General features: G+C 67.4%; 50 protein-coding genes, 1 tRNA gene and 1 pseudogene (2 of these 52 cut by a window edge). 30 read left to right on the top strand and 22 right to left on the bottom strand.

What is annotated here, in order from left to right; translation table 11 throughout:
- From QUE68_RS24505 to QUE68_RS24515, 3 genes are all read left to right on the top strand, one after another.
- Positions 1 to 1661: the 3' portion of a heavy metal translocating P-type ATPase gene (locus QUE68_RS24505; RefSeq protein WP_284228944.1), read on the top strand. 691 nt of this gene lie to the left of the window's left edge; only the last 1661 of its 2352 coding nucleotides appear in the window; the start codon falls outside the window, past its left edge; its stop codon occupies positions 1659 to 1661.
- A 395-nt stretch (positions 1662 to 2056) separates the two neighbouring features.
- A complete protein-coding gene (locus tag QUE68_RS24510; protein ID WP_284228945.1) occupies positions 2057 to 2815 on the top strand; it encodes a response regulator transcription factor in 759 nt (252 codons plus the stop codon).
- Entirely contained in the window at positions 2812 to 3930 is a 1119-nt protein-coding gene (locus QUE68_RS24515) for a sensor histidine kinase (RefSeq protein WP_284228946.1), read from the top strand. The genes QUE68_RS24510 and QUE68_RS24515 overlap by 4 nt, the downstream gene beginning before the upstream one ends.
- A 53-nt stretch (positions 3931 to 3983) precedes the next feature.
- Here the strand turns inward: QUE68_RS24515 and QUE68_RS24520 are convergent, their stop codons facing one another.
- Entirely contained in the window at positions 3984 to 4673 is a 690-nt protein-coding gene (locus tag QUE68_RS24520) for a DUF305 domain-containing protein (RefSeq protein WP_284231336.1), read from the bottom strand.
- Between the two features lie 220 nt (positions 4674 to 4893).
- Here QUE68_RS24520 and QUE68_RS24525 point away from each other — a divergent pair, with 220 nt between their 5' ends.
- A complete protein-coding gene (locus QUE68_RS24525) occupies positions 4894 to 5307 on the top strand; it encodes a DUF302 domain-containing protein (RefSeq protein ID WP_284228947.1) in 414 nt (137 codons plus the stop codon).
- Between the two features lie 10 nt (positions 5308 to 5317).
- Here QUE68_RS24525 and QUE68_RS24530 read toward each other — a convergent pair.
- Positions 5318 to 5542, bottom strand: a pseudogene (locus QUE68_RS24530) (hypothetical protein); the annotation flags it as partial.
- Positions 5543 to 5935: 393 nt separating this feature from the next.
- Between QUE68_RS24530 and QUE68_RS24535 the strand changes: the two are divergent.
- From QUE68_RS24535 to QUE68_RS24595, 13 genes are all read left to right on the top strand, one after another.
- Positions 5936 to 7309 (top strand): phenylacetate--CoA ligase family protein, encoded by a 1374-nt coding sequence (locus QUE68_RS24535; RefSeq protein ID WP_284228948.1) that lies wholly within the window; start codon positions 5936 to 5938, stop codon positions 7307 to 7309.
- Positions 7310 to 7336: 27 nt separating this feature from the next.
- Positions 7337 to 7642, top strand: a complete 306-nt coding sequence (locus tag QUE68_RS24540; protein WP_284228950.1) for a chorismate mutase family protein — start codon at positions 7337 to 7339, stop codon at positions 7640 to 7642.
- Positions 7642 to 9729, top strand: a complete 2088-nt coding sequence (gene pabB, locus QUE68_RS24545) for an aminodeoxychorismate synthase component I (protein WP_284228952.1) — start codon at positions 7642 to 7644, stop codon at positions 9727 to 9729. The genes QUE68_RS24540 and pabB overlap by 1 nt, the downstream gene beginning before the upstream one ends.
- Complete coding sequence (locus tag QUE68_RS24550; RefSeq protein ID WP_284228955.1) at positions 9726 to 10649, top strand: prephenate dehydrogenase dimerization domain-containing protein; 924 nt, start codon at positions 9726 to 9728, stop codon at positions 10647 to 10649. The genes pabB and QUE68_RS24550 overlap by 4 nt, the downstream gene beginning before the upstream one ends.
- Positions 10646 to 11893: an aminotransferase class I/II-fold pyridoxal phosphate-dependent enzyme gene (locus QUE68_RS24555; RefSeq protein ID WP_284228956.1), complete on the top strand. Its 1248-nt coding sequence runs from the start codon at positions 10646 to 10648 to the stop codon at positions 11891 to 11893. Before QUE68_RS24550 ends, QUE68_RS24555 begins: the two co-directional genes overlap by 4 nt.
- Before the next feature lie 45 nt (positions 11894 to 11938).
- On the top strand, positions 11939 to 13642 hold the full coding sequence (locus tag QUE68_RS24560; RefSeq protein WP_284228958.1) for a class I adenylate-forming enzyme family protein: 1704 nt from the start codon (positions 11939 to 11941) through the stop codon (positions 13640 to 13642).
- Positions 13639 to 15411 (top strand): MFS transporter, encoded by a 1773-nt coding sequence (locus QUE68_RS24565; RefSeq protein WP_284228960.1) that lies wholly within the window; start codon positions 13639 to 13641, stop codon positions 15409 to 15411. The genes QUE68_RS24560 and QUE68_RS24565 overlap by 4 nt, the downstream gene beginning before the upstream one ends.
- Entirely contained in the window at positions 15408 to 16724 is a 1317-nt protein-coding gene (locus QUE68_RS24570) for an ATP-grasp domain-containing protein (RefSeq protein WP_284228961.1), read from the top strand. Before QUE68_RS24565 ends, QUE68_RS24570 begins: the two co-directional genes overlap by 4 nt.
- A 187-nt stretch (positions 16725 to 16911) precedes the next feature.
- Positions 16912 to 17961, top strand: coding sequence for a 3-deoxy-7-phosphoheptulonate synthase (gene aroF / locus QUE68_RS24575; protein ID WP_284228963.1), 1050 nt, complete (start codon positions 16912 to 16914; stop codon positions 17959 to 17961).
- On the top strand, positions 17951 to 19927 hold the full coding sequence (locus tag QUE68_RS24580) for an FAD/NAD(P)-binding protein (protein WP_284228965.1): 1977 nt from the start codon (positions 17951 to 17953) through the stop codon (positions 19925 to 19927). The genes aroF and QUE68_RS24580 overlap by 11 nt, the downstream gene beginning before the upstream one ends.
- Positions 19924 to 21321, top strand: a complete 1398-nt coding sequence (locus tag QUE68_RS24585; RefSeq protein ID WP_284228967.1) for a lyase family protein — start codon at positions 19924 to 19926, stop codon at positions 21319 to 21321. The genes QUE68_RS24580 and QUE68_RS24585 overlap by 4 nt, the downstream gene beginning before the upstream one ends.
- Complete coding sequence (locus QUE68_RS24590) at positions 21314 to 22393, top strand: branched-chain amino acid aminotransferase (protein ID WP_284228969.1); 1080 nt, start codon at positions 21314 to 21316, stop codon at positions 22391 to 22393. The genes QUE68_RS24585 and QUE68_RS24590 overlap by 8 nt, the downstream gene beginning before the upstream one ends.
- Positions 22394 to 22403: 10 nt before the next feature.
- Positions 22404 to 23030 carry an FHA domain-containing protein gene (locus QUE68_RS24595; RefSeq protein WP_284228971.1) on the top strand — a complete coding sequence of 209 codons (627 nt, stop codon included), beginning with the start codon at positions 22404 to 22406 and terminating at the stop codon, positions 23028 to 23030.
- A 32-nt stretch (positions 23031 to 23062) separates the two neighbouring features.
- Here the strand turns inward: QUE68_RS24595 and QUE68_RS24600 are convergent, their stop codons facing one another.
- Positions 23063 to 26134, bottom strand: coding sequence for a serine/threonine-protein kinase (locus tag QUE68_RS24600; protein WP_284228973.1), 3072 nt, complete (start codon positions 26132 to 26134; stop codon positions 23063 to 23065).
- A 327-nt stretch (positions 26135 to 26461) separates the two neighbouring features.
- Positions 26462 to 26794, bottom strand: a complete 333-nt coding sequence (locus QUE68_RS24605; protein ID WP_284228975.1) for a hypothetical protein — start codon at positions 26792 to 26794, stop codon at positions 26462 to 26464.
- A gap of 345 nt (positions 26795 to 27139) precedes the next feature.
- Between QUE68_RS24605 and istA the strand changes: the two genes are divergently transcribed.
- Complete coding sequence (gene istA / locus QUE68_RS24610; RefSeq protein ID WP_284226727.1) at positions 27140 to 28381, top strand: IS21 family transposase; 1242 nt, start codon at positions 27140 to 27142, stop codon at positions 28379 to 28381.
- Position 28382: 1 nt separating this feature from the next.
- Positions 28383 to 29165 (top strand): IS21-like element helper ATPase IstB, encoded by a 783-nt coding sequence (gene istB / locus QUE68_RS24615; RefSeq protein WP_286274579.1) that lies wholly within the window; start codon positions 28383 to 28385, stop codon positions 29163 to 29165.
- A 191-nt stretch (positions 29166 to 29356) separates the two neighbouring features.
- Here istB and QUE68_RS24620 read toward each other — a convergent pair.
- Positions 29357 to 29439 (bottom strand) — tRNA-Tyr (locus QUE68_RS24620).
- 105 nt (positions 29440 to 29544) lie between these two features.
- On the opposite strand from QUE68_RS24620, the gene QUE68_RS24625 reads away from it, so the two are divergent.
- Entirely contained in the window at positions 29545 to 30036 is a 492-nt protein-coding gene (locus QUE68_RS24625; RefSeq protein WP_284228978.1) for a YajQ family cyclic di-GMP-binding protein, read from the top strand.
- 69 nt (positions 30037 to 30105) lie between these two features.
- Here the strand turns inward: QUE68_RS24625 and QUE68_RS24630 are convergent, their stop codons facing one another.
- The 3 genes from QUE68_RS24630 to QUE68_RS24640 form a co-directional block, all read right to left on the bottom strand.
- The gene (locus QUE68_RS24630) at positions 30106 to 30555 is read right to left on the bottom strand and encodes a hypothetical protein (protein WP_284228979.1); all 450 of its coding nucleotides are present in this window, start codon (positions 30553 to 30555) and stop codon (positions 30106 to 30108) included.
- 67 nt (positions 30556 to 30622) lie between these two features.
- The gene (locus tag QUE68_RS24635; RefSeq protein WP_284228980.1) at positions 30623 to 32470 is read right to left on the bottom strand and encodes an alpha/beta hydrolase; all 1848 of its coding nucleotides are present in this window, start codon (positions 32468 to 32470) and stop codon (positions 30623 to 30625) included.
- Between the two features lie 122 nt (positions 32471 to 32592).
- A complete protein-coding gene (locus QUE68_RS24640; protein ID WP_284228982.1) occupies positions 32593 to 33039 on the bottom strand; it encodes a hypothetical protein in 447 nt (148 codons plus the stop codon).
- A gap of 190 nt (positions 33040 to 33229) precedes the next feature.
- Between QUE68_RS24640 and QUE68_RS24645 the strand changes: the two genes are divergently transcribed.
- Entirely contained in the window at positions 33230 to 34255 is a 1026-nt protein-coding gene (locus tag QUE68_RS24645; RefSeq protein ID WP_284228985.1) for an NAD(P)H-dependent glycerol-3-phosphate dehydrogenase, read from the top strand.
- A 7-nt stretch (positions 34256 to 34262) separates the two neighbouring features.
- Here QUE68_RS24645 and QUE68_RS24650 read toward each other — a convergent pair whose 3' ends face one another.
- From QUE68_RS24650 to grcC1, 3 genes are all read right to left on the bottom strand, one after another.
- Entirely contained in the window at positions 34263 to 34805 is a 543-nt protein-coding gene (locus tag QUE68_RS24650; protein WP_284228987.1) for a hypothetical protein, read from the bottom strand.
- Positions 34806 to 34980: 175 nt separating this feature from the next.
- Positions 34981 to 35859, bottom strand: a complete 879-nt coding sequence (gene htpX / locus QUE68_RS24655) for a zinc metalloprotease HtpX (RefSeq protein WP_284228988.1) — start codon at positions 35857 to 35859, stop codon at positions 34981 to 34983.
- A gap of 86 nt (positions 35860 to 35945) precedes the next feature.
- Positions 35946 to 36953 carry a nonaprenyl/(2E,6E)-farnesyl/geranylgeranyl diphosphat synthase gene (gene grcC1, locus QUE68_RS24660; protein WP_284228989.1) on the bottom strand — a complete coding sequence of 336 codons (1008 nt, stop codon included), beginning with the start codon at positions 36951 to 36953 and terminating at the stop codon, positions 35946 to 35948.
- Positions 36954 to 36974: 21 nt separating this feature from the next.
- Between grcC1 and menJ the strand changes: the two genes are divergently transcribed.
- The 3 genes from menJ (at position 36975) to QUE68_RS24675 (ending at position 41455) form a co-directional block, all read left to right on the top strand.
- On the top strand, positions 36975 to 38234 hold the full coding sequence (gene menJ / locus QUE68_RS24665; protein ID WP_284228990.1) for a menaquinone reductase: 1260 nt from the start codon (positions 36975 to 36977) through the stop codon (positions 38232 to 38234).
- Between the two features lie 132 nt (positions 38235 to 38366).
- Positions 38367 to 41111 carry a helix-turn-helix transcriptional regulator gene (locus QUE68_RS24670; protein ID WP_284228991.1) on the top strand — a complete coding sequence of 915 codons (2745 nt, stop codon included), beginning with the start codon at positions 38367 to 38369 and terminating at the stop codon, positions 41109 to 41111.
- Positions 41112 to 41158: 47 nt separating this feature from the next.
- Positions 41159 to 41455 carry a hypothetical protein gene (locus QUE68_RS24675; protein ID WP_284228993.1) on the top strand — a complete coding sequence of 99 codons (297 nt, stop codon included), beginning with the start codon at positions 41159 to 41161 and terminating at the stop codon, positions 41453 to 41455.
- Positions 41456 to 41584: 129 nt separating this feature from the next.
- Here the strand turns inward: QUE68_RS24675 and QUE68_RS24680 are convergent, their stop codons facing one another.
- Complete coding sequence (locus tag QUE68_RS24680; protein ID WP_284228995.1) at positions 41585 to 42271, bottom strand: demethylmenaquinone methyltransferase; 687 nt, start codon at positions 42269 to 42271, stop codon at positions 41585 to 41587.
- A gap of 88 nt (positions 42272 to 42359) precedes the next feature.
- Between QUE68_RS24680 and QUE68_RS24685 the strand changes: the two genes are divergently transcribed.
- Positions 42360 to 43184, top strand: coding sequence for an SDR family oxidoreductase (locus QUE68_RS24685; protein WP_284228998.1), 825 nt, complete (start codon positions 42360 to 42362; stop codon positions 43182 to 43184).
- Positions 43185 to 43249: 65 nt separating this feature from the next.
- On the opposite strand, the gene QUE68_RS24690 is transcribed toward QUE68_RS24685, so the two are convergent.
- Entirely contained in the window at positions 43250 to 44380 is a 1131-nt protein-coding gene (locus tag QUE68_RS24690) for a glycosyltransferase family 4 protein (RefSeq protein WP_284229000.1), read from the bottom strand.
- 98 nt (positions 44381 to 44478) lie between these two features.
- Here QUE68_RS24690 and QUE68_RS24695 point away from each other — a divergent pair, with 98 nt between their 5' ends.
- Positions 44479 to 45186 (top strand): DsbA family protein, encoded by a 708-nt coding sequence (locus QUE68_RS24695; RefSeq protein WP_284229002.1) that lies wholly within the window; start codon positions 44479 to 44481, stop codon positions 45184 to 45186.
- On the opposite strand, the gene QUE68_RS24700 is transcribed toward QUE68_RS24695, so the two are convergent.
- The 7 genes from QUE68_RS24700 to QUE68_RS24730 are packed head-to-tail and all read right to left on the bottom strand — an operon-like array spanning position 45147 to position 52156.
- Positions 45147 to 45695 carry a DUF3592 domain-containing protein gene (locus QUE68_RS24700; RefSeq protein ID WP_284229004.1) on the bottom strand — a complete coding sequence of 183 codons (549 nt, stop codon included), beginning with the start codon at positions 45693 to 45695 and terminating at the stop codon, positions 45147 to 45149. The two genes, QUE68_RS24695 and QUE68_RS24700, sit on opposite strands and share 40 nt — an antisense overlap.
- The gene (gene menD / locus QUE68_RS24705; protein ID WP_284229006.1) at positions 45692 to 47326 is read right to left on the bottom strand and encodes a 2-succinyl-5-enolpyruvyl-6-hydroxy-3-cyclohexene-1-carboxylic-acid synthase; all 1635 of its coding nucleotides are present in this window, start codon (positions 47324 to 47326) and stop codon (positions 45692 to 45694) included. The genes QUE68_RS24700 and menD overlap by 4 nt, the downstream gene beginning before the upstream one ends.
- Before the next feature lie 12 nt (positions 47327 to 47338).
- Positions 47339 to 48121 carry an alpha/beta fold hydrolase gene (locus QUE68_RS24710; protein WP_284229007.1) on the bottom strand — a complete coding sequence of 261 codons (783 nt, stop codon included), beginning with the start codon at positions 48119 to 48121 and terminating at the stop codon, positions 47339 to 47341.
- 34 nt (positions 48122 to 48155) lie between these two features.
- The gene (locus QUE68_RS24715; RefSeq protein ID WP_284229009.1) at positions 48156 to 48914 is read right to left on the bottom strand and encodes a DJ-1/PfpI family protein; all 759 of its coding nucleotides are present in this window, start codon (positions 48912 to 48914) and stop codon (positions 48156 to 48158) included.
- A gap of 10 nt (positions 48915 to 48924) precedes the next feature.
- Positions 48925 to 49893, bottom strand: coding sequence for a GlxA family transcriptional regulator (locus QUE68_RS24720; protein WP_284229011.1), 969 nt, complete (start codon positions 49891 to 49893; stop codon positions 48925 to 48927).
- A gap of 53 nt (positions 49894 to 49946) precedes the next feature.
- Positions 49947 to 50906, bottom strand: coding sequence for an o-succinylbenzoate synthase (locus QUE68_RS24725; protein WP_284229013.1), 960 nt, complete (start codon positions 50904 to 50906; stop codon positions 49947 to 49949).
- Positions 50903 to 52156 carry an NAD(P)/FAD-dependent oxidoreductase gene (locus tag QUE68_RS24730; RefSeq protein WP_284229015.1) on the bottom strand — a complete coding sequence of 418 codons (1254 nt, stop codon included), beginning with the start codon at positions 52154 to 52156 and terminating at the stop codon, positions 50903 to 50905. Before QUE68_RS24730 ends, QUE68_RS24725 begins: the two co-directional genes overlap by 4 nt.
- 86 nt (positions 52157 to 52242) lie before the next feature.
- On the opposite strand from QUE68_RS24730, the gene qcrB reads away from it, so the two are divergent.
- The 3 genes from qcrB to QUE68_RS24745 all read left to right on the top strand — a co-directional run bounded on the left by qcrB (position 52243) and on the right by QUE68_RS24745 (position 55585).
- Complete coding sequence (gene qcrB, locus QUE68_RS24735; protein ID WP_284229018.1) at positions 52243 to 53907, top strand: cytochrome bc1 complex cytochrome b subunit; 1665 nt, start codon at positions 52243 to 52245, stop codon at positions 53905 to 53907.
- A 98-nt stretch (positions 53908 to 54005) separates the two neighbouring features.
- A complete protein-coding gene (locus tag QUE68_RS24740) occupies positions 54006 to 54356 on the top strand; it encodes a YciI family protein (RefSeq protein ID WP_284229020.1) in 351 nt (116 codons plus the stop codon).
- Positions 54353 to 55585, top strand: coding sequence for an RNA polymerase sigma factor (locus tag QUE68_RS24745; protein WP_284229022.1), 1233 nt, complete (start codon positions 54353 to 54355; stop codon positions 55583 to 55585). Before QUE68_RS24740 ends, QUE68_RS24745 begins: the two co-directional genes overlap by 4 nt.
- On the opposite strand, the gene QUE68_RS24750 is transcribed toward QUE68_RS24745, so the two are convergent.
- Positions 55521 to 56210 carry a TetR/AcrR family transcriptional regulator gene (locus tag QUE68_RS24750; protein ID WP_286274580.1) on the bottom strand — a complete coding sequence of 230 codons (690 nt, stop codon included), beginning with the start codon at positions 56208 to 56210 and terminating at the stop codon, positions 55521 to 55523. The two genes, QUE68_RS24745 and QUE68_RS24750, sit on opposite strands and share 65 nt — an antisense overlap.
- Positions 56211 to 56283: 73 nt before the next feature.
- Between QUE68_RS24750 and QUE68_RS24755 the strand changes: the two genes are divergently transcribed.
- Entirely contained in the window at positions 56284 to 57105 is an 822-nt protein-coding gene (locus QUE68_RS24755; RefSeq protein WP_284234997.1) for a lysophospholipid acyltransferase family protein, read from the top strand.
- Here the strand turns inward: QUE68_RS24755 and QUE68_RS24760 are convergent.
- On the bottom strand, positions 57102 to 57671 hold the 3' portion of the coding sequence (locus QUE68_RS24760) for a long-chain-fatty-acid--CoA ligase (protein WP_286274581.1). The gene runs 993 nt beyond the window's last position; 570 of the gene's 1563 nt are visible here — the last part of the coding sequence; its start codon lies off the right edge, out of view; the stop codon is at positions 57102 to 57104. The two genes, QUE68_RS24755 and QUE68_RS24760, sit on opposite strands and share 4 nt — an antisense overlap.

Genomic DNA, 57671 nt, shown 5'->3' on the forward strand with positions numbered 1-57671 from the left:
GCGCCAAGACACGATCCGGGGCCGCCCTGCGGGCCCTGCTCGACATGGGCGCCAAAGATGTCGCCGTCGTGCGCAACGGCGTCGAAATCCGCATTCCGACAGCGCAACTCAGCGTCGGAGACGTATTCGTGGTGCGCCCGGGGGAAAAGATCGCCACCGACGGAGTCGTGACTGAGGGCGCGTCAGCGGTCGACGCGTCGATGCTCACCGGAGAATCGGTGCCCGTCGAGGTCCGCCCGGGAGATCGTGTCACCGGTGCGACCGTCAACGCCGGTGGGCGATTACTGGTCCGCGCCAACCGAATCGGTGCCGACACCCAGCTAGCGCAGATGGCTCGCCTGGTCGAAGAAGCCCAGAACGGCAAGGCATCGGTACAGCGTCTGGCCGACCGAGTATCGGCGGTCTTCGTGCCCATCGTCCTGGCGCTGTCGGTGGCAACACTGGCTGCCTGGCTGCTCACCGGCCATTCGGCGACAGTCGCGTTCACCGCCGCCGTCGCCGTGTTGATCATCGCCTGCCCCTGCGCGCTCGGGTTGGCCACCCCCACCGCACTCATGGTCGGCACCGGGCGCGGTGCCCAACTGGGCATCCTGATCAAGGGGCCGCAGGTGCTCGAGTCCACCCGGCGCGTCGACACCATCGTGCTCGACAAGACCGGCACGGTCACCACTGGCCGCATGAGTCTGGTCGGGGTGCACCCAGGCGCAGGCCAGAACGCCGATGAGGTCCTCGAGTTCGCGGGCGCCTTGGAGCACGCGTCTCAACACCCAATCGCGGAGGCCATCGCCGCGGCGGCCTTCGCCGGCGGGGCGTTGCCGGCGGTCGACGACTTCTCGAACCACAACGGCTACGGCGTCAGCGGCGTCGTCGCCGGCCATGCAGTCCTGGTTGGACGGCTCAGCTGGCTTACCGACGACTGGTCGCTGGAAGGACCCGCCGACCTCACCTCCGCCGCCGGGCATGCCGAGTCACAGGGCCACACCCCGGTCTGGGTGGCCTGGGACGGGTCGGTGCGCGGTGTCATCGTCGTCGCCGACACGGTGAAGCGCACCTCAGCGGACGCCATCGGCCAGTTCCGCAAGCTTGGCCTGCGTCCGTTTCTACTGACGGGCGACAATCGCCGCGCTGCCCTCGCCGTAGCCGCCGAGGTCGGTATCGAACCCGACGACGTGATCGCCGAGGTTCTCCCTGCCGACAAGGTCACCACCATCAAGAGCCTGCAAGCGCAGGGGCGGACCGTCGCCATGGTCGGGGACGGCGTCAACGATGCCGCCGCACTGGTGCAAGCCGATCTGGGCCTGGCGATGGGCACCGGCTCCGACGTCGCGATCGAAGCATCCGATCTGACGCTGGTACGCGGTGACTTGCGCGCGGCCGCCGACGCCATTCGACTGGCTAGGTCGACGCTCAAAACCATCAAGGGAAACCTGTTCTGGGCCTTCGCCTACAACGTCGCGGCCCTTCCCTTGGCGGCACTGGGCCTACTCAATCCGCTGATCGCCGGTGCGGCAATGGCATTCAGCTCGGTCTTCGTGGTCAGCAACAGCTTGCGCCTACGCCGGTTCAACGGCAGTGCCCCCCATGAGCAGGCGGAAGACGTCCACACGGCGACAGCGCCGCCAGCGGGCGACGAGTACCGCAGAGCCCACGCCACACCATGACCTCGGCCCGGTCGCCCAGTGTGGGGCCGCGCGCCGACTGTGGCCGCAACGAAGATGCGCCTTGTCAGTGACGACGCGTCGACGCTCCCACCGTTCATCGGCATCGCATCGGTCTCGCCGTTGCTAAGGAGTCGGCGTCGGTGAGGCCGGGTGACCGAGCGTCGCGCTGAATTTCGATGCCTGCCGGTGTCGCGGTCTGTTCGACCCGAGCAGCGCCGCCAGCGCGGCAACCGCGGCTCCCCAGAACCGACGTCGCTGCACCACGTCATCGGGTCGGCTCCTCCGCATTCCACACTCGCGCAGTCGAGTAGCCAAACGACGATGGTTCTATGAAGATTCGCTCAAGACCCCGGGGCACGGGCTCCCGAACGCCCCCGGGAAGGCACGATGAAGGTATGGACAAGCCCGCGCCCACCCCTTCTGCGGGCTATCGAGCACTGGTGGTCGACGACGAGGTGCCGTTGGCCGAAGTCGTGGCGAGCTATCTCAGACGAGAGCACTTCGATGTGAGCCTCGCCCACAGCGGGGCGGACGCGTTGGCGCAGGCCCGCGAGATCGATCCGGACGTGGTCATCTTGGACCTAGCACTGCCGGGCATCGACGGCTTGGAGGTATGCCGCGAACTGCGCACTTTCTCCGATGCCTACGTGGTGATGCTGACCGCACGCGATACCGAACTGGACACCATCGTGGGCCTGTCGGTCGGTGCCGACGACTACGTCACCAAACCGTTCAGCCCCCGTGAATTGGTCGCTCGGATCCGGGCCATGCTGCGCCGGCCTCGCACCGTCGCAACGCCGATGAATGCCGCCGCGACGGCCGTCGTCGACGAGCCCGCGCCGCGGGCCTTCGGGTCGTTGTCCATCGACGTGGCGGGCCGACAGGTCTTCATCGCCGACGAGCCAGTCTTGCTGACCCGCACCGAGTTCGACATCCTGGCCGCGTTGTCGTCGCGGCCGGCAGTGGTATTCAACCGCCGCCAGCTCCTCGAAGCAGTTTGGGGAGATTCCTGGGGCGGCAACGAACATCTCGTCGACGTACACATCGGACATCTGCGCCGCAAATTGTCCGATGACCCCGCTAATCCCCGTTACGTAATCACCGTCCGCGGCGTCGGATACCGAATGGGAAGCGGCCAGGGAGGACAGCCATGAGCATTCGAACCAGGTTGCCGCGCAGTCGTGGAGTCGGGGCGCGGCTATTGCTGGCGCAAGCCCTGGTGCTCCTGGCCGGCGGCGTAACCACCTGGATCGTCGCCGTCATCGTCGGTCCACCGCTGTTCCGGGAACACTTGCACCGAGCCGGGCTCCCCCACTCATCCAATGAACAGTTCCACGCCGAGCAGGCCTACCGGTACGCCACCGCCATCTCCATCGCGGTCGCCATCGGGGTGGCCGCATTGACTGCACTGTTCGTGACCTGGTACTTGAGCCGCCGCCTGCAGCGTTCGATCGCCGAAGTCGCTTCCGCCGCTACCGCGGTCGCCGACGGCCGCTATGACATCCGCGTGTCGCCCCTGCGCTTGGGTGAAGACTTCGCGAACCTGTCCCGCGCATTCAATCGGATGTCCGAGCGGCTCGAATCGGTCGAGACGACCCGGCGCCAAATCTTCGGTGACCTCGCCCATGAGATCAGGACACCGGTCTCGGTGCTCAAGGCCTATATCGAGGCCGTCGAGGACGGAGTGAAAACCCTCGACCCCGAGACGGTTGCGGTGCTCAACGATCAAGCCAGTCGGCTGGTGCGCTTCTCCGATGACTTCGCCGCGCTTTCTCAAGCCGAGGAAGGTCCTGGCGCGGACACACCACAGTGGACCGATCCCCGGGCCGCGATCGCTAACACCGTGTCTGCCGCAGCCGACCGATACGCAGACAAGGACGTCGAGCTGACCTTCGATGCCGCGAGCCCAATGCCCGAAGTGTGGGCGGATCCTCTGCGCCTGGCACAGGTGATCGGAAACCTCCTCGACAACGCCCTCCGCCACACCTCCGCGCGCGGCCATGTCGAGGTCGCCGCGGCGGCGATGCCTCACCAAGTGATCATCTCGGTGAGCGACAGCGGTGAGGGCATTGCTGCAGAGCACCTCCCGCATGTGTTCGAACGCTTCTACCGCGCCGATGTCGCCCGCGACCGCAGCCACGGCGGTGCTGGTATTGGGTTGGCCATTGCCAAGGCCCTCACCGAAGCCCACGGCGGCCGCATCGCCGTAGCCAGCCGCGGACCGGGGCTGGGCAGCACCTTCAGCATCGAATTGCCCGCGCGCGCTTGATAGCGTTGTCATGCAACGTGACTCGCTCGACGCACACTGCTATGGCCTGACTTCTACAACGAGGCCAGTATCTTGTTCATGGTGTCGATCTCCTGCTGCTGGCTGGTGACGATCGAGCGCGCCATTGCGATGGTGTCGGGGTATTGGCCGTCCTTGATCTCGGTCTGCGCCATGGTGATTGCGCCCTGGTGATGCTTGACCATCTGGGTCAGGTACAGCTTGGCAGCGGCCACTACCTGGGCATTCTGCAACGCGGTCATGTCCTCCTCGGACATCATGCCGTCCATCCCCGGCATACCACTCATACCCGGCATCATTGACTGGTTCGGCGTACCGGTTTCACTGGGCGAGTCACTTGCACCGGGCATCCCAGTGTGGCCGGGCATGTCCGTGCCGGGCATCATCGGCATCGTGGGCATGCCCCACTGCGTGAGCCAGGTCTGCATCTGTTCGATCTCGGGGGCCTGTGCGGCCTTGATCTGCTTAGCCAGGTCCAGCACCCGTGGGTCGATACCCTGCTTGCCCAACAACATGTCGCTCATCTCGATGGCCTGCTGATGATGAGGGATCATGTGCTGCGCGAACATCGCGTCGGCCTGATTGTGCGCCTCGGTGGCCGATGCCGACGACGTGGACACCGACGACGACGGAGCTCCCTGCGTGGTGCTGGTATTGCTACACGCGCCGACAGTCACCAGTACCGCCGCTGCGGCCGCAGCGACGGCCATCGTCTTCCTCTTCATCACGACAAGTCCCTTCCTCGGTTACACGGTGGACGCGGCCGCGGCGTGCGTGATCGACGCACGCCCTTTGCGACCTGTCTACGAGCATTCGCGCCGTCGGTATGGCCCGACTAGTCGTTCTGTGAAGATTCGATAAAGAACGACAACCGCCCTTGGCGTCGGGAGGCCCGCAGCGCAGCCTTGGCTGTGTAGGCCGCCCAGAACCACCGAGAGGACCGGCATGACCATCGCACTGTCGACAGCCCTGCACACTTCATTCGCCGATGCCGTCGCGCGCACGCGAGAAGCTCTGACAGAGCAGGGATTCGGCGTCCTCACCGAGATCGACATGAAGGCGACGCTCAAGGCGAAGCTGGGCGAAGACATGGAGGAGTACCTCATTCTGGGAGCCTGCAATCCGCCTTTGGCCCACCGAGCGGTGAACGCGGACCGCCAGATCGGCCTGTTGCTGCCGTGCAACGTCGTTGTCCGAGTCGATCGCGCAGACGAAAGCTCCGTCATCATCGAGGCGATGAACCCGCAGATTCTGGTCGAGGTGACCGGGGAACCGGCGCTACGTGACATCGCCGATGAAGTGACGCGAAAGATGCAGGCCGCCATCGATTCACTGGAGACCGCGACGACCTCCGCCTAGCCGGCAGCCCTCACGACCTGGTGCCCGTATCCGCAGATGCCGCCACGGGAAGCTTCAAGCGCTTCAGCATCAACGCATTGACCGCCACGATGAAGCTGGAGCCCGACATGGACAGGGCAGCGATCTCCGGTCGTAGCACCAAGCCGAGCGACGGTACGAAAACCCCTGCCGCGATGGGCAATGCGATGACGTTGTAACCGACCGCCCAACCAAGATTCTGTCGCATCTTGCGCAACGGCATCGCGATGACGATGATCCGACACACCGTCGCCGAGGGAGCTTCATGGGAGGCCGTGACAGGGAGACGGTGTGTATGGCGATCTCCCCATATGCCACAGAAGTCGCTGATCTGCGGCGGTAAATCCAGCCCGTGCCGTCACATCCCCGTGTGTAACGCATGAGTTTGACGGTTCCGTGACAATGCGACGCCTCGTTGACCGCTGCCCCGTCCCCACTGCGATGAGTTCCCGAAGCCAACAGTCGACGACTCTGCGACACCTGAGGTCTACACAGCACATCGAACGAGCCCGGTGCTTACCTCAAGGGTAGGAAAACCTTTCCCATCGACAGCGGAATCTGGTACCGCCGGCGATTACGCAGGCACGGCTTGATCACGATCATTTGGGTCATGACCACGTACGCAGACCACACGGTCCTGACCCCGGAACATCGGGCGAACGGCGCCAGCGTGCCACGGTTCCGCGACGTGGCAGGTATCCGCCTCGCCGACAACCTCGACTCTCTCTCCCGCGACGAAATCGACGTCGCACAACAGCACAACCTGCGGGCCACCCTGACAGCCGCGCGCCAGTCCACCAAGGTGTGGCAGCGCTTCCCCGGGCTAGGGGCCGTTGACACGGTCGATGACCTTGCCGCGCTGCCGCTTCTCTCGGCGGCGGAGCTGGCCGCGGGTTGCCCACCGCATTCGGCTGAACTCCTCTTCGACCAGAGCCCTGGGCTCGTGCTGCGATCGAGCGGAACCGCCACTCGGCCGAAAGTCCTCTATCACTCATGGGATTTCACCGACCGGGTTGGACATCTAGGCGTGCGCGGGGTCCGCGCGGCCTTGGCGACGCTGCCGAACCGGGTGGCCAATTGCCTGTTCCCCGGGGACCTAAACGGAGCGTTCCTGTTCGTCCAGGACATCACCCGCTCCCTGCCTGCGCTGTCCTTCTCCATGGGCGAGTACACCGCGACCGCCGATGCCGCAGCAGTCATCCAAGCGCACGGGATCGACACGTTGGTGGCGTCCCCGGCATACGGGGCCGAGCTGGTGGCCGGAGCCCCAGACTTGCCCCTGCGGAACTTCCTGTTCATCGGCGAATCGCTGGGAGCCGAACGCGAGCGCGTGGTGCGCTCGGTCGCACCGGATCTCACCGTGCGGTCGCTGGCCTATTCGACGTCCGAGACCGGTCCTCTGGGCTACCAGTGCCGCCACCAGACGGGCGCGGTGCACCACCTCCACGAAGACGCCAACGTCCTTGAGGTCGTCGACGAGGCCGGCAGGCCGGTGCCTCCCGGAACACCCGGCGAGCTCGTCGTCACCCCCCTGACGACGTCGGGGATGGCGCTCGTTCGCTACCGGCTCGGCGACCGCGGCCAAATGCTGACCGGCGCCTGCGGCTGTGGCAGCGCCGCCCGATCGATCCTGCTTCTCGGTCGCATGCCGAACTCGATGACGGTCGACACCATCACGTTCTCCAGCGACCACCTCTTGGCTGCGCTGGCGACCTTGGGCGTGTCCCGCCCTACTGACTGCCAGTTCCAAGTCCTGTGGGAAGCCCACCGCTATCGGGTGCGCCTCCTCCTGTCTGCGGCCACCCCGGACGGGATCACGACTGACACGGTCCGCGCGGCCCTGCGCCATGCCCATGAAATCCGCGAGGTAATCGTGAGCCCGCGGTGCCTGGACTTCGAGGTGCACCGGGCGGGCATCGATCAGTTCGCGCGTACCCGGCGGGGCAAGGTGCCGGTCCTTTACCAGCACGGAATCAGCGGTTAACGGAAGCCTTCGGAAGGAGATCGAGTCATGAGACACCAAGACACTCTTGCAATGTTGCGCGCCGAGCTGGATCGGATCGACGTGGAATTCCTTGCAGCACTGGGTGCGCGCGTCGCCGTGTGCCGCAGCATCGCCCACTACAAGCGCGAGCACGGGGTGCCGATGATGCAGCCGCATCGAATCGGTGTGGTGCAGCAGCGGGCGGCCCGGTTCGCCGAGGCCGTCGACCTGGATCTGACGTTCATGAAGCGGCTGTACGACCTGATCATCGCGGAGACCTGCCGCATCGAGGATCTGATCATCGACGCCGACTTCGGCGGGAGCGCAGCCTGATGCGCGTCCTACTCGTCGACAACTACGACTCCTTCACCTACAACCTCTACCAACTGATCGGCGAAGTGTGCGGGCAAGCTCCAACCGTCGTCCGCAACGACATCCCATGGGCCGAGCTGCGATTCGACGAATTCGATGCCGTCGTCATCTCGCCCGGCCCGGGTCGGCCCGACCGGGAACGCGACTTCGGGGTGAGCGCCCGCGTGATCCTCGACAGCGGTCTGCCGGTGCTCGGTGTCTGCCTTGGCCACCAGGGCCTGTGCCACCTCTTCGGCGGTGAGGTCGTCAACGCTCCCGAACCCATGCACGGGCGCATCTCCGACGTAACGCATACCGGCGTCGACCTCTTCGCCGGCATCCCCTCACCGTTCGAGGTCGTGCGCTACCACTCGCTGGCCGTCACCTCGCTTCCCGACGACCTCGAGGAGCTGGCCTGGACCGACGACGGCGTCGTGATGGGTGTGCGCCACCGTCGACTTCCGCTGTGGGGTTTGCAGTTTCATCCCGAATCGATCAGCAGCACCTATGGCCACGAGCTGCTGGCCAACTTCTTCGCCCTCGCCGCTGACCACTCGGCGTCCGCCGTCACCCCCACGGCGGACGCCGAGCCTCAGCGTCCTCACTACGACCTGCACGTGCAGCACGTCGATGTCCACCCCGAGGCGCTGGCGGCCTACAGGTCACTGTTCGCCTCTGGCACGCAGGGCTTCTGGCTCGACAGCAGCTCGGTGGTCGACGGGTTGGCGCGCTTCTCCATCATGGGGAACGGCGACGGTCCGCTCGCCGAGCACGTCACCTACAGCGTCGCTGACCGCGAGGTCGTCGTCCGTCGGGCCGATGGCACCGCCGAGCGGGTTCGGCAACAGTTCTTCGATTACCTGGACGACCAGTTGCGCGCCCGGAAGGTTCCGGCACCCGACGGCCTGCCCTTCGAGTTCAACCTCGGCTACGTCGGCTATCTGGGCTACGAGCTGAAGGCGGAGACCGGAGGCGTCGCGGCGCATGAGTCCGACACACCCGACGCCGCATTGCTCTTCGCCGACCGAGCACTCGTCCTCGACCACGCGACGCGGACCAGCTATCTGCTCACCCTGTCCATCTCGGGCGACGCTGCCGGGACCGCGGAGGCCAAGTCCTGGCTGACGACGACCGCGAAAGCCCTGCACGCTCTTCCCACCGCTCCCACCCGTCCGGCACCAGCCCTCACGTTGTCAGCAGCCATGACCGATACCGATATCGGCATGAACGTCGAGCTCCGGCACGACCGGGCCGCCTATCTCAAGCGGATCGACGCGTGCTTCGACGAGATCAACGCCGGTGAGTCATACGAGATCTGCATGACCAACATGGTCACCGTCCACACCCAGATCGACGTGTTGCCCACCTTCGCCCACCTTCGCCGGGTGAGTCCGGTCCCGTTCGGGGCCCTGCTCGACTTCGGTGACGTGGCCGTGCTCAGCGCATCCCCCGAGCGGTTCCTCTCGATCGACCTGAATGGAGCCGTCGAGGCGAAGCCGATCAAGGGCACTCGGCCCCGCGGCCGCGACGCCGCCGAGGATCGTGCCCTGGTGCAGGAGTTGCGCGAAAACCCAAAGGACCGCGCGGAGAACCTCATGATCGTGGACTTGCTGCGCAACGACCTCAACACGGTCTGCTCGGTGGGCTCGGTCCACGTGCCGAAGCTGTTCGACGTCGAGACCTACGCGCCGGTGCACCAGCTCGTTTCCACGATCCGTGGGACGCTCGCCCCGGGCCGTTCGGCGGTCGACTGCATCCGCGCCGCGTTCCCCGGCGGGTCGATGACGGGTGCCCCCAAGGTCCGCACCATGGAGATCATCGACCGCCTCGAACAAGGCCCCCGCGGCGTGTATTCCGGTGCACTCGGCTGGTTCTCACTCTCCGGCGCCAGCGACCTGTCCATCGTGATCCGAACCCTGGTGGTCGACGCCGGGCGGGTGACGTTCGGAGTCGGTGGCGCCATCGTTGCACTCTCCGATCCCGACGAGGAATTCGACGAGACCGTCGTCAAGTCGCGGGCCGTGATGACCGCCCTGGCCGCGACCGGCCGGCAGGAGGACCAGAAATGAGCCGCACCATCGGGCGCGTGCTCATCGCCGGCGGCTCGGGAGCAGTGGGTTCACTCTTCGCCCAGCAGCTGCAGGACTCGGGCAACGACGTCGTCATCGTCGACCGCGCCACCCCTGGGCCCGCCCACCGTGTCACCCGCTTCGTACGAGGCGACATCAGCGATCCCGGCGCGGAGGTGGCCAATGTCGTCCGAACCGCCGACGCCGTCCTGCTGTCCGTGCCCGAGCCAGTGGCCCTGGCCGCCATCGGCCGGCTCGTCGGAATGCTGCGGCCCGGCGCCCTCATCGCCGACACGCTGTCGGTGAAGTCGACGGTCGTCCCCACCCTGCACGCCGCCGCCATGATCGCCGGAAACGCCGAGGCGCTGAGCCTCAACCCGATGTTCGCGCCCTCCTTGGGTTTTGCCGGCCACCCGGTGGCTTCGGTGGTCGTGCGCGACGGCCAGCGCGGGCGCGCACTGCACGACCTGATCGAGCAATGGGGTGCCCGCGTGGTGACCGTGACCGCCGATGAGCACGACCGGTTGGCGGCCGCTGCCCAGGCCCTTACCCATGCCGCGGTGATCGCCTTCGGCGCCGCCCTGACCGAGTTGAACGTCGACATCGCAGATCTCGATCGGATCGCTCCGCCGCCGCATATGGCGCTGCTGTCACTGCTGGCGCGTATCGCGTCGGGTGCACCGGAGGTCTATTGGGACGTCCAGGCGGCCAATCCCTACGCCCCGGCGGCCCGCCGCGCGCTCTCGCGCGGAGTGTCGCAGCTGTCGGATGTCATCGACAACGGTGACGCCTCGGCGTTCGGCGATCTGCTCGACCGTCTCAGCGGGGTGTTCGGCCCCTTCCGGGGCGCCTATCGCGAGCGCAGCGCAAAAGCACTGCGCGCCATCACCACTGACCTCACAAAGGAGAAGATCACATGACCGACCTCATCGACATCCAAACGAAGAGCAGACCCAACTGGGTCGCGTCCCGCGTCAGCAAGACCTCGGACTCGCTTGACCGCGCCTTCGCGGAAGGCCTGACCGGACATGTCATCACCGCACGAGACGGCAAGCAGGTCACGCTGGCCGACGGCAGCGACGCCGTCGAATTCGTCTCGTGCTCCTACCTCGGCCTGGAGTCGCACCCCGACCTGATCGCGGCGGCAACAGAGGCGATGGGTCGTTTCGGGCTGCACTTCTCCACGTCGCGCAACCGGGGACGGCCGCCGTACCTCGGCGAGCTGGAGAACCTGCTGTCCGTCATGTACGGAGGCGCACAGGTGGCCGCCTTCACCTCGGTAAGCAACGTCCACCTGGGCCTGCTGCCACTGCTCGGCGCCGGCGCACTGCCCAGCTATCCGATAGCCGATGCCGGCGTCGCGTTCCTGGTCGAAAAGACGGCGCACGCCTCCATCCAGGTGATCCGCGGCGTGCTCGAGCAGATCGGGCCGACGCGACGCTTCGACATGACCGATCCCGCAGCGCTGCCCATAGCGGTCCGCGAAACCGCAGCCACCGGCCGGACACCGATCGTGCTGGTCGACGGTGTCGGCTCGATGGGTGGCCTGATCGACGTCGAGTCGATGCTGACCATCCTCGAGCCGTTCGGTGGTCACCTGTACGTGGATGACGCCCATGGGGTTTCGATCGAGGGCTCGCTCGGTGCGGGGTATGCGTTCGAAGCGCTCGGCGGGACGCTACCCCCTCACGTCGTCATCGCCGGCTCGCTGTCGAAGGCCTTCGGCGGCGCAGGCGGTTTCGCAGCCGTGCCGAGTGACGAAGACATGCGGGTGATGCGAAAATTTGCCAACCCCTTGGTGTTCGGACATTCGATCATGCTGCCGATGCTGGCGGCCAACGTCGCCGCCGCCCGCTTGCACATCGATGGCCAGGTGGCCGAGCTGCAAAAGCAGCTCTGGCACAACGCCGCCGAGTTCGACCGGCTAACAGGCGGAATGCTCGTCAACGCCGGGCTGCACTCGCCGGTCCGAGGCGCGGTGTTCGACAACGAGGACGACGCATTCGCCGCCGCCCGCCGGCTAAAGCAGGCCGGTGTGCTCGTCCTGCCCGCCTTCTACCCGACGGTCGCCAAGGGCACGGGACTGATGCGCTTCGCCGTGTCCGCCCTACACCAGCAGCACGACCTCGAGACGGCGGCCCGCGCCCTCGGGTTCAATTCCTGAACCATCTGTTCATCCAATCACACTCAACGACAGGGAGTTTGAACTATGTCCACCACGTCCTTCACCACCAAGGCACTGTTGTCACACCAAGAACGTTCCCGCCTGGCGGCGATGTCCGAGCTCGGCGGGGGCAACCTGCTGGCGACGGCCATGGCCGTGCACCCCGACCCACACATTCCGTTCATCCGCGTGGGCCGGCCGGTGATCAATACCGCCGGCTTCGAGCAGACCGACTTCACGCTGGCCCAGCTCGATTCGCTCGCCCAGAGCTGGTCGGTGTGGTACCACCAACAGGGCGTCGGCCCGCGGGATCGGGTGGCTCTCTACATGGAGGACACGTTCGCCTACACGATCCACCTCAACGCGCTGGCCCAGTTGGGCGCCATCGGAGTGCTCATCAACAGCAAGGCATCGCCGGCGCTGGTGCTCGGCCTGTGCGAGCGCACGACGCCGGTCGGGATCTACACCGACCGGTCCCGCCTGGCGACCATCAGCGAGGGCATCGGATCGCTGGACGGCCTGCGCTGGGTCCAGCTCGCCGAGGACCTGCCCGCCCCGCCTCCGGCCGCGCTGCCCGACGCCTGGCGCTTCCGGCACGCATCGGAGGACCCGGTGTCGATCATGCATTCGTCCGGGACGACGGGAATTCCCAAGGCGGTCATCCAAACTCACGCGTCCAGCGTCGCCGGTCCGCGCTACCGCCTGGAGAACTACGCGGAGCCCGCCACCGAGCGGATGATGACCGCCCAACCGCAGTCGCATCTCGGGTGCATCGTGTACACCGCCTACTCGATCCTCGCTGGCACTCCGCTGGTGGCGCTCTTCGACCCGAGCGGTGAGGAGCTGGCGGCAGCCGTTGCCCAGCACCGCCCCAAGGGAGTCATGGCATTTGCCCACGCCTATGCCGAGTTGGCCGCGCTCGACACGCCTCACGGTGCCGTCGACTCGGTCGACTACTGGGTGACGATGGGCGACGCCATCCACGAGGCCCACATCCGGGCGATCCTCGCCAAGCGCAGCCCAGACGCGCCGGCGCCCACCTTCTACGACCGCTTCGGCACGACCGAGCTCGGCTGGGGTCTGGTGGTCCAGCCCCGCACGCTGTCGTCGGAGCGATCGGACCGGCGGGTCGGCAAGCCCGATCCCGTCGCCGAGGTCGCCGTGCTGCGGGCCGACGGCAGCAAGGCGCCGGTCGGCGAGGTGGGCTTCTTCGGAGCCAAGGGCCCGTCCATCACCGCCGGGTACTGGAACGACGCCGACACCACCTACCGCTCGAAACTCGGCGGCTACTGGCTGACCGGTGATCTGGTGTACCAGGACGTGGACGGCAACTACTTCGTGGTCGACCGCACGAAGGATGCCATCGAGACCGCCGAGGGCACCGCCTATTCGGTGCTGATGGAGGAGGTGCTGCTCAGCGAGATCAGCGGCATCACCGATTGCGCCGTCGTCGCCGGCCGCCACGGCGAACGGATCGTTCCGGTCGCCGTCATCATTACCGGCGAGTCGCCGGCCCAGGCCGGCCGCCTGCTTGCCGAGGCCAACGACGTGCTCAAGAACGCGGGGCATCCCTGCATCGCCGTGCTCGACGTCGCCCTCACCGCCGACGACTTCCCGGTGGGCGTGACGGGCAAGGTGCTCAAGCGCGAATTGCGGGATAGATACCGCGATCTAGCGCTGTGCTCGGGCCGCGAGAACCGGGCCGTCGCCGCGTTCATGACCGACCCGCCCGACAGCGCGGTCGCATGATGATCGGTAAGTGGCTGTCGACCCTGGTGCCCGAGCCCGGCGCACGTCGTCGCCTGGGCGTGGGCACCGGGATCTACAACATCGGTACCGGCATGTTCATGACGTCATCGGTCCTGTATTTCACCGAGGGACTGGGACTTTCGATCACCGAAGTCGGCCTCTGGCTGGCCGTGGCCGGACTGATCGGCCTGTTCGCCGGTGTTCCGATGGGTCACCTGGCCGACCGCCGCGGCCCCCGAGGGGTGGCGGCCCTGAGCCTAGTGGTGCTGGCGGTGACGATGGTGGGCTACATCTTCATCACCAGCATCTGGATGTTCGTCGTGGTGACTGTCGTGGAGATGCTGGCGACCGCGGCGTCGAGAGCGTCGCGCGGCGGGCTCATTCGCCGCGTCGGAGGCGAAGGCGCAGCCGCCTACCGCTCCCAGCTCCGGGCCATCGAGAACGCCGGCGTCGGCATCGGTGCCGCCGTCGGAGGCTTGGCGCTGACCCTGCACACCCTGGCCGCGTATCAGGTGCTGTTCGTCGCGAACGCCGTGACCTTCCTGATCGGCGCGTGGGTGTGCGCGAAGCTCCCGCACTTGGCGCCGTTGAGCGCTCCGCCCGGTACGCGCCCCGGCGTCGCGCTCCGCGATAAGCCGTTCATCGTGTACACGATCCTCAACGGGGTGATGAGTCTGCAGTACGCGGTGATCACCTTCGCCCTCCCGCTGTGGATCGCGACGGAGACGAACGCCCCGCGCTGGATGGTCGGCGCCGTGCTGCTCGTCAACACGGTAGGGGTTGTGGTGCTTCAGGTCTGGGTCGGCCGGAAAGTCAACACCGTCCGCCAGGGCGCGGCCGCCATGCGCATCGCCGGCTTGGTCTTCCTGGTCGCGTGCGGGGGCGTCGCAGTGGCGGCCAACCTGCCGACGTGGGCCGCGGCCGCGGTCTTACTTGCTGCGGTGGCCGTCCACTCCGTTGGCGAGATGTGCCATGCGGCAGCCGTTTTCGCGCTGAGTTTCGAGCTGGCACCAGCCCACGCGCAGAGCGAGTATGTGGGCCTGCAGGACATGGGCTTAGGCGCCGCGTTCGCGGTGGCGCCCGCCGTGCTCGGTGCCATGTGCCTGGGGATCGGGCAGGTCGGCTGGTTGCTGCTTGGCGGGATGCTGACCGCCGCAGGTCTGGCGACCGTGCCCGTCGTCCGGTGGGCGGTCCGAACCCGGCCCTCCCCCGTCGCGTCGGACGTGGCGACAGTCTCCGACCCCGAACCGGCCACCGTGGTACTGGCCACCGCCCGGTTCGCGGTCCGCCCACCGGCCCGCCGAGAGCTGTCCCAGACGACGGTTCAGATCCAAAGACGACCCGAATACGTTGTGCTCGACGATAATTCGCGATTCACCCTGGATCGGGATTGCGTGGTGGGACGGAATCCTCACCACAGCGACGCCGTTCGGCGTGGCCTGCGTCCCATCCAGATCGACGTCCGCGCCAACGGGATGTCCCGAGCCCATTTGGAGATCCGTTGCGTCCTCGGCCAGGTGTACATCATCGACCGCGAGTCGAGAAACGGTGTCGCCGTCCGGCCGGCCGGACGGATGCGATGGACGCAGATTGCCCCGTGGAAGCCGATCGCTTGGCTACCAGGGATGTCCGTCCGGATCGGCAGCCGAGTCCTGCGGCTGGAAGCAGCCGGTCACCACGACCCGAAGCCCGCGCCACCCTCGAGTGCGCCGACCGTTCGCATGAAGCACGGCCGCGCTATGGCCACTGAAGAAAGGAACGCATCATGAAGCCCCGCGCCTTCATCCTCACCGGCTACCTGCCCGTGCTGTGCCGAGATTTCATCTACATCGACGACCTGCGGCGGCGGGACCTGAAAGTCCTGGTGCTCACGCCGGCCATCTCGCGCTCGTATGCGCAGGCGCACGGTGCAGACCCCGCCCACCCCGCTGCCGCGATCGACGAGATCGCCTTCGTCGACGGGTCGGTCGCGAGCGACGGCTCCTACCTTCCCGGCGTCATCCAACATGCCGAACGCTGGCGGACGCAGTACGACGTGGTCGGCATCTACGCCGTCGGGGAGACGCTGGTCGAGCCGACCGGACTCATCGCCGACTACTTCGGTCTCCCGTTCCCGGGGTTACGGGCGTCACGCGTCTGCCGCAACAAGTTCCTGCAGCGCTGGTACCTGCCCGAGCTGAGCCCGGTGTCCGTGCTGATCCCGCCCGGGGCACGCGATTCCATCGACCACGAGTCCGTGCCGTTCCCCGCCGTCGTGAAGCCGGCCACCAGACACTCGAGCGAGGGTGTCCAGATGGTGCACGATCACGCCGAGTTGGCCGCGCAGTTGGACGGCTATCCGGCGGAGGAGACGATCCTCGTGGAGCAGATGATCGCCGGACAGGAGTACTCCGTGGAGAGCCTGAGTCAGGACGGCAAGACGCTGTTCTCGTCGGTCACGCGCAAGGAGACGACGGACGTCCAGTCCCAGAACGACTCGCAGTGCTTCGTCGAGATGGCCCACACCGTGCCCGCAATCCGAGGCAACGCATGGGATGCGGTGCAGCGGGCCAACGTTGCGATGCTGGACCGGCTGGGCGTCGAGAACGGCATCACGCACGCCGAGTGGCGGCTCGACGAGCGGGGTGAGGCCCGCCTCATGGAGGTCGCCGCCCGGACTCCCGGAGACGGGATCATGGTGCTGTACCGCCTCGCGACCGGCCGGTTGATGGAGCCCGAGATCCTGCGGATCGCACTCGGCGAGACCGCCGACTATCCTCCGGCCCGGCGCTTTGCCCGCCAGGTGTACGTCAGGCACCAGCCCGGGACACTCGTCGACGTGAAGCTCGACTGGCCCGGGATCGAAGCCTGCTGGGTCAACGACGGCAACCCCTGGCCCGATATCCCCGCGCTGCCCGCCGATGCCCCGCCGGCACTGCGCGCGGTCCTGGTCTATGAGGCGCGCGGCGCGACGCTGGGCCCCATCCGCAGCTCCGACGACCGGGCCGTCACCTTCTTCATCGACGCCCCGACGATCGCCGAGCTGGACGAGATCGAGGAACGCGTCCGCGAGGCCGTGACGATCCGGACGCTTCCGCTCTGACTCTGCGCTCGACTGTGGGTCCTACGCACGCGGATTGGCACTTTCCGCGGCATAGGGCCCACAGTCGTCGGTCCGACATCCGACGTCGGCCCTTACCCCGCGGATAGGAAGAACTATCCCTACGCATGGAATTTTCTGGTCGTGCAGGCGATTACGGGATCACGTCGAAATCACGACGATTTGAGTCATGACCAACACACTGCTCGTATTCGACGAGACGGTTAGCCGCTCCGGCGTCGAGGGGTGGATAGAGCACCTGGAATCCGACGGCACGCCACCCGAGATGTACCGGCTCGGCCAGACTCTCGTCCTTTCAATATCCGATGTGGACCTCATCCACACCGCAGCACCGCACCTTCCCGCGCCGACCCACCAAGTGTCCCGGCACAAAGACGCCCCGTTGGGGCGCAGGGAACTTCGCCCCAACGGGACCGAGGTCTCCTTCGGTCCGATGACGATCGGCGACGGCTCCGTCGCGGTGATCGCCGGACCCTGCGCGGTCGAATCGTCGGAACAAACGCTGGCGACCGCGGCAGTCGTCGCCGAACACGGCGCCGTCGGCCTTCGGGGCGGCGTCTTCAAGCCGCGAACCTCGCCGCACGCCTTCCAAGGCCTGCAGTGGGACGGGCTTGATCTGCTCGCCGAGGCCAGGGAGCGGACCGGCCTACCCGTCGTCACCGAGGTGATCGATCCCGAGCACGTCAAACGGCTCGCAGCGGTGGTCGACGGGCTGCAAATCGGGGCCAGGAACATGCAGAACTTCGCGCTGCTGACCGCAGTCGGCCAGAGCGGCCTTCCCGTCGTACTCAAGCGCGGCTTCGGCTGCACCATCGATGAGACCCTCGCCGCAGCCGAGTACCTGCTACTTGAAGGCAACGACCAGGTTGTGCTGTGCGAGAGAGGAATTCGTACCTTCGAACCGTCGTCGCGCTTCACCCTGGACCTCACCGCGGTCGCGCTGTGGAAGCAGCGCACCCACCTGCCCGTGATTGTCGATCCGAGCCATTCCGGTGGTCACCCAGACCTGGTGGCACCGCTGTCGCTGGCCGCGATCGCGGCCGGCGCGGACGCGCTCTTGATCGATGTGCACGTGGCGCCGGAGCAGGCGTTGTGCGACGGCGCCCAGGCCTTGCGGCCGGAACAGTTCGCCGACGTGATGCGCCGCCTCGCTCCAATGGTGGCCGGCCTCGGCCGGCACATGAGCGGCGCATCGATCGGGGTGCCACGTGTTCACTGAGCAGCTGCATACGGCGATCATCGGGCTTGGCCCGCGCGGCTTGTCCGTCGCGGAACGCCTGTGCGCCAACGCCGAGTCGCTTCTGGCACCCGGGCAGGAACTCGTCATCCACCTGATTGACCCGCACGTGTTCGACGGCGGCCAGGTATGGCGAAGCACCCAGGACCGGGTGCTGTTGATGAACACGGTTGCCTGCCAGGTGACCATATTCGTCGACGACACCGTCGACTGCGACGGACCCGTCGTACAAGGGCCGAGCCTGTATGAGTGGGCCCGGTCGATCGCCTTGGTGGGCAGCCCGGTCGTGCCGGAAGCTGTTCGGGCCGAGGCCGCCACGCTCGGGCCGGATGACTATCCGTCCCGGCCGTTCTACGGGAGCTATCTGCAGTGGGCGCGCGACCGCATCATCTGGACGGCGCCTCCCGCTGTCAGCTGCGTGTCGCACCCGGCGACCGCACTCGACATTCGTGACACCCCGGATGGCTTGCAGGAAGTCGTGTTGAGCACTGGTGAGACGATCGGGGCTCTGCAGTCCGTGGTGCTCGCACTCGGTCACATGCCGCACCACCTCGGCGAGACCGAAAGGGCTCTGAGTGAGTTCGCGGACCGCCACCACCTGCGATACGTCGCGCCCAGCAACCCGGCCGACGTGCCACTGGGCGCCATACCCGCGGGCGAGTCAATCATCCTGCGGGGCATGGGCCTCAACTTCTTCGACTACATGGCGCTGTTCACCATCGGTCGTGGCGGCACTTTCGTGCGCAAGGACGAAAACAGCCCGGCCACCCTTCGCTACGTTCCGTCAGGCCGGGAACCCCACCTCGTTGTCGGATCTCGGCGCGGCGTGCCCTACCACGCCCGCGGCAAGAACCAGAAGGGCTCGTTCGGCCGTCACACGCCCCGGTACCTGACCGCCCAGGTGATCGAGCAGCTGCGGGCCCGCGCCGACGCCGGCACACCCGCGGACTTCCGCCGTGACATCTGGCCGCTGATCGACCAGGAAGTCCGCACGGTGTACTACGCCACCCTGGTAGCGGAGCACCGATGCACTTGCGATGCAAAGGAATTCACCGCGTTGTTCGCGGCAGCGGAGCAGGCGGTGGTGCCGATCTTCGGCGACCCGCTGGCCATCGAGGAGAGCGAAGCTCAACGCACCGTACTCGCCAAGTTCGACGTCGACCCCGGAAGTGGTTGGGACTGGCGGAAGATCGCGTCACCGTTCACCGACGACGACGTGTCATCGACCGCGGAGTTCCGTGGCTGGCTACGGTCGTATCTGGACGATGAAGTCCGAGAAGCCGAAAAGGGCAACGTGACCGGGCCACGCAAGGCCGCCATGGATGTCCTGCGCGACCTGCGCAACGAGATCCGGTTGTTGGTGGACCATGGTGGCCTGTCCGGCGACTCCTACCGAGACGAGCTGCAGCGTTGGTACATGCCGTTGAACGCCTTCTTGTCGATCGGCCCACCGGCTGAACGCATCGAGCAGTTCTGCGCCCTAATGGATGCCGGCGTGCTCGAGGTGCTCGGCCCGGACCTGCGCGTCGACTGCTCGGGCGGACAGTTCGTCGCGCACTCCGGAGCCTGCCCGGACCTCACGGTGCGGGCCGCAACGCTGATCGAGGCGCGCCTGCCGGAGACCGACCTGCATCGGACGGCCGATCCCCTGCTGCGAACGCTGCGCGACCGGGGTGAGTGCCGGCCGCACCGCATCCCGATCCGCGGCGGTGGTCACTGGGTGGCCGGTGGCGTCGCCGTCACCCGCCGTCCCTATCGGCTGCTCGACGCGCACGATCGCGCGCACCCCCGGCGGTTCGCGTTCGGCGTGCCCACCGAGTCGGTGCACTGGGTGACAGCGGCGGGCATCCGTCCCGGCGTCAACTCCGTGATTCTCGGCGACGCGGACGCGATCGCCCGGTCCAGCCTGCGCATGGCAACCGACCGCCTGACAGAGAGATCGGCATGACGACGGACTACGGAATTCTGGCGCCCGCATGGGCGGCGACGGGAGCGGCTGACTTGGTCGACGACCACGCGGTGCTGAGCGCCATGCTCGCCACCGAAGTCGCTCTGGCCGAGGCGCAGGCCGAATTGGGCGTGATTCCCGTGGGCGCGGCGGTGGCCATCAGGACCGCCGCCGTGCCTGCACACATCGACCTCGCGGCGGTGGCCGCCGGAGTGCGCGACACGGCCAACCCCGTCGTGGCGTTCGTCGAGCAGCTCACCACGGCGGTCCGGTCCGTCGACCCGGCCGCCGCCGAGTACGTGCACCGCGGGAGCACCAGCCAGGACATTCTGGACACGGCGCTGGCCCTGCTGTGCGCGGCGACGCTGGATCGCATGGCCGCCGACCTGCTGGCGTGCGCCGACAGTCTGGCCGCACACGCCGAGCGGTATCGGGACACACCGATGGCAGGACGCACCCTGACACAGCACGCCGTACCGGTCACGTTCGGGTTGAAAGCGGCCACCTGGCTGCATCTGGTGCTCGACGCCGTGCAGCGGGTGCGCCACGCCCGCGCGACTCTGCCGGTGTCGCTGGGCGGTGCAGCGGGCACGCTTGCGGCCTACCACCAGTACGCGTTGCACACGGCAGATCCGGCCGGCGCGACGTTGCGCTTGCCGGCGTTGGTGGCCGACCGTCTAGGGCTCGCCGAGCCGGTCCTGCCCTGGCACGGAATTCGCACGCCGCTGGCCGATGTCGCCGCGAGCCTGATGGTCACCACGGGCGCGCTTGGCAAGCTGGCCGCCGACGTCCTGGTGCTGAGCCGGACCGAGATCGGCGAGATCACCGAGCAGCAGGCACCGGGCCGCGGCGCGTCCTCGGCCATGCCGCAGAAGCACAACCCCGTCTTCGCGACACTCGTCGCGACCGCGGCGCGGCAGCTGCCACCGATCGCCCTCGTGCTGTTCGGGTCCATGGCTGTGGAGGACGAACGGTCCTCGGGTGGGTGGCATGCCGAGTGGCAACCACTGCGGGAGTGTCTGCGTATCGGTGCCGGTGCGGCCGCCAACGCCGCGCGCCTCGCGGAAACGCTTCAGGTCTCACCCGAGTCGATGGCCGCAAACCTGCAGCTGACCCGCGGCGCCATCGTCTCCGAGCGCGTCAATGCGGTGCTGGCGCCGTTGCTCGGCAAGGCCCACGCCAAACGCTTACTGGCGCAGGTCACCTCGGCTGCTGAACGGGACGGCGCCGACGTCGCAGATCTGGTTGCGGTGGCCCTGCAGGATGCCGGAGTGGCCTGCCCCGACGTGGCCGGGCTGTTCGATCCGTCGGGTTACACCGGGGTGTCCGGTCCGCTGGTCGACCGCGCACTCCAACGTTTCGAATCGGTGCGCAAGGAGAATTCGCATGAATGACGTTGCCGCGCTGGAGTTCACCCGGCGGGACGAGGTGCTCGCGACGCCCGGCTTCGGCGACGTCTTCACCGATCACATGGTGACCATGCGGTGGTCGACAGAGGTGGGCTGGCGCGAGGCCCAGGTCGGACCGCTCACCGGGATGTCCCTTCACCCGGCCACCATGGCATTGCACTACGGCCAAACGATCTTCGAGGGCATGAAGGCGTTCTGGCGCCCGAACGGTCAACGGGCCCTGTTCCGGGCGGAAGACCATGCCCGCCGGTTCAACAACTCGGCGCGCCGGATGGCCATGCCCACACTGCCGGAGGCGGACTTCGTCGCCGCGCTGGAGGCGCTGCTGCGCGTCGACGGCGACTGGGTGCCGCGCGCCCGCGGTCACAGCTTGTATCTGCGGCCGTTCATGATCGCGGCCGAGACGGGCCTCGGCCTTCGCCCCGCCGAGGAGTACCTGTTCGCCGTGATCGGCACCCCGGTGCGGCCCGCATCCGTGGACCCGAAGGCCATGCGGCTATGGGCAACACCCGAGTACGTCCGTGCCGCGCCGGGCGGTACCGGTGCAGCCAAGTGTGGCGGCAACTACGGCGGTTCCTTCATCGTCCAGCGAGAGGCGGCAGCCAACCACTGCGACGACGTCGTGTGGCTGGACGCACGACAGCGCCGGTATGTCGAGGAGGCGGGCGGCTCCAATCTCTTCTTCGTCGAATCCACCCCGGACGGCCCCCGCCTGCGCACACCGCCGTTGAGTGGAACACTGCTGGCTGGCGTCACCCGAAATTCGATCCTGCGGCTAGCGGAATCGCTCGGCTACCCGGTCTCCGAGGAACCGCTCACGCTCGACTGGTGGGAGCACAGCTGCCGAACGGGGCGCATCACCGAGACGTTCGCGTGTGGAACTGCCCGCTCGATCGTCCCGGTCGGGCACGTGGTTTCCGCTGATCGAGACTGGCCGGTAGGAGACGGCACTGCGGGTCCGGTCACGTCGCGGCTGCGTGAGGCACTGCTCGACATCCACTACGGCGAAGCTCCGGACGAGTTCGGCTGGATGCGGCTCGTCGACACCGACGAATAAGCTAATCGACATGCCTTCCCACCTGGAAATCTGGAAACCTTCCGGACGGCAGCTGATGCCACTCGGCGCCGACCGCGTGACCGTCGGCAAGTCCACGACGAATCTCGTGTCGCTCGATCACGATTCGACCGTCTCACGCGTGCACGCCGTGTTGGAACGTCTCGGGTTTGCCTGGTCGATCCGGGACGTGGGTAGCCGCAACGGCACTTATCTCAACGGGGAGAAGATCTCTGCCGAACGAATACTGCGCTCCGGAGACGAGTTGCGGGTCGGCAAGACACGGTTGGTCTTCTGGGACGTAAGGGAAGGCGAGGAGGCAACAGCTGGTCAAGAAACGGTCTCCGTCGCCCCTACCCAGCCACCTCCGCGCCTGACCCCGCGCGAACTCGAGGTCCTGGTGGTTCTGTGTCGCCCGCTGGTGTCGGGTGACCCCTTCCCTGAGGCGGTATCCGTTCGACAGATGGCTCAGGAGCTGTTCGTTAGCGAGGCAGCCGTCAAACAACATTTGCAAAACCTGTACGACAAGTTCACCATCGCACCCGAGGGCGAGCGCCGGGTGCGGCTGGCCAACGAGGCCATCCGGCGCGGGGCTGTCACCCTGACCATGCTGCGCGACAGCAACACTCACGACGAGTGAGTGCACTGGCGTCGCAGGCGTCAGGAGAAGGCTTAGGAGAAATCTAGGGCCTCGACCGTCGCGACAGCGCCTTCGTGCGTCGGCCGGTCCGCCCCGCCGATGCAATAGACGGTGTTGCCGACGGAGGCGACCACTTCGCCGTGGCGCGCAGTCGGCAACGGCGGCAGTGAGATCCATTTGGCCTCGGCGATGTCGTACATCTCTGCCGTGGCGAGTACCTGTGTCGGTTCCTCGCCACCGAGGGCGACGATCCGGCCATCGACGACGGTGGCTCCATAGCTGCCGCGCGGAGTCGGCATGTCCACCAGCTTCGTCCACTGCCCGGATTGTGGATCAAAGCGCTCGAACGCCGCGGAGTTCTTGTCGGCGGAGAGGAATCGTCCGCCGAGGGTGTACAGGTACGTCCCATCGGACACGGCGGCCAGGTGTTCTCGCGGCGTCGGCAAGTCGGCCACGTCCTTCCAGGACTGGCCGTCGAACACCTCGGTCTGTGGTACGAGCTCCTTCTCGTTTTGACCGCCGACGACCACGAGCTCGTCCCCGACGACCGCTGCGGCGGCGGCCGCTCTGGCGTGGGTGAGGCTGGGTAGCTCCACCCAATTGCTACCGCGCAAGGCGTAGACCTTGTTCGACGCGTTCGCGAGTTCGTCGGTGGCGCCCCCGATGACCACCATCTCGCCCCGGTACGTCGTCGCGGTCGCGTGGTGCAATGGGACCGGCAGCGGAGGTTGAGCCTGCCACGCTCTGGTCTGCGGGTCGTAGCTCTGCACCATCTGGAGCATGTCTCCATGACTCATGCCGCCGGCGATCCAGATCTTGTCATCGAGCACCGTCCACGCCATCATCAGCCTGGGGGTCGGCGCGTCCGGCAGCGACCGCCAGGCCGACGCAGGTTGGAGCTTGCGCGGTGCGAGCTTCAGCGTTTCCGCCGTCGACGTCACCTGGGAGTCGCCGGCGTCGGTCGCCCCGCCGATCACATACACCGATTTCTCCACCGCGGCGACGGCCATCCCGTGACGCGCGGTGCTCATGTCCGGCAGACCGGCCCACGTCTTCGCGGAAAGATCCATGACCGAAACGGTCTTGAGTACCTGCCCGGCGGACAGCCCACCGACTGCCACCAGCCGCGCGTCGGCGATGGCGAGGCCGAGGTCGCTTCGCGATTGGGGAAGGCCGGGCAAGGACGCCCAGGAGTCGACCACGGGGTCGTATGCCTCGACCGTCGCCAACTCAGCGGTCCCGTCGGTGCCGCCGACGGCGTAGAGCACCTCATCATCCGACGCTGCGCCCAACATCCTTCGCGGCGTTGGTATTTCGGCTCCAAGCTTCCAGGTAGCGCCGTCGAAGACCTCCGTGGTGTTGAGCAGCCTGCCGTTGGCACCCACACCGCCGGTGACCACGAGGCGGCCCCCGACCACCGCCGCCGCGCCCGCCGCGCGGGGCTGCAACAAGGGCGGCAGCTCCACCCAGCGACCGTTGACGACCCGCCAGACCTTGTCAGTCGCAATCTGCGTGTTAGCGCCCTCGGCCCGCCAACCCCCCAGCACGACCGGGGTTCCTTCCCACGTCACCGACATCGCATGCTGAACCGGAACGGGTAGATCGTCGCCGCCCTTCCAGCTGTCGATGGCAGGGTCATAGCCTTCGTGCCGTCCGCTGACGCTTCCATCGCTTTCCAACCCACCGAAAGTCCAGATGGTGCCGTCGGCCTGAGTTGTCGCCGCCGCCGCGCGGGCAACGCGGGCATTCGTGATCGGTTTCCATCCGGCCTGAGTCACAGTCGTTGGTGGGCTCGTCGTGGGTGGGCTCGCGCCTCGAGCGCTTCCGCCGTTGCCATCGTCTTGCGATGGAATGAAATAGATACCGCTTACCACCAACAACAACGCCACGACAGCCGCTGCAGCGGCGAACAGCAGCGGTCTGCGATTCCGCGTCTTTCCTGTGCTGACGGCTGGCCCGTCGGTCTCCGGGCTCGGCGGCTCCTGCGCGCCTAATGGGATTGGCCCACCCGGGACTGGCGAGATCGGCCCAGTCGGGCTTGGCAGATTCGAAACCGGCGTAGGCGGCGTTGGCCCAGGCGGCCCGCCCAGCCCGATGGAAGCCGCTTCAGACAGATCAGTCTGCCCGACGGTCGCAAACGGCATTGCTGGCGTGGCTTCTGTCTGTCCTGGCCCACCGTCTGTCGGTCCTGACTCACCAGTGGTCCCACTGAAGATCATCGAATCCGCTGTCAACCCGTTGTGCCGCTGCGCCGACTGAAGTTCGCGGCCGAAGTCCGCCGCGGACGCGTACCGTTCCGCCGGATCCAGCGACATCGCCTTCTCGATCGCGGCGCACACATTGGCCGGGATTCCCTGAGGACGCAGGTCCGGCACGGGCGTCGAACTGATCCGAAGGTAGTGCGCGATGAGATCCTCGTCGCTCTTGCGCTCGTGCGCGGCAGTCCCGGCGATGAGGGCGTAGAGAGTGGCGCCAAGGGAATACACGTCGGACACGGCCGTCGGCGAACTTCCGGCCAGTACTTCGGGCGCGGTGAAGGCGATGGTGCCGGTGAAGAACCCCGTCGCGGTTTCGTATCCACCGCTGATTCGCGCAATGCCGAAGTCGCTCAATTGCGGTTCGCCGTAATCGTTGACGAGCACGTTCCCGGGCTTGATATCGCGGTGCAAAGTGCCTGTCCGGTGGGCGGTTTCCAACGCCCCGCACAACTTCACCGCGATTCGCAATGCGTCAGGCCACGCGATCCGGCCAACGCGGTGTAGCCGCTGCTCCAGGGAACCCGCGTGGTGGTACGGCATCACGATGTACGGCCGGTTACTTTCGGTCATGCCAACCTGCAGGATGTTCTCGATGTTCGGGTGGCCGGAAAGCTTCCCCATCGCCAAGCCCTCACGCAGAAAACGTTCCCGGTTGTCCTGGTCGAGATCAGACATCAACACCTTGATGGCGACGCTTCGCGCGAGTGACGTTTGGTGGCAGCGGTAAACAATCCCGGCGCCGCCCCGCCCAACCTCGACGGCGTCCACGAATCCGGCGGCTACCAACTCAGCAACGATCCTGCCCCCACCCGGGGATTTCGCACCCTCCGCGCGTTCTCCGGCCATATCCCTGATAGTCCTCCGATATGAGGCGGCTGATCCGCGATCTCCAAAAGTACCGAGCGTGAACTCCTCGACGTCGGATCTGCGTTAGCCGCCCCCTGCAAATCCAGTCGTCGCCCCGAAGCTGGTAGTCACATTCTGGACTGGTTGACGTCACAGCTCTAGGTTTTGGGCCGGGCCAATGTTGGCCAGGAAGCTACCGACACTCCTCCTATTACGCCCTCCGGAGGGCCGCCGGTTCAATTCTTCGGCCCGAACTATTTGTCCGACACAGTCGTCGGCCCGCCACCACTCCCCTGGTGACGGGCCGAAAGGTGACTGGTGCAGGAATCAGCGGGTTGCCGCCGCGCGCGGCAGGTTGGTGAGAATAGCGATCTTCGTCGGACTGTTCGGCTTGACGTTTCCGCCAGAGCTCGCCGGCGCAGACGCGACGACGATCGATCCACCGCTGCAGGTCACAGTCTTGCCGTCGACGATGACGCTCTGGCCCTCGTCGATCGGGATGTCGTAACCGTCCTTGTCCGTGTAGTGGCAGCCACCGCCATCGTTGTGGTTGATGGGCTGCGCGTGGGCGGTGGCCGGGGCCAAGGCAACAACAGCCAGGGCGCCGATGAGGGTCATTGCGTATTTGAAGCCGGTCAGCTTGCGGGTCGATTCAGTCATTCTGGGATTTCCTTCTCTGTGGGTTGTTGAGAAGGAATGCTGCCGAATTTGAGATGCCCCGGTAATCGCCCAGAAGCCAGACTTCTTCTTCTGAGAGGGAAGGGTTTACTATCCGCCGGGTAAGCACTCGCCTGAAACACGTTGCGAGCAGCCACTTACGGACCACCGGACGGTACCTACTTGATGCTGCACGCGAATGGGGATGGTCAGAGGGGCCGCCGACGTCAAGCTTCGGCTTCCGATATCGACAGCGCTCCGTTGGTCAACTGCGCCAGCTGTTGACGACGGTTGAAATCTAGGCCAGTCGCGACGGTGAAAAGTAGGCCACCCATACAGATTGGATGGGTGATCTCCTTGGAAGATTGGGCCTTGATTCGGCATCTTCACCGCAGCGAGGGTCTGTCGCAGCGGGCTATCGCACGGCAGATGGGTATTGCGCGCGACACTGTGGCTGGGGCGTTGGCCAGCGACGTCCCACCGAAATATGAGCGGCGGGCGGTGACGCCGGCGATCGATACCGTGGAGCCACGGATTCGGGCTTTGTTGTCGGCCTATCCCGGGATGCCGGCGACGGTGATCGCGGAGCGGATTGGGTGGACGGGTTCGATCTCGTGGTTTCGGGAGCGGGTCCGGGCGGTTCGCCCGGAGTACCTGCCCGCTGATCCGGTGGATCGCCTCGAGCATCCGCCCGGTCGGGTGGCGCAGTGCGATCTGTGGTTCCCGGCGCCCAAGATCGCGGTGGGGTTCGGTCAGGAGGCGATGCTGCCGGTCTTGGTGATGGTGGCGGCGTTCTCAAGGTTCATCGCCGCGGTGATGCTGCCGTCGCGCCAAACGATGGATCTGGTGGCCGGGATGTGGCAGCTGCTGGCGAGCAGCTTCGCCGCGGTGCCGCACGAGTTGTGGTGGGACAACGAAGCCGGGATCGGACGTCGGGGCCGGTTGGCCGATCCGGTGACTGCGTTGATGGGCACGCTGGGATCGCGGATGGTGCAACTCAAACCCTATGACCCCGAATCGAAGGGAATGGTGGAACGAGCCAACCGCTACCTGGAGACCTCGTTCCTGCCCGGACGCAGCTTCGACTCCCCGCACGACTTCAATAGTCAACTGGGGCAATGGCTTCCGACCGCCAACAGTCGTCATGTGCGTGTCCTCGACGGGCGTCCCGTTGATTTCCTGGATCGTGATCGAGCTCAGATGCTGGTCCTGCCACCCGTGCCTCCGGTGATCGACACCGTGGCGCACCAACGGCTGGGACGGGACTACTACGTCCGGGTGGCCGGCAATGACTACTCGGTGGATCCGACGGCGATCGGTCAACTCGTCGACGTTCGCACCACCCTGGCCCAGGTGACGGTGAGCCGATCCGGGCATCTGCTGGCGGCTCATGACCGCTGCTGGGCGGCACGTCAAACCCTGACCGACCCGGCCCACGTCGCGACCGCCGCGGCGATGCGCCGCCAATTCCAGACGGGCCCGGCTCCACTGGCAGGCGAGCATCTGGCGCGGGACTTGGCCGAGTACGACCGTGCCTTCGGTGTCGACTTCACCAGCAGTGCAACCGGATTCGACGGGGAGGTGGCCTGAGATGGCGGAGGATCCGATCAAGGACATCTTGCACTACGCGCAAGCGCTGAAGGCGCCACGAATCAGGGATGCGGCAGCCCGGTTGGCCGAGCAAGCCCGTGAAGCCAGCTGGAGTCATGAGGAGTATCTCGCTGCGGTGCTGTCCCGTGAAGTCGCCGCCCGCGAAGCCTCCGGTGCAGCGACCCGTATCCGCTCAGCAGGGTTCCCGACGCGTAAGTCACTGGAGGACTTCAACTTCGATCACCAACCTGCTCTCAACCGTGACATGATCGCCCACCTCGGTACCGGTGTCTTTCTGGCCAAGGCCCGCAACGTAGTGCTCCTCGGCCCGCCGGGCACCGGCAAGACTCACCTCGCGACCGGCCTGGCCATCAAAGCCGCCCAGACCGGGCACCGGATCGCGTTCGCCACCGCAGTGGACTGGGTCGCCCGCCTCAAAGCCGCCCACAACGCGGGTCGCTTGCCCGCCGAGTTGGCCAAGCTGCGGCGCATCGGACTGCTCGTCGTCGACGAAGTCGGCTACATCCCATTCGAGCAGGACGCCGCGAACCTGTTCTTCCAGCTGGTCTCCAGCCGCTACGAACATGCCTCGCTGATCTTGACCTCGAACCTGCCGTTCGCCCGCTGGGGTGATGTGTTCGGCGACCAGGTCGTCGCCGCGGCAATGATCGACCGCATCGTCCACCACGCCGACGTCCTCACACTGAAGGGATCCAGCTACCGCCTCAAAGACACCGGAATAGACACCTTGCCCTCCGCCCGAGCCGACAACACGGCACAATAAACCACGACCACGTGGCCTACTTTTCACCGTCGCTCCTGGCCTACGTTTAGACCGTCGTTAACACCAGCAACGTGTCCACCAAGCCGGAGCGGAGGAACAGCAGCGTGGCGACGATTCCCCTTGAGCTGCTCGGACGAACGCGCGCTGCGCAACGCAGTCAGGCCCCCTCGAAAGGGGGCCTGACTGGGGCGTGGCAGGTACAGGATTCGAACCTGTGTAGGCGTAAGCCGACGGATTTACAGTCCGCTCCCATTGGCCACTCGGGCAACCTGCCGGGATCTTCCGCACCAATCCCGGACCCGGGTTTGGTGCGAGTAGCAGGGTACAACGAGGATGGTCCCAAGACGAAAACGCATCAACATCAGGAAGGAGCGGGTCCATGGCGGATTCAAGCTTCGACGTCGTCAGCAAGGTCGATCGCCAGGAGGTCGACAACGCCCTCAACCAGGCCGCCAAGGAGTTGTCCACCCGTTTCGACTTCCGCGGGACCGACACGACCATCGAGTGGCAGGGCGAGGAGGGCATCATCCTGGTCTCCACCACCGAGGAGCGGGTCAAGGCCGCGGTCGACGTCTTCAAGGAGAAGCTGATCCGCCGCGACATCTCCATGAAGGCCTTCGACGCCGGCGACGCGCAACCGTCGGGCAAGACCTACAAGGTGATCGGCAGCATCAAGCAGGGCATCAGCAGCGAGGACGCCAAGAAGGTGACCAAGCTCATCCGCGACGAGGGCCCCAAGGGCGTCAAGGCGCAGATCCAGGGCGACGAGATACGCGTCAGCTCCAAGAAGCGCGACGACCTTCAGGCCGTGCAGTCCCTGCTGAAGGGCGCTGACCTCGAGTTCGCGGTGCAGTTCGTCAACTACCGCTAGCCGCCGAACGTGACGCCACGGTGAGAATTCCGCGGCATCGCCGCAGTGGCGTCACGTTCGGCGCCGCGGTTACTGGTCGAGCGGGAACTTCTTCCAGTCGAAGCCGCCGTCGCCCGCGTGGTCGTCCATGTTGCGGCACTCGCCGGACAGCTCGACGTTGGCCCAGCCCTCGGCGGGACCGGGCGCCATCACGCCCACCACGCCAGCGGTGTGGATCACCCGGCCGTAGGACGCGTAGCCCGCGGGCGGCCCGTCGATCCAGCCATTGGCGACCATCGTCGCCGCGATCCGGTCGAAGTAGCCGTCGACCTTCTCCCCGGCCGTGACGGTGAAGTTCAACCTGACGACGCCACGGTAGGGCGCGGCCCCCTGGTCGTTGCACGAGCTGAACGAGAAGGCCGCGTACGCGTCCTGCAGCGCCGCTAGCCGGGCGATCTGCTTGGCCGGTTCCACGACCTGATTGCGCGCTTGCTCGGTGGACATCGGGTTGGCCGGCTGGTCGACGTCGTTGGGCTTCACGGCTGAACAGCCTCCTAGGGTGAGCATCGTCGCGACGGCGGCGGCGAATGAGCGCCACCCGAGTCGCCTAGTTGTCGGGACTGTATGAGTGATCAGTGGTGACAGAGCTCCCTGGTCGATCGGCCTCTCGGTCGATGATCGCTGGCGATCCCGGCACGTCGATGTCGACATGCGGTATCGGAACGGGACCGAAGGGCGTGTCGACGTGGTCGGGGGTCGATACGTGCGGCTGATGGCGCCCTTCGGCGAGGGGTCCGGCATCGTCGAGCCGGTCGGCGTTGCCGCTGGCGACGTCGACCATCGCCCGCAGCGACTCGCTGCCGCTGTCGTAGTAATGCGAATGATCGGTGAAGGCCAGCCCGTCCGCGCTTCTCACCTCGGCGTGGAACCGGGTCGATCCGTAGGCGTCACCCGCGGGGTCGGTGCCCAGGCCGGCCAGCGGACCGAACGGAGACCCGAGCTGTTGGTTGAGCCAATTCGTGGCGCCCGACCCTGGGGTGCCCAACCAGCTGACCGGGTCCGTGGACGCCGCGCCGACGTAGAGCTGACCGCCGTCGAGATGAAAGTCCGCCGCGCTCTTCGCGAGATCCGTTCCGGGCGAACCGATCAACACCGCGTCGTTGGCCCGCATGCCACTGCCGGCGAACGCGTCGGCCACCGTCGTCGACCCGTAGGAATGGCCGATCACGGTCGCGTGGGACGTGCCGAGGTGGGTCGACGAGAGACCGTTGACATCGGCCGCCAACAGGTTTCCGCCGTCGCGGGCCAACCATGGCGTGGCGATGCGGGGGTCGGTGAAGCTGTCCGGGGCGTCGTAACCCATCCACGAGATGACGGCGGTCGCCTCGTCCGGGTTGCCCAGCGCGGACTGGTCGTAGAGGTGGCCGCCGTCGTCATGGCCGTCGGAGAGCCAACCGTCGCGCAGACTGCTGCCCGTACCCGGCACGATCACCGCGGTGTTCTGCGCCGTGTCGGGATTGCCGATCGAGATGGCCGCCCGCCCCTGCCCGCCGTCGGCCGTCGGGTCGTACGCCCACAGCATCACCGGCCGCACGTTGGGGTCACCGGCCTCGCCGCCACGTTGGTGGTCCAGCCCCCGCTTCGCCTGCACCGCATTCGTGTACCTGGTGGCGTCCACTCGTGAGAGTCCATATGCCGCAGGGTCGTTCACCACGTCATCGGTGGCCACTCCGTTGCGCTGGGCCACGTCGTCGACCCGCAAGAGGTCGTCGTTCATGACGGCCTGGTTGACCTGATCGCGGACGCCTGCCGGAACTCCGTTGAGGTTGCCCAACTGCGGTGGGTGCTCGGCGATGAGCCGGTCGCGCTGCTGCGGGCTCAGCGATGTCCACCACGCGTTGACGTCCTCCGGCGGGGTGCCGGGCGGGAGGATCTCCGTCGACGCAGGTGCGGTTCCTGGCACGCTCGGCGGGACGGCCGCCGTGGCTGCCCGGATGGCGGCCGCAGTCTGCCGGTCGATGGTGTCGAACAGGTCCAGCAGACGCCTGATGATCGCCGTGAACGGCGCCGCCATGATCGCCAGGTGCGACGGAAACCATGGCGGCGGCGTCGCAGTGCCGTCATCGGCGACCTGCCAACCGACGGCCCGCAGTCCGTTGACGACGGTGAGCACCGCATCCCTGGCCGACGACAGCTGGCTGCCGCCTGAGTTCAAGGCCGACTGCAGGGCCTGCAGCCGTCCGCGCAGCGCGATCTGCTTCTGGAGGTCGGCCTCACCCCTGGCGAGCGCCGCTGTCGATGCCTCGCCCTGCCACGACGACTCCAAGTCGTCGAGCGCGCGCCGTTGATCGGCGATCACCGCGTCGAGCCGCACGATGCTGGACCCGAGCTCGGAGGCAGCCGTGGTCAGCGAGGTCGGGTCTGACGACTCGACCGTCGACACCGACACGGACACGAACACCCCTCGGGTTGGCTCTCGCCATTATCCGCCTACGGGCGGCGCTATTCGTGACGCAAATGCAGCGAGTCCGGAGACGTCAGACGTCTCCGGACTCGTTGTGCAGTTCAGGTAACGGGTTACGGCGTCTCGGGCGCCGTGCCACCGTTCTGGATGGCGCTGACGAACTGTCCCGGGGCCGCCGCGAGCGCACCCGCGATGGTCTGCGGCGCGGTCACGATCTGCTCCAGGCCGCCGCCGGCACCGAAGAACTGTCCGGGAGCACCGGTGAGACCGCAGACGTCCTGCGGGGAGTCAGCCGGGCAATTCTGCCCGACGAGCTGCTGCGGCGTCTGCGCGCCCTGGGCGAACTGATTGGGCAGATCGGTAACCGCTCCCGCGAACTGACCCGGTGCCTGGCCGAGGGCGTCGATGGTCGTCGCCGGTGCCTGCGCCACGTTGGTCGCGATGGTGCAGGGGATCGAGGTGAACGACGGCGCACAATCGGCCGATGCGGGCGCTGCCAACGCGAAGCCGCCGGCGCTGGCGAAGCCGATGAGGCCGGCGACGATGAGGGTGCTCTTCACTGAAACTCCTATGCGGGGGTGACGCGTTGCAGGGGCGGATGCGATGGGTCACAGCATAGTCTCAGTGTGACCGTGGCGCGCGTCAATATGCTACCGGGCTCCGGGCAGAACGTGGTTCCTACGTGCGCAAGGACAGCGGCCACGAGCAAAGTCACCTTCCCGGCCCGCTCGTCGCCATACCCTGATCGCCATGGCATCAGCGCAACGGGAACCCAACGTCGTCGTCCTCGGTGGAGGTTCGTGGGGCACCACGGTGGCCTCCATCTGCGCCAGGCGCGGGCCCACCCTGCAGTGGGTGCGCTCACAGGAGACCGCCGACGACATCACCAAGAACCATCGCAACTCCCGCTACCTCGGTGACGAGGTCGAGCTCGCCCACTCGCTGCGCGCCACCACCGACTTCTCCGAGGCCGCCGAATGCGCCGACGTCATCGTGATGGGCGTGCCGTCGCACGGCTTCCGGGGCGTGCTCACCGAACTGGCCAAGGAGCTACGGCCATGGGTCCCCGTGGTGTCCCTGGTGAAGGGCCTCGAGCAGGGCACCAACATGCGGATGTCCCAGATCGTCGACGAGGTGCTGCCCGGTCACCCCGCCGGAATCCTGGCCGGACCGAACATCGCCCGCGAGGTCGCCGACGGCTACGCCGCCGCGGCGGTGCTCGCCATGCCCGACCAGCACCTGGCCGCCAACCTCGGAAACCTGTTTCGCACCAAGCGCTTTCGCACTTACACCACCGATGACGTCGTCGGTGTCGAGATGGCGGGTGCGCTCAAGAACGTCTACGCCATCGCCGTCGGCATGGGATACGCCCTGGGCATCGGCGAGAACACCCGCGCGCTGGTGATGGCGCGCGCCGTCAACGAGATGTCCAAACTCGGTGAGGCCATGGGCGGCAAGCGGGAGACGTTCGCCGGGCTCGCCGGACTGGGCGACCTGATCGTCACCTGCACCAGCCAGCGCAGCCGCAACCGGCACGTCGGCGAACAGCTCGGTTCGGGCAAGACGATCGACGAGATCATCGCCGCGATGAACCAGGTCGCCGAAGGCGTCAAGGCCGCGAGCGTCATCATGGAGTTCGCCGAGAAGTACGGACTGAACATGCCGATCGCCCGCGAGGTGGACGGCGTCATCAATCACGGCTCCACCGTCGAGGACGCCTACCGCGGCCTCGCCGCCGAGAAGCCCGGTCACGAGGTGCACGGGTCGGGGTTCTAGCGACCCGTCAGTTGAAGTACGGGTTCGCCGGCTGCGGCCGGTCGATCAGCGGGTTGTTCGCGTCGACGACGAAGCTGCCCGCCGGGCTGATGACGAACCCGCCGCCGTCGTAGTTGTTGGTGCAAGCCGTCGTCGTGCCGTCGGTGCCACACGTGACGTTGCGGAAGCTGATCTTCGTGCCCGCCGGCAGGCGCTGAGGCAACGTCTCGAACACGTAGAGCGGCCGGTCGGCGTTGCTGAAGCCCGCCGGACCGATCTGCCCACCGGTGACCACGTTGGCCCCATTGGGCGCGGCGGGAATGGGCCCGCTGCAACCGTAGTTGCCCGAACCGCGGCTGATCACGCAGGCGATGTCACCAGGCACGGCGAACCCGTACACGGACCCGTCCTGTAGTAGGAACTCCGACGGCTTGACCGGGGCGTACCCCATCACGTTGGGCGCGGGGGGCGAGGGCGGCGGCCCCGGTTCTGGATCGGCGGCGGCCACTCCGGGCACTCCGAACACGGCTGCCCCCGCAGCGACCAGGCCGATCACGATTCTGCTCAGCACGCAATCAGCGTAGAGCGGGCGTTCGATGGGCGCGCGGTTACCTCGGGAAGCAGTCGTCACACCGGGGTCATCGGTCGTTGGCCGCAGAACGTTAGCCGCGCCGAGCGTGCGTGAAGTCCGATTTGAAAACGGCGTGTCGGCCGCAAACACGCACGCTCGCGGCGGGGGGGTTCGGTCAGTATTGCCCGGGGCCGCGGCCGGCCATCTGCTCCAGGCGCGCGATGCGTTCGGCCATCGGCGGGTGCGTCGAGAAGAGATTGCCGATCTTCTCGCCGGAGCGGAACGGGTTGGCGATCATCAGGTGCGCCTGGTCCGCCAGTTGCGTCTCGGGGGGCAGCGGCGCCAACTCCACGCCTCGGCTGATCTTGCGCAGGGCGCTCGCCAACGCCAGCGGATCGCCGGTCAACTCGGCACCCGACTGGTCTGCCTGGAATTCCCGCGACCGTGACACCGCCAACTTGATGACCGTCGCCGCGATGGGGCCGAGCAGCGAAACCAGCAGCAAGGCAAAGGGATTGGTGCCGCCTTCACGGTTTCCGCCGAAGATGCTCGCGAAGAAGGCCAGGTTGGCGAGCGCGGTGATCACCGACGCCATGGCGCCCGCCACGCAGGAGATCAGGATGTCGCGGTTGTAGACGTGGGACAGTTCGTGGCCGAGCACGGCGCGCAACTCGCGCTCGTCGAGGAGGTCCAGGATCCCGGTGGTGCAGCACACCGCCGCATTGCGCGGATTGCGACCCGTCGCGAATGCGTTCGGCGCCTGGGTATCGCTGATGTAGAGCCGGGGCATCGGCTGATGCGCCGTCGTCGCCAGCTCGCGCACGATGCGGTACATCGCCGGGGCCTGCACCTCGGTGACCGGCTGCGCGTGCATCGCCCGCAACGCCAGCTTGTCGCTGTTGAAGTAGACCCAGACGTTCATGCCGACGGCGAACAACACCGCCAGGAACATGATCGATCGGCCAAACAGAGCGCCCACGAACACGATCAACCCGGAGAAGACCGCCAACAACACGAACGTCTTGAGCCTGTTCGCGTGCGGATGCCAGGTCATCGAGGCCCTCCTACTCACAACGCCGACTTCTCACTCGAGGAAGCCCTTCGCTGACCCAACGCTCGAGACGGCGTCAGAGGTTCCGGTCAGCCGTGCCGATTGATCGTGTAGTCGATGAGGTTGGCCAGCGCGACACGTCCCGGCACGTCAGGCAACTGGTCCAGCTCACCGCGGGCCTGGGCCGCGTATCCGGCGACAGTTTCCTTGGCGCGGGTGATCCCGCGTGACGAACGCAACAGCGCCAACGCCTCGGCTACCTCGGCGTCGTCCTCGATGGGCCCCTTGAGCAGCTCGCGCAGTCGGTCGGCCTCCGGTCCGGTGTCCCGCAGCGCGTACAGCACCGGCAGCGTGTGCACACCCTCCCGCAGATCGGTGCCAGGCACCTTGCCCGACTCGTCGGGGTCGCTGTCGATGTCGATGATGTCGTCGGAGATCTGGAACGCCGTCCCGACGATGCCGCCGAGCCGGCCGAGCCGCTGGATCTGCTGCTCGTCGGCCCCGGAGAACGTTGCGCCGAACGTCCCGGACGCCGCGATCAGGCAGGCCGTCTTCTCATAGACGACCTTGAGGTAGTGCTCGACGGAGTCGACACCGTCGGCCGCCCCGCGCGTCTCCCGCATCTGCCCGGTGACGAGCTGCGCGAAGGTGTCGGCGATGACGCGGACCGCGTCCGGGCCCAATTGCGCCACCAGCCGAGACGCAGTTGCGAACAGGTAGTCACCGGCCAGGATCGCGATGTTGTTGCCCCAGCGCGCGTTGGCACTGTCCGCGCCGCGACGCACCATCGCCTCGTCCATCACGTCGTCGTGGTACAGCGTTGCGAGGTGCACCGACTCGATGACGGCGCCGGCCACCGTGACCTCCCAGGCATCGGGATCGGGACCCAGCTGTGCCGACAGCACGGTGAACAGCGGCCGGAACCGCTTGCCGCCCGCTTGGAAGAGGTGCTGAACCGCCTCGGCCATCAACTCGTCGGCCCTGCCCAGCTCGGTCGCCATCAGATCCTCGATGCGCGCCACGCCGTCACGAACACTGGTCGCGAAGGTTGCGTCACCGAAGTCCACGCCCGCGACCACGGTCGCTGGTGTCTTCATACTTCCAACATACTGGGAAGCGTGGACCGTGTTACGGAGGGCAGCAGCGCAGCGACGCGGGGTGGCCGAAAAGCTGACGTGGTGGTGATCGGCGCCGGACCGGCTGGTTCCGCCGCCGCCGCGTGGGCCGCCCGCAACGGCCGCGACGTGCTGGTGATCGACGCCCAGCAGTTCCCCAGGGACAAGGCGTGCGGCGACGGCCTTACCCCCCGCGCGGTCACCGAACTCGAACTGCTCGGCCTCGGCCCGTGGCTGGACGGCAAGGTCCGCAACCGGGGCTTGCGGATGTCGGGCTTCGGCGCGGACGTCGAGATCGAATGGCCCGGCCGGTCGTTCCCGCCCACCGGCAGCGCCGTGCCGAGGACCGAGCTCGACGAACGCATCCGGCGCGTCGCCGCCGACGACGGCGCGCAGATGCTCCTCGGCGTCAAAGCCGTTGACGTGGAACAGGATTCAGCAGGACGGGTGACGTCGGTGACCCTCGATGACGGCACCGCGGTCGGCTGCCGGGAGCTGATCGTCGCCGACGGCGTCCGTTCGACCCTCGGCCGCGTCCTCGGCCGCGAATGGCACCGGGAGACCGTCTACGGCGTGGCGATCCGCGGGTACCTCGCCACCCCGCGCAGCAGCGAGCCGTGGATCACCTCCCACCTCGAACTGCGCTCCCCCGCCGGTGAGGTACTGCCCGGCTACGGGTGGATCTTCCCGCTGGGCAACGGTGAGGTGAACATCGGCGTCGGCGCCCTCGCGACGTCGAAGCGGCCCGCCGACACGGCGCTGCGCCCGCTTCTGTCGCACTACGCCCAGCTGCGTCGTGAGGAATGGGGTTTCACGGGCGAGCCACGCGCCGCCCTCTCGGCGCTGCTACCGATGGGCGGCGCCGTATCCGGCGTCGCGGGACCCAACTGGATGTTGATCGGTGACGCCGCCGCCTGCGTCAACCCCCTCAACGGCGAGGGCATCGACTACGGCCTCGAGACGGGTCGGCTGGCTGCCGAGATGCTGGGCAGTGGCGACCTCACGCACGCATGGCCCGGCGAACTCCACCGGCACTACGCCCGCGGGTTCTCCGTCGCGCGACGGCTCGGCTTGCTGCTGACGATCCCCCGCTTCCTGCCCACCGTCGGCCCCTTGGCGATGCGGTCGCACCTCCTCATGGGAATCGCCGTGCGCGTGATGGGCAATCTGGTCACTGACGAGGACGCCGACTTGGTCGCGAGGGCCTGGCGGGTTGCCGGGGCGGGGTCCCGCAGAATCGACGGCCGCACGCCGTTCAGCTGACCGCACCGTCACGGCGGGTCCCCGATATTGCCTCCTCCGTCAGCCCTGCGGCCTAGTGTTTGCCGGGATCGTCGACGGGGAACACGCCACAAGCTTATTGACGTTGGGGGACGTAGAAATGGTGCGCTCGGGGTGAGCCGCAGTACTGAATCGCGGGCGGTGGCTGCGTTTCTCGCTTCCGCGGCGACCCGTCCGTCGGTGCTGATCGTCGAGGGCGAGGCGGGCATCGGCAAGACCACGCTCTGGCTGCAGGTCCTCGACGAAGCTCGCGACGCCGGCTTCCGCGTGCTGCCCGCCCGCGCCGATCAAGCCGAGTCTGGTCTGACGTATGCCGTGCTCGCCGATCTGCTCGAAGGCGTCGACGGCGAGGTCCTCGATACCCTGCCCAGCCTTCAACGCATCGCGATCGACCGAGTGCTGTTGCAGGGCGACGGCAGCGGGCCGGTCACCGACGAACGCGTCGTCGCATCGGCCTTCCTCTCGCTCGTCGAACGCCTCGCCGCCGACGTGCCGGTGGTCGTCGCCGTCGACGACGTGCAGTGGCTGGACTCGTCCAGCCAGGCCGTGATCGCCTTCGCCACACGCCGACTCAAGGGACGCGTCGGCGTCCTCGTCACCGAACGCACGGAGACCGGCGGGAGGTACGGCGCAGAGTGGTTGAAGCTGAACCGCCTCGACGGCGTCGACCACGTCCACGTCGGCCCGCTCAGCCTGGGCGGGCTCCGCAAGGTCATCAGCAGCAGCCTCGGGCGCTCGTTCTCGCGACCCACGATCGTGCGGATCAGCGAACTCTCGGGTGGTAACCCGTTCTACGCACTCGAGCTCGCCAGAGCCATCGACGGCCAGTCGAGTACCGCCGACGCCGCCCTGCCGGGGTCGTTGGCCGACCTCGTCCGCACCCGCCTCGACCAGTTCGGCGAGGGCACCCAGACGGTACTGCTGGCCGCGGCCAGCGTCGGCGCACCCACCGTCGACCTGCTGGCTCAGGTGACCGAACAATCGGCCGAACGCGTCGTCGAACTCCTCGAAGCGCCCGAGGCCGACGGCATCGTGCAGATCACGGGCAACCGCGTGAGCTTTACTCATCCTCTCCTTGCCCGCGGGGTGTACAGCGTCGTCGGGCCCGCTCGGCGCAGGCAGATGCACCGCACCCTGGCCGCCATCGTCGAGCAGCCCGAGAAGCGCGCACGTCACCTGGCGCTGGCCACGTCGAGCGCGGATCCCGAGACGCTACTCGCGCTCGACACCGCAGCCGACGCGGCGCGCGAGCGCGGCGCACCCGCCGCTGCCGCCGAACTGCTCGACCTTGCCATCAACCTCGGTGGCGACACCCCGGCACGCCGAATCCGGTGCGCGGAGAACCACTTTCAAGCTGGTGAGCCGCAGCGCGCCGACCAGCTGCTCAAGCCGACGATCGACCAGCTGCCACCGGGACCACTTCGCGCGTCGGCACTGAACCTGCTTGCGTTCATTCGCATCTACGACGACAGCCTGGTGGAGGCCATCGACCTGGTCGAGCGGGCCATCAGCGACGCCGACGGCGACTGCGCCCTGGTGGTGCGAGGTCTCCTGCTGTCGACCTTCGCCAACCTGTACCTGGGCAAGTTGGACGACGCCGTCCGTCAGGCCCACGGTGCGCTGGAGCATGCGCGTGGCTTGTCCATGCCGGCCCTGACCAGCCAAGTCCTCTCGATGCTGGTGCTGGCCAAGTGCACCCGCGGTGACGGTGTCGACGAAGAGAATCTGCAGCGCGCACTGGACCTGGAGGACCGGGACGCCGATGTGCCCATGCAGTTCCGGGCTTGTGCGGTCAGGGCCATCACCCATGCGTGGACGGGTCAGCTCGACGCCGCCCGGCGGGAAGCCATCGACGTGCGCAAACTGTGCCTGGACCGCGGCGCCGAGAGTGACGTGATGATGTTCGATGCGCACACCGCCTTGGCCGACGTGTGGCGGGGGGACTTCGCGGCGGGGGAGCTGGTCGCCGAGGAAGCCATCGAGCGGGCCGAACACATCGACTCTCAGAACCTTCGCGGTGTCGCACTCGCGATCCGTGCCACGGTCTTCACCTACATGGGAAGGGCCGTCGAGGCGCGCGCGGATGCCCAAGCGGCCCTTACGATCTCGATCGATACCAGCACCCCTCCACTGTTCATCCGCGCCACGATGGCCCTGGGTTTCCTCGAGCTCTCACTGGGCAACCACGCCGAGGCGCTGACCGTTCTCGAGCCCCTCATCGCCGCGTTCGACCAGCTGCCAGGCAACGAGATCAGGAACCTTGAATTCGTCCCCGACGCCATCGAGCTGTTGATCAATGCCAGCCGGCTCGAGGAGGCAGAGCCGCTGATCGAGAGGCTGGAGGCCGACGGTCGTCGGCTCGACCGCCCCTGGTTGCTCGCCACCGGCGCCAGAGGCCGGGCCATGTGGTCGGCCGCCAAGGGAGATCTCGACGACGCGATGCACGCCGTGACCATCGCCCTGGACGAACACGCACGCCTGGAGATGCCGTTCGAACGGGCCCGCACGCTGCTGTTGCTGGGCCAGCTCCAGCGCAGGCAGCGCTTGAAGCAGGCGGCTGCCCATACCTTCGGTGAGGCCTTGCGCGAATTCGAACGGATGGGCGCGCTGCTGTGGGCCGACCGCGCCCGCGCCGAACTGGATCGGACCAAGGTGGCGACGCCGCAGAAGGGGACGTTGACGATCACCGAGCAGCGGATCGCCGAGCTGGCGACGTCGGGGATGACCAACCGTGACATCGCGTCGAACCTCTTCATCAGCCTGAAGACCGTCGAGGCGAACCTGACGCAGATCTACCGCAAGCTCGGCATTCGATCGCGCGCGCAGCTGGCGGTGAAACTCAAGTCGGGTGGACTCTAGGGTTTACCCCGATTACCGGCTGCCCGATGAGCCGTACCGTCGAACGTGTGAGTGCAGCGGCGCCGATCGCTACCCGGTACCTGGTGGAGTGGTATCGGCCGAACTTGACGCGGCAACTGATCGACGACATGGTGGCCGACCTCGACGAGTCGATCGCGCACATGTGCGCCGAAGGTTCACCGGTGTGGCTGCTGATGACGCTCGCCGTGCCCACCGACGAGGTGCTCTACGGAGTATTCGCCGCGAGTTCGCCCGACCTGGTCCAAACGGCATGCGCGCGCGCCGGTTCGGAGCCGGAGCGAATGAGCCTCGACGTCGACGCGCGGTTCACCCAGAACTTCTGAAAATTCCGAGAAGCGTTGCGCGGGAACGTGTCGCGAGCGTGCGCAGAGTTCGATTTTCGTGCGGCGTGTCGTCCGCAGACACGCACGCTCGCGGGAGATTGGGGGAGCTCGCGGGAGAGTTGGGGGAGCTTAGGGCTTGACGGCGGCGTGCAGCGCGACGATGCCACCGGTCAGGTTGCGCCACCGCACCGCACCCCATCCCGCAGCACCGATCCGACGGGCCAACTCGGCCTGATCGGGCCAGGCGCGGATCGACTCGGCGAGGTACACGTAGGCGTCTGGGTTGCTCGACACCGCGCGGGCCACCGAGGGCAGCGCCTTCATCAGATACTCCTTGTACACGGTGCCGAACGGCCCGTTGGTGGGAGTCGAGAACTCGCATACCACCAGGCGTCCGCCGGGCTTGGTCACACGCGCCAGCTCACGCAGCCCCGCCGCGTGGTCGACGACGTTGCGGATGCCGAAGCTGATGGTCACCGCGTCGAACGATTCGTCGGCGAACGGCAGTCGCGTCGCATCACCGGCCACCTTCGGCACGTCGCGCTCCGCGCCCGCTGCCAGCATGCCGACCGAGAAGTCCGCCGCCACGCACCACGCGCCGGAGTGCGCCAACTCGACGGTCGACACCGCTGTACCCGCCGCGAGATCGAGCACCGCGTCGCCGGGGCCGATCCGTAGCGCGGCGCGTGTCGCCTTCCGCCAGAGTCGGTCCTGTCCCAGCGAGAGCACCGTGTTCGTGATGTCGTAGCGGCGGGCCACCCCGTCGAACATCGACGCGACTTCCCGGGGGTTCTTCTCCAACGTCGCGCGGCTCACCGCACCGACGCTACCTGTGAATGTCGAGGCACCGGGAATGAGTCGGCGTCCTCGGTGTTGGGAACCAGAGAGTCGAGAGGAGACATTCATGAGCGACAAGGTGTGGTTCATCACCGGGACGTCACGCGGCTTCGGCCGGGAGTGGACGATCGCGGCCCTGGAGCGCGGTGACAAGGTGGCGGCGACCGCCCGTGACACGGCATCGCTGGCCGACCTCGTGGGCAAGTACGGCGACGCGCTGCTGCCGATCGAGTTGGACGTCACCGACCGCGACGCGGACTTCGCCGCGGTCGCGCAGGCACACGACCACTTCGGGCGCCTCGACGTCGTGGTCAACAACGCCGGCTACGGGCAGTTCGGCTTCATCGAGGAACTCTCCGAGGACGAGGCACGCGCCCAGATCGAGACGAACGTCTTCGGCGCACTCTGGATCACGCAGGCGGCTCTGCCGTTCTTGCGCGAGCAGCGCAGCGGACACATCCTCCAAGTCTCGTCGATCGGCGGAATCAGCGCGTTTGCCAACGTCGGCATCTACCACGCGTCGAAGTGGGCGTTGGAGGGCTTCTCGCAGGCGTTGGCGATCGAGGTGGCCGAGTTCGGCATCCACGTCACGCTCATCGAGCCGGGCGGCTTCTCCACCGACTGGGGCGGCTCTTCGTCGAAGACGGCCGCCGAGCTCCCGGCCTACGCCGAGGCGCACGCGGAGGCGCAGAAGATCCGTCAGCAGCGCACCAGCAAGCAGGGTGATCCGCAGGCCTCGGCCGCCGCCGTCATGAAGATCGTCGACGCCGACGAGCCACCCCTGCGCGTGTTCTTCGGGTCGGCGCCCCTGCAGATCGCCAAGGCGGACTACGAGAGCCGCCTCACGACGTGGGAGGAGTGGCAGCCCGTCGCCGAACTGGCGCAGGGCTGAGCGATTTTGGCGTGTAAACGTTGACTGGGCGAACGTTTACGCGCCGAAATCGCGGGGAGGGTGAGTCAGGCGGCGCGGATACCCCGGCCTTCGCCAAGCACGGCGTCATAGTGACCAAGTAGCTGGTCGCAGACGGCCGGCCAGGTGCGGCTCAACACGCTGCGCCTGGCCGCCAGCGAGTACCGCTGCCTTTCGGCCAGTAGATGGTCGACGGCGCCAGACAGCTTGGCCTCGAACTCCTCGACGCCAAGCAGCAGCCCGGTGTGCATCGGGCTCACCAGATCGCGCGGCCCGCCGGCGTTGGGGGCGATGACGGGCACGCCCGACGCCATCGCCTCCTGGACGGTCTGGCAGAACGTCTCGTGCTCACCGGCGTGAACGAAGGCGTCCATGCTGGCGTAGGCGGCCGCCAGCGCTGGACCGTACAGAGCGCCGGTGAAAACTGCTGTGGGCATGAGGGTTTCGAGTTTCGACCGGTCAACGCCGTCACCAACGATGACCAACTGGAGGTCATCGCGCCGCGCCAGTGTCGCGAGCCTCTCGACGTGCTTCTCGGGCGCCAACCGGCCGACGAAGCCCACGATCGGCTTCCCGACCGGGGACCACGTCGCACGTAGCGCGTCGTCGCGGGCCGATGGTACGAACCCCGTCACGTCGACCCCGCGGCCCCAATGATGTACGCGCGGAACGTGATGCGCGACCAGGTTGTCCATCGCGGAGGTCGACGGGGCAAGGGTGCGGTCGGCCTTGCCGTGCAGGTGACGCGTCCACGCCCAGGCGACGCGTGACATCGCGCCGACACCGTAACTCGCCGCGAACCCGGCGACGTCGGTCTGGAACACGGCGACCGTCGGGACCCCCAGATGCCGAGCCGCGAGCACTCCGCCGTAGCCGAGGAGCGCCGGGGACGCGAGGTGGACGACGTCGGGGTCGAAACCCCGCAGCACGCCGACCATCCGCGGCCGGGGCACCCCCAGCGGTAGCGACGTGACCTTGGGGAACATCTTCGACGGCACCCGATGAACGCGGACTCCGTCGTGCACGCGGTCGGCGGGTGGCTCGTCCCGGGGGGTGTCCGGTGCGATCACCAGAACCTCGTGCCCGGTACGGCGGAGATGCTCCATCACCCGAAGCACCGAGTTGGTGACACCGTTGACATTCGGGAGGAATGACTCTGCGACGATCGCAACGCGCACACCAGAAGGCTGACAGCCCCGCCTGTCCTAGAGGTTGCCACCAGGGATACGACACGCGAAGTCTGACGGCAACCTGTGCGCGGGTGCAGAATGCGGGGATGTTCAACAAGCAGGTCACCATCGCGGTGCTGGTCGGCCTCGTCGTCGCCGTGGGCGGGTGCACGCGCGCCGTCGTCGGGACCGCGATCGGCGATCTCAACCCTCCGCCGGTGGAGTTGACGGAGGACTCGTTCGGCATCCGCGCCGGACTCGCCGACGCGCCCGTCCAGTTGGAGATCTACACCGAGCCGCAGTGCACCCACTGCGCGGACCTGCAGCGCGACTTCGGCGATCAGTTCGCCTACTACATCGGGGCCGGACAGCTGGCGATCACCTACCGGCCCATGACGTTCCTGGACACCCCCAGCACCGACCGGCATTCGGCACGGGTGGCCGACGCACTATTCGTGGCGGCCACGCCGGGCGGCGGGTCCGGCAACGTCAGCTCCACCACCGGACGTCAATTCCAGCGATTCGTCGAAGAGCTGTGGTCGCATCAGCAGCCGGACAGCCCCGGTCCGTCGGACGGCGAGCTGGCCGATCTCGCACGCGCCGCTCACGTTCCCGACTTCCAGGTGCACGCGATCGAGACGGGTTCGAGCCCCAAGAGCGCGGCCGAACTCGCCGACATGGAGTCAGCCAACTTCGAGTTCCTCTATCAGGTCGACCCCTTGAACACCGGCACGCCAACCGTTTACGACCTCGATGCCGGCGAGAAGCTCGATATCTACGACGACGACTGGCTCTCCAAGGTGATGGAGTCCTGACGGTTCTGCCGACGCTGCACGTACTCCAGCAGGCTCAACATCGCCGCTGCCCCCAACCAGCCCAGGACGGCGATGGAGGCCGCGGGAATGATCGCCAGCGAGGCGTTGCGGTGCTGGACGCGGACGAGATCTGGATTCGCCCTGTCGTATTCGACGTAGATCCGCATACCCGTGTCCAGCTCGGACGGATAGAGGACGCCCAGCTCGGGCCGGTAGGTGATGCGGTCGGGGGTGACGAACTCGATGGTCGACCGGCGCGGACCCGCATCGAGCACCTCTGCCGCGGCCACCCCCATGTTTCCCTCGATCTGGCGGTCGTTGCGCCAGGCACCGAGCACCAGCAGCACCGACTGCAGGGTCACCAGGCACCCGACGATGACGACGCCGATCCGGATGCGGCGGATGACCCGCGCCCGCCCCGTCTCCCCCGGGTCACCGTAGAGGTGTGGAATCAGGCGGAGCCGCAACGCCTTCAGCCGTCGGAGCACCTCACCCGCCGCCGATTTCACATGGCCGCCCTGATCGATGCGTGCAGCGCCCGGAGCGACGAGCGGTCGGCCTTCACCTCCAGAACGCGCATCCCGTCCGCGGATTCGCCGAGTGCCTCGCCGAGTCCGTCGAGTTCCACCTGACGGCAGTCGACGTGGTAGGCCCGGCAGAGCGCGCCGACGTCCACGTCGTGCGGCGTGCCGAACACGCGCGAGGAGACGTCGGAGAATCTGGGGTCGCCCTGTTCGAGCAGTTCGAAGATGCCGCCGCCGTTGTCATTGGACACCACGATGGTGAGGTTCTCCGGCACGGGCTCGGTGGGACCGATCAGCAGGCCGGAGCTGTCGTGCACGAAGGTCAGGTCGCCGAGCAGGGCCACCGTCCGGCCGCCGGTGGGGTCGTGCGCCAGCGCCGCGCCGATCGCCGTCGACACCGTGCCGTCGATACCCGCCACGCCGCGATTGGAGCGAACCTGGATACCTCGTGCATCGAGCCCCACCAACGCCGCGTCGCGCACCGGATTGGACGCGCCGAGGACCAGTTGGTCGCCCGGCCGCAAGCCGTCGGCGACGGCGGCCGCGACGTGCAGGCCGGTCGTCAGCGGGTGGGCCTTCAGCTGGGCACGGACCGTCTCGTTCGCGTGGGCGTTCGCGGTGGCGCAGCGCTTCAGCCAGGCCGCGTCGGACTCCCCGGTGGTCACCGCGCGGGTGCCGGTGGCCTGCGAGTTGCCGGAGACGTCCGGCCAGCGCGGGCCCGTCGTCAACGCGAAGACGGGCAGCGACGGATCGGCGAGCAACGTCGACACGGCACGATGCAACGTGGGGCGGCCCAGCATGATCACCTGCCGCGGCCGCACCGAGGTCAGCGCCAGGGGGTGCAACGGGTTCGCCGCCGGCGGGGCGGTCGGTTCCGCGACGGTGGGCAGCGCGGCGAGGTTGGGGTGGACACCGGCGCCGTGTCCGGCGATGACGACGGTGTCGGGGGTGATGTCGATGTCCAGCGGCTCGTCGAACGTGACCGGCGGGGTGTAGGTCCACGGCTGCCCGTCGGGCCTGCCGGCGGGAGCATAGTCACCCGAGGCGTCCGCATCCGGTATCAGCGGCTCGCGAAGCGGGATGTCGAACTGCACGGGACCCGCATTGGCGCTGCGAGAACCCTTGGCCGCCACCAAGACTCGACACGTCGCCGAACGCCACTGCGCGTTGAGTGCGTCGATCTTCTCCGTCGCACCCTCGGCCAGCCCGAGGCTGATGGTGGCGCGGACCTGGTTGCCGAAGTAGCCAAGCTGCTCCATGGTCTGATTGGCCCCGGTACCCAGCAGGTCGTAGGGCCGGTTGGCGCTGAGCACCACCAGCGGGACGCGCGCATAGTTCGCCTCCACCACCGCGGGCCCCAGGTTGGCCACCGCCGTGCCCGAGGTCATCGCGACGCAGACGGGCGAGCCGGCCGCCAGCGCGAGTCCGATGGCCAGGAATCCGGCGGTCCGTTCGTCGATGCGCACGTGCAGCCGCAGACGCCCCTCGCGGTCCGCGTCGTGCAGTGCGAACGCCAGCGGCGCGTTGCGCGAGCCAGGACACAGGACCACGTCGCGGACGCCGCCGCGGATCAGTTCATCGACGACGATGCGCGCTTGAGTCGTCGACGGGTTCACCATTACAGGGTGTCACACCCCCGCGCCGAAGAACTCGAGGACGGCGGCGTTGACGGCGTCGGGGCGCTCGATGAATCCGAGGTGCCCGGCATCGGGTATCTGCAGGTAGCGGCCGTTGGGCAGGGCGTCGGCGACCTCACGCCCCAGGTGCGGCGGCAACACCACGTCGTCGGCGAAACCGATGACCAGCGCCGGCGCCGTGATGTTCCGGTAAGCCGGCAACCGGTTGCCCTCTGGCCTGATCCGCAGCTGGCTACGCAGGCCGGGCGTGGGCTTCGTCGGCCACATCGTGAACATCTCGATCCAGTCGCGCACGGCGTGCTCGTCGTTCAGCGTCTTGGGTGAGAAGCTCTCGAGCAGCCGGGCCTTCGCGACGTACTTGGCGGGGAGCTCGATCCCCTTCTGCAGGAACTCGAACTCGGCCTCGTTGAAGAATTCGCGGGCACGGTCCTCCCGGCCGCGGGTGGCCATCAGCACGGCCGCGGACACTAGATCGGGCCTGGCCAGCATCAGTTCCTGCGCGATGAACGAGCCCATCGAGACCGAGACGATGCGGACCGGGCCGGCGTCCAGTTTCTCGATCAGCTTCGCCGTGTCGAAGACGACCTGCTCGGTGGTGAAACCCTGCGCGTTCTCCGTGGCGCCGATACCGCGGTTGTCGAACGTGATGATGCGGTAGCCCGCCCGCTGGAACGCGGGAACCTGATGCAGATGCCAGGTCCGGCCCGCTCCCCCGCGGCCAGCGATGAACAGGATGGGCTCCCCCGAGCCGCGATCGTCGTAGGCCAAATTCACCCGCTCGACCCTACTGGGAGGGATTTCGGCGTGTTTAGTTGCGGTGACCGCGACTCATCACGTCCGAATCGAGGGATTTGCGTCGCTTGCGGCCGCGTGCGACGCGGATCGCCTGGTCCCACAGCAGCAGCGTGGTGGCCTTCAACTGGACGGGTTTCATCAGATCGCGACCCATCAGCGTGACCGCCGACGCCTTGGTGGCCGCGGATGCCTTCGACATGTGGCCCGAGTCGAACGGCGGCTGGGGGTCGTACTCCATCGACAATTGAATGGCCTTGGCCCGTTCCTCGCCGCCGATGCGGCCCGCCAGCCACAAGCCCAGATCGATGCCCGCCGACACGCCTGCGCCCGTCACGATGTCGCCGTCGACGACGATGCGCTCGTCGCCCACCGGCTCCACGCCGAACGCCTTCAGCAGCGGTACCGCAGCCCAGTGCGACGTCGCGCGTTTGCCCTTCAGCAGCCCGGCAGCGGCCAGGATCATCGAGCCCGAACAGACCGACGTCGTCCACGCCGCGGTCCGGCGGGTTTGCCGAAGCCATTCCAGGAGCTTCTCGTCGCGGGCATGTTCGGCCGTGGTGAACCCGCCGGGAACGAGAATCACGTCCGGGGAGGGGGTTTCGTCGAACGAGTGCGTCGCGCCGACCAGCAGCACGGCGGAGTCGGCGGCGATCGGGCCGGGCTGATGCCAGACGAACCTGACCTCGGTGTCGGGCAACCACCGCAGTGCCTCGTAGGGACCGATGAAGTCCAGCGCGGTGAAGCCGGGGTACAGCACGATGGCGATTTGCATCAGTTCTCCTCTAGGCGAAGGTCTTGCGATACTGGTCGGGCGAGATGCCGATCCTGCGAACGAAATTGCGGCGCATGGTTTCCGCGGTGCCGAAGCCACATCGGCCGGCGATCACGGTCACGGTGTCGTCGGTTTCCTCGAGTTGGCGTCTGGCCGCCTCGGTACGCACCCGTTCGACGTAGGCCCCCGGGGCCTCGCCCACTTCGTCGGTGAACACCCGGGTGAAGTGGCGTGGGCTCATGGCCGCACGACGGGCGAGCTCGGTAACGCTGTGCAGCCCACCGGGTTCGCCCTCGATGACCTCCTGCACCGCGCGAATCGGTGCCCGGCGGGCGCGTGGCATCCACACCGGCGCCGCGAACTGCGTCTGACCGCCCGGCCTGCGCAGATAGAGCACCAGGTAGCGGGCCACAGTCTGCGCGACCTCGGTGCCGTAGTCGTCCTCGACCAGCGACAGACTGAGGTCGATACCCGCCGTGACCCCGGCCGCCGTCCACACCGTCGGTGAACTTCGCACGAAGATGGGCTCGGGATCGACTGTGATGGAGGGGAATTCGCGGGCCATCCGGTTCGCGAACGCCCAATGCGTGGTGGCGCGACAGCCGTCGAGGAGACCGGCCCGGGCGGCCAGGAAGGACCCGGTGCACACGCTCACCACGCGCCGGGCGTTCGCGGACACCGCTTGGATCCACTCGATCAGGTCCTGGTCGAGGCACGCCGCGTCGGTGCCGTAGCCACCGGGAAGGACGACGGTGTCCACCGTGCGCCGGGGATCGGGGAGCGGTGCGGCCACGATCTCCAGGCCGGTCCCGGTGTTGATGGACTTCCCCTGGGCGGCGGCGATCGTCACCGCGTACCCGTCGTCGTGGCGGCCCTCGCCCGCGAGGTGCAGCGTCGCTCCGGTGAACACCTCGAATGGGCCCACCAGGTCGAGGGCCTGCACGCCCTGGAACCCGACGAGGACCACCGATCGCTTCACGACCTCAGTGTCGCTGGCTCCAACGATGTCGTCTACGCCATGGACCCCACAGATCAGGACAGCAGCGGGTAACAGGCCCTGACCCGGTCGATCCACCAGTCGCGCCGGTCCGGTGCCGCGGCGAGGGACGACAGCCGCGCCGGATCGGGCACCACGGCGCCGACGCGCAGCCGTCCATCCTGCACGGCGATCGGGTCCGCGACGTCGTCGACGAACAGTCCACCGGTGCCGAGCCCGCAGGCGAACGGCAACTCCGGTAGGGATGCGGCGGCCAGGAGTCCGCGAGACATGCCGACCGCGGAATCCAGTGCGCTCGACACCACGATCGGTATGTCGATCTGCCTGGCGATGTCCAGCAGTCGGGTGACGCCGCCAAGCGGTGCCACCTTCACGACGGCGACGTCGGCCGCCCGCGCCCGTACGACGAGCAGCGGGTCGTCGGCCTTGCGAATGCTCTCGTCGGCGGCCACCGGCACGTCGACCAGGCGGCGCAGCTGGGCCAGCTCGCCCACGGTCGCGCAGGGCTGCTCCACGTACTCCAGCGCGCCGTTCGCCGTGAGGGCGGCGCAGGCGGCCACTGCCTCGGGAACGGTCCAGCCTCCGTTGGCGTCCACGCGGACCAGCGGCACGCGTTCGCGTACCGCCTCGACGCGGGCGACGTCGTCGGCGAGAGTCTGCCCGCGCTCGGCGACCTTCACCTTGGCGGTGCCCGCACCGGGGAATCGCGCCAGCACCTCGGGCACCTGCGACGCCGGAACGGCGGGGACCGTGGCATTGATCGGAATCCATTCCCGAAGCGGCACAGACGATTCCACGTACGCTGCTTCGATACCCGATGCCAGCCAGTGGGCCGCCTCCTCGGGCCCGTACTCGCCGAAGGCGCCGAACTCGCCCCAGCCCACCGGCCCGTCGATCAGGGCGATCTCACGAACGTCGATGCCGCGGAACCGAACTCGCATCGGCAGCGCCACGACGTGCAGGCGCTGCAGCAGATCGTCCAGGCCGGGCGTCATGCGCGAAGAATTTCGTGCGCGGTACGACGTCCGCTGACCAGCGCACCCTGGATCGACGCAGTGTCGCGATGGTCGCCACATACCCACATGCCGTCGGCGGTGCGGACGGGGCGCCGCACGGACAGGGGCGGCGCTTGCTCCGGCAGCGCGTGGGGCACCAGGTGGCGGGTGACCAGAGTCCACCGCGTCGCGTCCGCGCCGAGAATGCTGGCCGCATGGGCGCGCACGACCGCTTCGTCGGGCGCACCGCCGTCCTTGGCCATCAACGCCGATGCGGCGATGAGATGCCGACCCGCGGGCGCATACGACGGTGCAGCCGAACTCATCACGGCGGTGTTCAGCACTGGGCCTTGGGGATTCGGCCGCCCGTCGACCCACAGCATGGGAGGTCCGGACGGTACCTCGTCGGCGGCCCACCAGTCGGTCACGACGCCGTGCATCGGCGGGACCGCGACCCCCGCTAGCCGCCCGGCGCTCACCGGATCCGTGGCGACGACGACGTGCTGCGCGTTCATGCCATGCTCGCCGTCGGACACTCGCCAACCCGAACCCTCGCGGGTGATCTCGATGACCTTGCGCCGTAGCGTGATCGCGTTCTCGAGACCGACGGCGAGCTGACGCGGCAACGTCTGCATTCCCTCCGCGGGCAGCGCGGGCACACCGAGGGCGAACATGCGAATTAGCAGCAGCACGAAGGCATTCGAGGTGACACCATCGTCCTCGAGCAATACGCCGGAGAGGAATCGGTCGATGACCCGGCGGAGCTCGCCGGTGACGCCCGCACGATCCAGCGCCGTCCGAAGCGGGCCGTCGGCCCGGTCCGGCGACTTCAGCGCCGCCGGCGCCACGGCGGCGGCCGCCCAACGGCCCACCGCGACGACGTCTCGGAGACCGAGTCCACCGCTGCTCAGCATCGCGGGCACCTTGGTCGGCGCCCGCAGCGGGTGCACCCAGACCGCCGGGCCGACGTCACGCCGCACCGCGACTCCGGCCGCGAAGGGTTGCAGACGCAACGCCGATACGTCGACGGCGTGCTTCAGCTCGGGGTACGCGGGATTGAGCACCTGAAACCCACGGTCACAGCGAAAGCCATCGATCACGTCGGTGCGGATTCGCCCACCGATGTCGTCGGACGCCTCCCAGACGCGGACGTCGCGGCCGGCGGCGCGAAGCAACCCGGCGCACCGCAGCCCGGCCAATCCGGCTCCGATCACCAGGATCTCGGTATCGTCAAACGTCGTTGCGCTCATGGCTTTCAGGCGTCTCGCTTCCCGTCACAGTTCTAACCAACCGATGACCATCGCGCTGCAGGCGGGAGCGCCGGCGTGACGAGAGCATGCTAGAGAAGTCCGGGCGTTTTCACCAAGGAGCACTTCTCATCGTTACCACCACGAGCGGCATCGCCGCACGAGCCGATGCGATCGATTCGCGGTATCACCCGTCGGCGGCGGTGCGGCGTCAGTTGAACAAGGTGTTCCCGACGCACTGGTCGTTCCTGTTGGGTGAGATCGCGCTTTACAGCTTCATCGTGCTGCTGCTGACCGGGGTGTACCTGACGCTGTTCTTCGACCCGTCGATGGCCGAGGTCACCTACGACGGGGTGTATCAGCCGCTCAACGGCATTCAGATGTCCCGGGCCTATGAGACCGCACTGGACATCTCCTTCGAAGTCCGCGGTGGGCTGTTCGTCCGTCAGGTCCACCACTGGGCCGCGCTGCTGTTCGCCGCCTCGATCATGGTGCACCTGGCCCGGGTGTTCTTCACCGGCGCGTTCCGCCGGCCCCGCGAGGCCAACTGGGTGATCGGCTCGCTGCTGCTGATCCTGGCCATGTTCGAGGGCTACTTCGGCTACTCCCTGCCCGATGACCTGCTCTCGGGCACCGGCCTGCGGGCGGCGTTCTCCTCGATCACCCTGGGCATGCCCCTGATCGGGACCTGGCTGCACTGGGCCCTGTTCGGTGGGGACTTCCCCGGCGACATCATCATCCCCCGGCTCTACGCCCTGCACATCCTGCTGCTGCCGGGCATCATCCTGGCGTTGATCGGGGTGCACCTGGCGATGGTGTGGTTCCAGAAGCACACCCAGTTCCCCGGCCCCGGCCGCACTGAACACAACGTGGTCGGTGTCCGGGTGATGCCGGTGTTCGCGGTGAAGTCCGGTGCGTTCTTCGCCATGACCGTCGGCGTGCTCGGCCTGATGGGCGGGCTGCTGCAGATCAACCCGATCTGGCAGCTGGGCCCCTACAAGCCCTCCCAGATCTCCGCGGGCAGCCAGCCCGACTTCTACATGATGTGGACCGACGGCCTCGCCAGACTGTGGCCGGCATGGGAGCTCTACCCCTTCGGGCACACCATCCCTGCCGCGGTCGCCGTCGCCCTGCTCATGGGCGTCGTCCTTGGTCTGTTGACCGTATATCCGTTCCTGGAGCGCAAGTTCAGCGGCGACCGTGCCCACCACAACCTCTTGCAGCGGCCCCGGGACGCCCCGGTGCGGACCGCAATCGGGGCGATGGCCATCTCCCTCTACATCGTGCTGACCTTCGCGTCGTTCAACGACATCATCGCGCTGAAGTTCCACGTGTCGCTGAACGCGACCACCTGGATCGGCCGCATCGGCATGGTGGTGCTGCCCGCGATCGTCTACTACATCACCTACCGGTGGGCGATCAGCCTGCAGCGCAGCGACCGCGCCGTGCTCGAACACGGCATCGAGACCGGCATCCTCAAGCGTCTGCCCCACGGCGCCTACATCGAGCTGCACCAGCCGCTCGGCCCGGTCGACGACCACGGTCACCCGATCCCGCTGCAATACCAGGGCGCTCCTCTCCCCAAGAAGATGAACAAACTGGGCTCCGCCGGCGCCCCCGGCACCGGCAGCTTCCTCTCCCCCGATCCCGAAGGCGAACAGACCGCACTCATCGAGGCCGCACACGCCGCCGAACACCGTGCCCAACTCGCCCTCAAGGAACGGCAACACACCAACGGAGCGGTTGAGCGCTAACCGTCGCAAGATCGGCAACTTGTCCTTTTCGGGGTCACGCCGTTCGTCCCTTTGATGAGATTCCACATTGGGATCCATTCCAATCAAAGGGAGCAGTCATGCCGCAGTACGCCGCACTCAATTACAGCGCCGACGTCGACTGGACGAGGCCCGAATACGCCGCAGAGATGGCCGAATACGGCGCATTCGGCGGTATGCACGGCGACGCGATTCGTGGCGGCGCCGCGCTCTACCCCACCTCGACAGCCACCACCGTGCGGGTACAGGGCGCGCGCGGCGGTGACGTCGTGCTCAGCGACGGCCCTTACGCCGAGACCAAGGAAGCGCTGACCGGCTTCTACCTCATCGAGGCGGCCGACCTGGACATGGCCCTCAAGATCGCCGCCGACATTCCTGCCGCCTGGGGTGGAGCGGTCGAAGTGCGCCCCGTCATCGATTTCGGCGGGTGACCGAAGCCCAGCGCCTCGTCGCCGAGACGATTCGGACGGAGGGAGCGCGAATCCTCGCGACCCTCGTCCGGATCGTCGGCGACCTGCAGGCCGCCGAAGACGCGGTGCAGGAAGCGGCGATCCGGGCACTACGGCAGTGGCCGGTAACCGGTATCCCGGACTCGCCTCGGGCCTGGCTGACGGTCACCGCGCGACGGGCTGCCATCGATGCGTTGCGTCGCGAGCAGTCGCGAGTGCACAAGGAGCGTGCGGCCGTCGACCTCGATATCGCTGACGATCCATCCGAGCACGTGGTGCGCGACGACATGCTGCGGCTGATGTTCACCTGCGCCCATCCTGCACTGGCGCTTGACGCTCAGGTGACTCTGGCGCTGCGGGTGCTGTGCGGGTTGTCCACTGCCCAGATTTCGACCGTGCTGCTCACCAGCGAAGCCGCGATCGCCAAGCGGTTGACGCGTACCAGGACCAAGATCGCGCAGGCTGGCATCCCCTACCAGATTCCGACGAGCGCTGAACTGTCACAACGTCTTTCGGCGGTTTGCGCAGTGCTGCTAGCCGCCTACACCAGCGCACACACCGCATCGGCAGGCGATCGACTGGTCGACGTCGACGGCTGCCAAGAATCCCTTCGCCTGGCCCGGCTGGTCTGCTCGCTGATGCCCGACGAAGCCACCCCGATGGCCGTCCTCTCGTTGCTGCTGCTGACCGAAGCCCGTCGTCCCGCGCGCACGGACGCCGACGGCGCACCGGTCGTCCTGGCCGACCAGGATCGCACGGCCTGGGATACCGACGCGATCGACGAGGGCCGTCGACTGCTGAACAGGTCCCTGTCGCGCACCGCGGGCATCGCCGACCCCTATCAGTTGCAGGCCGCGATCGCCGCTGAACATGCGATATCCCCCAGCTATCAGAAGACCGATTGGGTCGAGATCGTGCGGCTCTACGATCTACTGCTCGAGGTGCACCCCACCTCTGCGGCAGCGCTAGCCAGGGCAGTCGCGGTCGCCGAGAACTCAGGAACCGCAGCGGGTTTGGTCGCATTGGACGACATGCCGGGCGGTCGTCGGGACCACCGCTGGCACGCTGTACGCGGCGAGCTCATGGCCCGCTGCGGCCGGTACTCCGAAGCCATCGAAGAGGTTGGGTTGTCGCTGACCGATGAGGTCAGCGCACCCGAGGCCGCTCACCGGCGGCGCCAGATCGACGAGTGGACCCGGGTGACGCCGTGACGCCGCGCACCTCGTGTCCGGGTTCGAAGATCGTCAGCACGAGCGTCGCGGCGTGTTCGATGTGACGGACCGGGTCGTCGTCCCTATCGTCGGGCGCGCTGGCCATCCACCGGTCGAGGCCACTGCGCAGGATCGTCATCGCCAGCGCGGCGATCAGCGTCGCCACCTCGTCGTCGGGTGCTCTGTTCAAGCGGTGGGCGACCAACTCGCCAACGCGGCGCTGGAATGCCTCCAGTTCAGCGAGCAACGCGGCGAACACCGGAGGGTTGGCCCGCGACACCGAGAAGACGTCGCCCATCTCGTCACGGCTGGGCAGTTCACCGGTGAACAGCCGCGACAGCATTCCCACGACTTCGGCGAGGAGTCGTGGGTAGGGCACCGACCCACCGCGAACGAAGGCCTCGCCGTCCTCGTCGGTCAGTTCCGGCAAGCCGAGGATGATGGCCGCTTCCTTGGTCGGGAAGTAGTTAAAGAACGTGCGGGGCGCGATGCCGGCCTCCGTGCTGATCGCCTCGACCGTGACGACCTCGAATCCGCGTTCGCGGGCCAGGCGCAGAGCCACCAGATGAATGTCCCGAGCGGTCTCGCGGCGCCTGCGCGCACGTAACCCCTCCGCCGCTACCATGCGCTGATCGTACACACGCCGCATTTGTTGCAGTGTGTGCAATTAATGCAACATGTGCACTATAGTGGGGATCATGCCGCTCATCCCGTTGCCGACCCTTCAGCGCCTCATCGAAAACGTCGCCGACCGGGCGGATCCCGTCGTATCGGCGTTCGAGCCCTACGTCGACGGGTTGGACAACCTGCCGCCCGACGGCCGCTTCCTTCTGGTCGGCAATCACACCCAGGCCGGGACCGAGGCGCTCCTGATTCCCTACCTGGTGCGTCGGCAGATCGGCATCCGGGTTCGCCCGTTGGCCGATCGCCAGTTCGGCAACGTCAAGGGCCTGCCCGCCGACGTGTTCGCTGCCGCCGGCGCGGTCGTGGGGACACCCGAAGCCGCCCGTGAACTGATGCAGTCGGACGAACCCATCCTGGTGTTCCCCGGCGGAGGGAGGGAGATCAGCAAGGCCCGCGACCAGCTGTATTCGCTGAGATGGGAGGGCCGTAACGGCTTCGCCCGGTTGGCCGTCGAACACGACTACCCCATCGTCCCGGCCGCTCTGGTCGGAGGAGACGACGTCTACCACGTGCTGACCTCGAGCGACGGCCTGTGGGCGCGGCTCACGACGCCACTCACCAAACGGCTCAGCGGACGGTCGGACATGACGATGCCGTTGATGCGCGGTATTGGACCGACGCTGATCCCCCGACCCCAACGCATGTACCTGCGCTTCGGGACCCCGATCGACACGTCCAGGCCGAAGGGGGCCGTCGCCGAGAAGTGGGTGGCGACGGTGCGCGACCGGGCGAAGACCGAACTCGAGGCCGACCTCGCCGCGCTGCTGGAGCTCCGCGCAGGCGACCCCTACCGTCAGCTGGCACCCTGGGCCAGGAGGGCCGCCGTCTCGCCCTAGACCTTTCGGCCCGCCGCCTCCCAATGTGGTTGCCGCAGATCCTTCTTCAGGATCTTGCCGGTGGGATTGCGCGGTAGCTCGTCGACCACGTCGACGGTCCTGGGGCACTTGTAGGCGGCCAGCCGCTCGCGGGCGAACGCGATGATCTCCTTCTCGGTCGCCTCGCCCTCGAGGGACACCACGGCCTTCACCGACTCGCCCCACTTCTCGTCGGGCACCCCGATGACGGCCACCTCGGCGACTGCGGGATGTTCGGCGATCACCCGTTCGACCTCGATCGAGTACACGTTCTCGCCGCCGGTGATGATCATGTCCTTCAGCCGGTCTTCGACGAAGATGTAGCCTTGCGCGTCCACCCTGCCGATATCACCGGTGCGGAACCAGCCGTCCTCGGTGATGGCCTCCGCCGTCGCATCGGGCTTGTTGTGGTAACCCTTCATCAATTGCTTTGAGCGGAACCACAATTCGCCCTGCTCACCTTGTGCCACGTCTTCGAGACTGTCGGGGTCGACCACGCGCACCTCGGCGCCGGGGACGACCCGGCCTGCGCTGCCCATCCGCTCCTC

The sequence above is a fragment of the Mycolicibacterium sp. TUM20985 genome (assembly GCF_030295745.1).
Classification (GTDB): Bacteria; Actinomycetota; Actinomycetes; order Mycobacteriales; family Mycobacteriaceae; genus Mycobacterium.

Bases quoted from the DNA above. Each gene is read 5' to 3' on its own strand.
- QUE68_RS24725 (WP_284229013.1), bottom strand. From the start codon at position 50,906: ATGACGCCCGGCCTGGACGATCTGCTGCAGCGCCTGCACGTCGTGGCG.
- QUE68_RS24695 (WP_284229002.1), top strand. From the start codon at position 44,479: ATGTTCAACAAGCAGGTCACCATCGCGGTGCTGGTCGGCCTCGTCGTC.
- QUE68_RS24540 (WP_284228950.1), top strand. From the start codon at position 7,337: ATGAGACACCAAGACACTCTTGCAATGTTGCGCGCCGAGCTGGATCGG.
- QUE68_RS24560 (WP_284228958.1), top strand. From the start codon at position 11,939: ATGTCCACCACGTCCTTCACCACCAAGGCACTGTTGTCACACCAAGAA.
- QUE68_RS24585 (WP_284228967.1), top strand. From the start codon at position 19,924: ATGACGACGGACTACGGAATTCTGGCGCCCGCATGGGCGGCGACGGGA.
- QUE68_RS24730 (WP_284229015.1), bottom strand. From the start codon at position 52,156: ATGAGCGCAACGACGTTTGACGATACCGAGATCCTGGTGATCGGAGCC.
- QUE68_RS24605 (WP_284228975.1), bottom strand. From the start codon at position 26,794: ATGACTGAATCGACCCGCAAGCTGACCGGCTTCAAATACGCAATGACC.
- QUE68_RS24555 (WP_284228956.1), top strand. From the start codon at position 10,646: ATGACCGACCTCATCGACATCCAAACGAAGAGCAGACCCAACTGGGTC.
- QUE68_RS24565 (WP_284228960.1), top strand. From the start codon at position 13,639: ATGATGATCGGTAAGTGGCTGTCGACCCTGGTGCCCGAGCCCGGCGCA.
- QUE68_RS24590 (WP_284228969.1), top strand. From the start codon at position 21,314: ATGAATGACGTTGCCGCGCTGGAGTTCACCCGGCGGGACGAGGTGCTC.
- aroF (WP_284228963.1), top strand. From the start codon at position 16,912: ATGACCAACACACTGCTCGTATTCGACGAGACGGTTAGCCGCTCCGGC.
- QUE68_RS24600 (WP_284228973.1), bottom strand. From the start codon at position 26,134: ATGGCCGGAGAACGCGCGGAGGGTGCGAAATCCCCGGGTGGGGGCAGG.
- QUE68_RS24685 (WP_284228998.1), top strand. From the start codon at position 42,360: ATGAGCGACAAGGTGTGGTTCATCACCGGGACGTCACGCGGCTTCGGC.
- QUE68_RS24515 (WP_284228946.1), top strand. From the start codon at position 2,812: ATGAGCATTCGAACCAGGTTGCCGCGCAGTCGTGGAGTCGGGGCGCGG.
- QUE68_RS24510 (WP_284228945.1), top strand. From the start codon at position 2,057: ATGGACAAGCCCGCGCCCACCCCTTCTGCGGGCTATCGAGCACTGGTG.
- QUE68_RS24625 (WP_284228978.1), top strand. From the start codon at position 29,545: ATGGCGGATTCAAGCTTCGACGTCGTCAGCAAGGTCGATCGCCAGGAG.
- QUE68_RS24525 (WP_284228947.1), top strand. From the start codon at position 4,894: ATGACCATCGCACTGTCGACAGCCCTGCACACTTCATTCGCCGATGCC.
- istB (WP_286274579.1), top strand. From the start codon at position 28,383: ATGGCGGAGGATCCGATCAAGGACATCTTGCACTACGCGCAAGCGCTG.
- QUE68_RS24645 (WP_284228985.1), top strand. From the start codon at position 33,230: ATGGCATCAGCGCAACGGGAACCCAACGTCGTCGTCCTCGGTGGAGGT.
- QUE68_RS24715 (WP_284229009.1), bottom strand. From the start codon at position 48,914: ATGCAAATCGCCATCGTGCTGTACCCCGGCTTCACCGCGCTGGACTTC.
- pabB (WP_284228952.1), top strand. From the start codon at position 7,642: ATGCGCGTCCTACTCGTCGACAACTACGACTCCTTCACCTACAACCTC.
- htpX (WP_284228988.1), bottom strand. From the start codon at position 35,859: ATGACCTGGCATCCGCACGCGAACAGGCTCAAGACGTTCGTGTTGTTG.
- QUE68_RS24755 (WP_284234997.1), top strand. From the start codon at position 56,284: ATGCCGCTCATCCCGTTGCCGACCCTTCAGCGCCTCATCGAAAACGTC.
- QUE68_RS24750 (WP_286274580.1), bottom strand. From the start codon at position 56,210: ATGGTAGCGGCGGAGGGGTTACGTGCGCGCAGGCGCCGCGAGACCGCT.
- QUE68_RS24535 (WP_284228948.1), top strand. From the start codon at position 5,936: ATGACCACGTACGCAGACCACACGGTCCTGACCCCGGAACATCGGGCG.
- grcC1 (WP_284228989.1), bottom strand. From the start codon at position 36,953: ATGAAGACACCAGCGACCGTGGTCGCGGGCGTGGACTTCGGTGACGCA.
- QUE68_RS24740 (WP_284229020.1), top strand. From the start codon at position 54,006: ATGCCGCAGTACGCCGCACTCAATTACAGCGCCGACGTCGACTGGACG.
- QUE68_RS24595 (WP_284228971.1), top strand. From the start codon at position 22,404: ATGCCTTCCCACCTGGAAATCTGGAAACCTTCCGGACGGCAGCTGATG.
- QUE68_RS24570 (WP_284228961.1), top strand. From the start codon at position 15,408: ATGAAGCCCCGCGCCTTCATCCTCACCGGCTACCTGCCCGTGCTGTGC.
- qcrB (WP_284229018.1), top strand. From the start codon at position 52,243: ATGCTAGAGAAGTCCGGGCGTTTTCACCAAGGAGCACTTCTCATCGTT.
- QUE68_RS24550 (WP_284228955.1), top strand. From the start codon at position 9,726: ATGAGCCGCACCATCGGGCGCGTGCTCATCGCCGGCGGCTCGGGAGCA.
- QUE68_RS24520 (WP_284231336.1), bottom strand. From the start codon at position 4,673: ATGAAGAGGAAGACGATGGCCGTCGCTGCGGCCGCAGCGGCGGTACTG.